The sequence below is a fragment of the Pseudomonas sp. GW822-FHT02D10 genome, assembly GCF_058802345.1.
On sequence record NZ_JBXAOB010000013.1, the window covers coordinates 112,617 to 153,559 of the forward strand.

The 40,943-nt window shown below is 59.2% G+C and carries 37 protein-coding genes; 16 read left to right on the top strand and 21 right to left on the bottom strand.

Going from position 1 to position 40,943, the window contains the following annotated elements; translation table 11 throughout:
• Nucleotides 1-198: 198 nt before the first annotated feature.
• Nucleotides 199-555: a BON domain-containing protein gene (locus AC1RPZ_RS20265; protein WP_493138806.1), complete on the top strand. Its 357-nt coding sequence runs from the start codon at nt 199-201 to the stop codon at nt 553-555.
• 165 nt (nt 556-720) lie between these two features.
• Here AC1RPZ_RS20265 and AC1RPZ_RS20270 read toward each other — a convergent pair whose 3' ends face one another.
• The 16 genes from AC1RPZ_RS20270 to dksA form a co-directional block, all read right to left on the bottom strand.
• Nucleotides 721-1,017: a DUF2845 domain-containing protein gene (locus AC1RPZ_RS20270; protein ID WP_493138808.1), complete on the bottom strand. Its 297-nt coding sequence runs from the start codon at nt 1,015-1,017 to the stop codon at nt 721-723.
• A gap of 2 nt (nt 1,018-1,019) precedes the next feature.
• The gene (locus tag AC1RPZ_RS20275) at nt 1,020-3,962 is read right to left on the bottom strand and encodes a DUF748 domain-containing protein (protein WP_493138810.1); all 2,943 of its coding nucleotides are present in this window, start codon (nt 3,960-3,962) and stop codon (nt 1,020-1,022) included.
• 105 nt (nt 3,963-4,067) lie between these two features.
• Nucleotides 4,068-5,084, bottom strand: coding sequence for a class I SAM-dependent rRNA methyltransferase (locus AC1RPZ_RS20280; protein ID WP_493138812.1), 1,017 nt, complete (start codon nt 5,082-5,084; stop codon nt 4,068-4,070).
• A 172-nt stretch (nt 5,085-5,256) separates the two neighbouring features.
• Entirely contained in the window at nt 5,257-6,129 is an 873-nt protein-coding gene (locus AC1RPZ_RS20285) for an oxygenase MpaB family protein (protein ID WP_493138814.1), read from the bottom strand.
• A 62-nt stretch (nt 6,130-6,191) separates the two neighbouring features.
• On the bottom strand, nt 6,192-8,129 hold the full coding sequence (gene acs / locus AC1RPZ_RS20290; protein WP_493138816.1) for an acetate--CoA ligase: 1,938 nt from the start codon (nt 8,127-8,129) through the stop codon (nt 6,192-6,194).
• A 204-nt stretch (nt 8,130-8,333) separates the two neighbouring features.
• Nucleotides 8,334-9,998, bottom strand: a complete 1,665-nt coding sequence (gene pgi, locus AC1RPZ_RS20295) for a glucose-6-phosphate isomerase (RefSeq protein ID WP_493138818.1) — start codon at nt 9,996-9,998, stop codon at nt 8,334-8,336.
• Nucleotides 9,999-10,239: 241 nt separating this feature from the next.
• Nucleotides 10,240-10,620 (bottom strand): aspartate 1-decarboxylase, encoded by a 381-nt coding sequence (panD, locus tag AC1RPZ_RS20300; RefSeq protein WP_003228271.1) that lies wholly within the window; start codon nt 10,618-10,620, stop codon nt 10,240-10,242.
• A gap of 147 nt (nt 10,621-10,767) precedes the next feature.
• Nucleotides 10,768-11,628, bottom strand: a complete 861-nt coding sequence (gene panC, locus AC1RPZ_RS20305; protein WP_493138820.1) for a pantoate--beta-alanine ligase — start codon at nt 11,626-11,628, stop codon at nt 10,768-10,770.
• Nucleotides 11,625-12,425, bottom strand: a complete 801-nt coding sequence (gene panB, locus AC1RPZ_RS20310; protein ID WP_493138822.1) for a 3-methyl-2-oxobutanoate hydroxymethyltransferase — start codon at nt 12,423-12,425, stop codon at nt 11,625-11,627. The genes panC and panB overlap by 4 nt, the downstream gene beginning before the upstream one ends.
• A 362-nt stretch (nt 12,426-12,787) precedes the next feature.
• Nucleotides 12,788-13,273, bottom strand: a complete 486-nt coding sequence (gene folK, locus AC1RPZ_RS20315; RefSeq protein ID WP_493138824.1) for a 2-amino-4-hydroxy-6-hydroxymethyldihydropteridine diphosphokinase — start codon at nt 13,271-13,273, stop codon at nt 12,788-12,790.
• 4 nt (nt 13,274-13,277) lie between these two features.
• On the bottom strand, nt 13,278-14,681 hold the full coding sequence (locus AC1RPZ_RS20320) for a polynucleotide adenylyltransferase PcnB (RefSeq protein WP_493138826.1): 1,404 nt from the start codon (nt 14,679-14,681) through the stop codon (nt 13,278-13,280).
• Nucleotides 14,682-15,401: 720 nt separating this feature from the next.
• Complete coding sequence (locus tag AC1RPZ_RS20325; RefSeq protein ID WP_493138828.1) at nt 15,402-16,838, bottom strand: sigma-54-dependent transcriptional regulator; 1,437 nt, start codon at nt 16,836-16,838, stop codon at nt 15,402-15,404.
• A gap of 22 nt (nt 16,839-16,860) precedes the next feature.
• The gene (locus tag AC1RPZ_RS20330) at nt 16,861-19,815 is read right to left on the bottom strand and encodes a sensor histidine kinase (RefSeq protein WP_493138830.1); all 2,955 of its coding nucleotides are present in this window, start codon (nt 19,813-19,815) and stop codon (nt 16,861-16,863) included.
• Nucleotides 19,799-19,975, bottom strand: a complete 177-nt coding sequence (locus AC1RPZ_RS20335) for a hypothetical protein (RefSeq protein ID WP_003176118.1) — start codon at nt 19,973-19,975, stop codon at nt 19,799-19,801. The genes AC1RPZ_RS20330 and AC1RPZ_RS20335 overlap by 17 nt, the downstream gene beginning before the upstream one ends.
• Before the next feature lie 77 nt (nt 19,976-20,052).
• Nucleotides 20,053-20,949: a tRNA glutamyl-Q(34) synthetase GluQRS gene (gene gluQRS, locus AC1RPZ_RS20340; RefSeq protein WP_493138832.1), complete on the bottom strand. Its 897-nt coding sequence runs from the start codon at nt 20,947-20,949 to the stop codon at nt 20,053-20,055.
• A gap of 84 nt (nt 20,950-21,033) precedes the next feature.
• The gene (gene dksA / locus AC1RPZ_RS20345; protein WP_019691671.1) at nt 21,034-21,477 is read right to left on the bottom strand and encodes an RNA polymerase-binding protein DksA; all 444 of its coding nucleotides are present in this window, start codon (nt 21,475-21,477) and stop codon (nt 21,034-21,036) included.
• A 331-nt stretch (nt 21,478-21,808) separates the two neighbouring features.
• Here dksA and AC1RPZ_RS20350 point away from each other — a divergent pair, with 331 nt between their 5' ends.
• The gene (locus AC1RPZ_RS20350) at nt 21,809-22,981 is read left to right on the top strand and encodes a pyridoxal phosphate-dependent aminotransferase (RefSeq protein ID WP_493138834.1); all 1,173 of its coding nucleotides are present in this window, start codon (nt 21,809-21,811) and stop codon (nt 22,979-22,981) included.
• Complete coding sequence (sfsA, locus tag AC1RPZ_RS20355) at nt 22,981-23,694, top strand: DNA/RNA nuclease SfsA (RefSeq protein WP_493138836.1); 714 nt, start codon at nt 22,981-22,983, stop codon at nt 23,692-23,694. Before AC1RPZ_RS20350 ends, sfsA begins: the two co-directional genes overlap by 1 nt.
• On the opposite strand, the gene AC1RPZ_RS20360 is transcribed toward sfsA, so the two are convergent.
• Nucleotides 23,691-24,008 carry a Rieske (2Fe-2S) protein gene (locus AC1RPZ_RS20360; RefSeq protein ID WP_493138838.1) on the bottom strand — a complete coding sequence of 106 codons (318 nt, stop codon included), beginning with the start codon at nt 24,006-24,008 and terminating at the stop codon, nt 23,691-23,693. The genes sfsA and AC1RPZ_RS20360 overlap by 4 nt on opposite strands.
• Nucleotides 24,009-24,193: 185 nt before the next feature.
• On the opposite strand from AC1RPZ_RS20360, the gene AC1RPZ_RS20365 reads away from it, so the two are divergent.
• From AC1RPZ_RS20365 to AC1RPZ_RS20380, 4 genes are read left to right on the top strand one after another with little or no spacing between them, the layout of a single operon-like run.
• Nucleotides 24,194-25,081: a heme/hemin ABC transporter substrate-binding protein gene (locus AC1RPZ_RS20365; protein ID WP_493138840.1), complete on the top strand. Its 888-nt coding sequence runs from the start codon at nt 24,194-24,196 to the stop codon at nt 25,079-25,081.
• A 50-nt stretch (nt 25,082-25,131) separates the two neighbouring features.
• Entirely contained in the window at nt 25,132-26,115 is a 984-nt protein-coding gene (locus tag AC1RPZ_RS20370) for a FecCD family ABC transporter permease (RefSeq protein WP_493138874.1), read from the top strand.
• Nucleotides 26,115-26,882: a heme ABC transporter ATP-binding protein gene (locus tag AC1RPZ_RS20375; protein WP_493138842.1), complete on the top strand. Its 768-nt coding sequence runs from the start codon at nt 26,115-26,117 to the stop codon at nt 26,880-26,882. The genes AC1RPZ_RS20370 and AC1RPZ_RS20375 overlap by 1 nt, the downstream gene beginning before the upstream one ends.
• A gap of 9 nt (nt 26,883-26,891) precedes the next feature.
• Nucleotides 26,892-27,743 carry a ChaN family lipoprotein gene (locus AC1RPZ_RS20380; RefSeq protein WP_493138843.1) on the top strand — a complete coding sequence of 284 codons (852 nt, stop codon included), beginning with the start codon at nt 26,892-26,894 and terminating at the stop codon, nt 27,741-27,743.
• Between the two features lie 252 nt (nt 27,744-27,995).
• Here AC1RPZ_RS20380 and AC1RPZ_RS20385 read toward each other — a convergent pair whose 3' ends face one another.
• The 3 genes from AC1RPZ_RS20385 to AC1RPZ_RS20395 form a co-directional block, all read right to left on the bottom strand.
• On the bottom strand, nt 27,996-28,268 hold the full coding sequence (locus AC1RPZ_RS20385; RefSeq protein ID WP_493138845.1) for a TfoX/Sxy family protein: 273 nt from the start codon (nt 28,266-28,268) through the stop codon (nt 27,996-27,998).
• 225 nt (nt 28,269-28,493) lie between these two features.
• The gene (locus tag AC1RPZ_RS20390; RefSeq protein WP_493138847.1) at nt 28,494-28,838 is read right to left on the bottom strand and encodes a pentapeptide repeat-containing protein; all 345 of its coding nucleotides are present in this window, start codon (nt 28,836-28,838) and stop codon (nt 28,494-28,496) included.
• 91 nt (nt 28,839-28,929) lie between these two features.
• Nucleotides 28,930-30,486, bottom strand: a complete 1,557-nt coding sequence (locus tag AC1RPZ_RS20395) for a bifunctional aminoglycoside phosphotransferase/ATP-binding protein (RefSeq protein ID WP_493138849.1) — start codon at nt 30,484-30,486, stop codon at nt 28,930-28,932.
• 117 nt (nt 30,487-30,603) lie between these two features.
• On the opposite strand from AC1RPZ_RS20395, the gene mrcB reads away from it, so the two are divergent.
• From mrcB to AC1RPZ_RS20410, 3 genes are read left to right on the top strand one after another with little or no spacing between them, the layout of a single operon-like run.
• Entirely contained in the window at nt 30,604-32,928 is a 2,325-nt protein-coding gene (gene mrcB / locus AC1RPZ_RS20400; RefSeq protein WP_493138851.1) for a penicillin-binding protein 1B, read from the top strand.
• 16 nt (nt 32,929-32,944) lie between these two features.
• Nucleotides 32,945-33,703: a tetratricopeptide repeat protein gene (locus tag AC1RPZ_RS20405; protein WP_493138853.1), complete on the top strand. Its 759-nt coding sequence runs from the start codon at nt 32,945-32,947 to the stop codon at nt 33,701-33,703.
• Nucleotides 33,703-34,038, top strand: a complete 336-nt coding sequence (locus AC1RPZ_RS20410) for a YqcC family protein (RefSeq protein ID WP_493138855.1) — start codon at nt 33,703-33,705, stop codon at nt 34,036-34,038. The genes AC1RPZ_RS20405 and AC1RPZ_RS20410 overlap by 1 nt, the downstream gene beginning before the upstream one ends.
• Before the next feature lie 18 nt (nt 34,039-34,056).
• On the opposite strand, the gene AC1RPZ_RS20415 is transcribed toward AC1RPZ_RS20410, so the two are convergent.
• Complete coding sequence (locus tag AC1RPZ_RS20415; RefSeq protein ID WP_493138857.1) at nt 34,057-34,479, bottom strand: DUF4124 domain-containing protein; 423 nt, start codon at nt 34,477-34,479, stop codon at nt 34,057-34,059.
• Nucleotides 34,480-34,878: 399 nt separating this feature from the next.
• On the opposite strand from AC1RPZ_RS20415, the gene AC1RPZ_RS20420 reads away from it, so the two are divergent.
• The 6 genes from AC1RPZ_RS20420 (at nt 34,879) to msrQ (ending at nt 40,859) form a co-directional block, all read left to right on the top strand.
• Nucleotides 34,879-36,603, top strand: a complete 1,725-nt coding sequence (locus tag AC1RPZ_RS20420; protein WP_493138859.1) for an acetolactate synthase 3 large subunit — start codon at nt 34,879-34,881, stop codon at nt 36,601-36,603.
• A gap of 2 nt (nt 36,604-36,605) precedes the next feature.
• Entirely contained in the window at nt 36,606-37,097 is a 492-nt protein-coding gene (gene ilvN, locus AC1RPZ_RS20425) for an acetolactate synthase small subunit (RefSeq protein ID WP_003176102.1), read from the top strand.
• A gap of 46 nt (nt 37,098-37,143) precedes the next feature.
• Nucleotides 37,144-38,160: a ketol-acid reductoisomerase gene (gene ilvC, locus AC1RPZ_RS20430; RefSeq protein ID WP_007948647.1), complete on the top strand. Its 1,017-nt coding sequence runs from the start codon at nt 37,144-37,146 to the stop codon at nt 38,158-38,160.
• A 144-nt stretch (nt 38,161-38,304) separates the two neighbouring features.
• A complete protein-coding gene (pssA, locus tag AC1RPZ_RS20435) occupies nt 38,305-39,162 on the top strand; it encodes a CDP-diacylglycerol--serine O-phosphatidyltransferase (RefSeq protein WP_493138861.1) in 858 nt (285 codons plus the stop codon).
• Between the two features lie 63 nt (nt 39,163-39,225).
• The gene (msrP, locus tag AC1RPZ_RS20440; protein WP_493138863.1) at nt 39,226-40,239 is read left to right on the top strand and encodes a protein-methionine-sulfoxide reductase catalytic subunit MsrP; all 1,014 of its coding nucleotides are present in this window, start codon (nt 39,226-39,228) and stop codon (nt 40,237-40,239) included.
• A complete protein-coding gene (gene msrQ / locus AC1RPZ_RS20445) occupies nt 40,239-40,859 on the top strand; it encodes a protein-methionine-sulfoxide reductase heme-binding subunit MsrQ (protein WP_493138865.1) in 621 nt (206 codons plus the stop codon). Before msrP ends, msrQ begins: the two co-directional genes overlap by 1 nt.
• Nucleotides 40,860-40,943: the final 84 nt, after the last annotated feature.

Sequence of the window (40,943 nt, forward strand, 5' to 3'; positions counted from 1 at the left end):
CGATAAAAACCGCAACTTGCATGTCAACAACGCCCGGGTCATGCATTTTGCATGATTTCGGGGATTTGTTTTTTTATAACATGTTGATTTGTATTGGGTTATTGGGTTTCCGGCAGTTGGCACAGCCTTCGCACTATCTCTGTTAACCCTGCTGAGAAGGCATACGGCAGGCTTTCTGGAAGAACAGGAGTTACTCGTATGAAAAAGTTCGCTATCGCTGCCGCAACTGCTACCGCTCTGACCCTGACTATGGCCAACGCTGCATTTGCGCAGACCACTCAAACCACTCAGTCGCCGATGGTGGTCGCTGCTGGTGAAATGACCAAGGCTGCGGAGGCGACTTCCGATACCTGGATCACCACTAAAGTGAAAAGCGATCTGGTCACCGAGAAAGGTATTCCTGGGACTGACATTAAAGTCGAAACCAACAAAGGCGTCGTCTCGTTGTCGTCGACTGTAGCCTTGACCGCAGCCCAGAAACAAACGGCCGTCGACATCACCAAGAAAATCAAAGGTGTCACCGCCGTATCGGCTGACGGTCTGATGACCCATTAAGACTCAAGGCTTCTCGCTTGAAACGGCAGAAGGGAATCTAACGAACACAGTAGAACGACTGTGGGAGCGGGCTTGCTCGCGAAGGCGGACTGACATTCAATATTGATGCTGAATGTTATGGCCTCTTCGCGAGCAAGCCCGCTCCCACATTAAATTGTCGTAACTTTAGTTGCCGCGTTTGCTGGTGATCTGTACCAGACGGTTGCCTTCAAAGCGCAGGTATTGGTACATGCCGCTGTTCGGGCCGTAGGTCCATTCTTCAACCGGGACTTCTTCCCGGCGATTGGCGCTGCGTTTGTAGCCCAGCGCATCACGCGCCACCGGTTCGCCGCACTTTTGCAGCACTTCACCTGCACGATCGCCGACGCTGATCAACTGACTGCCGCAGCGCAAGGTATCGGCCGCCGACGCCTGGCTGGCGGCCAACGCGAGTGTCAGGCCGATCAGCAATCGGTTATTCATGCTTACTCCGCGTCCAGATGCATTGGCGTGACAACCCGGCCATCGCTTTCGGCCTCACCCAGGTTAGCGTCGATGAAGTACACCCGGTCATCGGCCAACTGGGTTTTATCGACCATGTAGTCCTTGATGCTGCTGGCGCGGTCCTGACCCAGTTGGCGCAGCAGCACGTTGTCTGAAGCCCAGAACTTGATCACACCTTCGCGCAGTTTGGCGGTGCGCTCTGCTTTACCCAGTTGCGCCCATTCGGCCGGAGGCTGGGTTTTCAGGCGTGTGCGGTAAATGGCTTCGAGCAACGGGCCTTTTTCGCTGTCCGGGACTTCCAGCAACGAGGCTTGCGCCGGGACTTTGTCGCCGCGACGCTGGAGCATTTTGTAGTAGTTGTACTGGTATTCACGTTCCAGTCGCTGTTCGGCAATCAAGGGGCCATCGCTCTTTTCGGCGGCGGTGCCTTCGATTTCCAGGCGCAGGGTTGGACGTTCCTTGAGCGCTTTGGCCAGGGTATCGAGCGCCGACTCGGCGTTCTTGCTCAGCTCGCTTGAACCGGGGGCGAACGACACGCTGCCCAGGTCCTCGGCCCCGCCACCGCCGGCCAGCCCACCAATGAACTTGAAGGGGGCCTCGGCGGCGCGCACGATCAGGTTGCGCAGGGTCTGCCAGATGATCGGCATTATGCTGAATTGCGGGTTGTTCAAATCGCCTGTTATCGGCAGATCAATGGAGATCTTGCCATCGCTGTCCTTGAGCAACGCGATGGCCAGCTTCAGCGGCAAGCTCACGGCGTCCGGGCTGTCGACTTTCTCACCCAGTTGCAGCTGTTCCACGACCATTTTGTTTTCGGCTTTCAGTTGTCCCTTGGTGATCTGGTAGTGCAGGTCGAGATCGAGTCGGCCCTTGCGGATCCGGTAACCGGCAAACTTGCCGGAGTAGGGGGTCAGGGTGGTCAGTTCGACCCGTTTGAAACTGGTGGCGATATCCAGCGAGGCCATCGGGTCGAACGGGGTGACGCTGCCCTTGATGGTCACCGGGGCGTAGCGATCGACCTTGCCCTTGATGTCGACGGCGGCGGGTTTGACCTGGCGGCTGTCGATGGTGCCGATCTGGCCGTTGAGTTGTTGAACGGCAGTGGCGAAGTTCGGTGTCAGGCTGAAGTCGGCGAAGTTCGCCGAGCCGTCGTTGATGGCAATACCACCGATGTGGATGCCCAGTGGCTTGTCCTTGCTCGCGGCAGGTTTTGCGGCGGCGGTTTTGCTGCCGCTGTCGGCCGATTGCGGGATCAGCAGGTCATTGATGTTGGTGGTGCGGTCATCGTTGATCATGAAGCGCACATATGGCTGAAACAGGTTGATCTTGTCGATCGACAGGCTGTCGCCATGTTGGTAGTTCAGGCCTTCGACCACCACTTGCTGCCACTTGAGGAAGTCGCGGGTTTTCAGGGTGTCGAGGGTGTGCAGTTGATCGACCTGGGCCCTGCCGGTGACGCTGAATGCCAGTGGGTCAGTGCTTTTCAGGTCAACCGCCAGGTCGCTGCCGAGCATCCCGGAACGCAGTTCCAGACGAATGAACGGGTTGATGTAGGACTGGGCGACACGCAGGTCGATGTCCTTGGTCTGGACCTTGAGTTTGGCGCTGATCGGCGCGAGGTTGACCTCGCCGTCTGCGAGAACCTTGCCCTGCTTGCCCAGGCCGGTATCGAGCTTGAGGGAGAACGGCGAGCCATTGAGGCTATCGAAGTTCTTCACGTCGACGTTCAGCGGGCCGAGCTCCAGTGCCACCGCCGGTTGGGCCTGACGGTCGGCCAGGTGCACTTGATAGTTGCGCAGCTCTACATCCTTGAGCAGCACTTGCCAGGGTTTGCTCGGCGCAGCGGGGTCGGGTGTTGGTTTAGGCGAATCTGCGGCAGCCGGGGCTTTGGTTGACTCGGGTTGTGTGGCGGGTTTGGCCGGTTGGCTGGCGAAGAGTTTCTGCCAGTCGAGTTGACCATCGGCTTCGCGGGCGACCCAGGTTTCGAGTTTCTGGCTGCGGATCTTGCCGACGATCACTTGTTGCTTGGCCAGATCGATGCTGGTCTCGCTGACGTCCAGGCGCTCAAGGCGCGCCAGTGGCCGGCCATCCGGGGCCTTGATGGCGAACGGTGCGATGCTCACCGAAGTGTTGTTCAGCAGCAGTTCGGTTCCCTTGTCCAGGTTGAACGTGTAATCGGTGCTCAGGTTCAGGGTGCCGTCTTCAAGAACCAGCGGCAACGCATCACGCACGTAAGGCCACCAGGACTTCATCTTGCCGTCGGTCACTTTCAGCGTGCCTTCGGAAGTGATGGGCACCAGGCTGATGTGGCCGGTCCAGTCGATCTGACCTCCGGCCGGGCCAGCAGCGACCAGGGTCATGGCGGCGTTGTCGTCGGGCAGGGTACTGAGGTTTTTCAGTTCGAAGTCGAGCTTGTCGTACAGGAACTCGATCGGCTCGCTCGGGCGCAGATCCTGGAAGTGCACATAACCACCGGCCAGATTGATGCGGTCGATGCGCAGCGGAAAAGGTTTGGCATTCGGCTCGGCGGGCGTTGGTTCACTGGCCGGCAACTTGAACAGCTGCGTGAGGTTCAGGCTGCCGTCCTTGTTGAACAGTATCTCGGTTTTCGGCTTGTCCAGCTCTATGTCGGTCAGGTGCAGTGCGCGGGTCCACAGGCTGTCGATTTGCAGGTTGGCGTACAGGCGCTCGAAGGCGATCTGTTCCTTGCCCGGCTCGCCGATATTCAGACCCCACACCGTCAGTTCAAGGCTGAAGGGATTGAGTTCGATCCGTTGAACGTGCGCCGGCACCGTCGCGTAGTTGGCCAATTGTTGATTGGCGACCCGCAAGGCGATGCCTGGCAAAATCAGAAACCCTAACAAGCTGTAAAGGGCGACAGCAATCAACAAGGCGCCGATGGCGCGAATCAATCCTTTGGGCATGTGCGACTTCATCTATCAGAATCAGGAGTGCGTTGGAGTATGGCACGCGGTTAAGGTTGCGAAGCAATCACCTTGAACAGGAAATATCTGGTTTTTCGCGAGAAGTCAGAGTTGCAGGATCAGGGTTTTCAGTGGTGGTTGCTGATCCATCGACGGAAAGTCGCTGCCGGGTGTCAGCACTTTCCAGTCACGCACCGGACGTCCGGCCTTTTCTGCACAGCGCAGCACCTGCTCACGCCAGTCGTCCATGCTGACTTTTGCCAGGTTATTGCAGCAGATCAGCACGCCATCATCGGCGGTGGCCAACAGTGCCGGTTTGAGCAGGCTTTGATAGTCGCGCAGCAGATCGACGGTGCCGAATGCACTCTTCGCCCAGGCCGGCGGATCGAGCAGGACCAGGTCATATTGACGCTGTTCCAGGCGCGGGTAACTGGGCAGCTTCTGCCCACGGCGCTGACTGATCGGCAGGCCAGCGAGTTGGCGGATGGCCGGGAAGTAATCGGACTGTACGAACTGCATGGTCGGCAACTGTGGGTTGAGCAGGCCGTTCTCACGGCCGACGGCCAGGTTGCCCTCGGCGAAATCCAGATTGCACACCTCACGGGCACCACCGGCCGCCGCGCTAAGGCCGACGCCGCAGGTGTAAGCGAACAGGTTCAGCACACTTTTGTCGGCACTGTGGTCCTTGACCCAGCCGCGGGCATTGCGCAGGTCGAGAAACAGCAACGGGTCCTGCCCGGCGTGGCGACCACGGACGCGGTAGTTCAGGCCCCATTCGTGGCATACCAGGTCGGCCAGCGCGGCCTCTTCGGCGCGATAAACCGTGTCTTCGCGGTCGATCCGCGAATTGCCTCGCGAGCGATCGTTGTAGACCAGCAGGGTGTCGAGATTGAGGCGCTGATTGATGGTTGCGTGCAACGCGAGCAAGTCATCGCGTTCCAGCGACTGGTGAAAGCTTTGGACCAGCAGTTGCGGGCCGTAACGGTCGATGGTCAGGCCGCCGGCACCTTCCTGGCTGCCATGGAATAGCCGATAGCAGTCGGTGCCTTGCGAGTGCAGCTCGGCGAGCAAGTCTTGGCGATGATCGAGGGCGGCGCACAGCGCCTGATTCAAGGAAGACATGCAAAGCGCCTTGCTGGGGAATTTGGCGCGAGAGTTTAACAGCTTGGCGCGGGACCGAGGTGCTGCCTTCGCGAGCAAGCCCGCTCCCACACTGAATTGATAAACGACACAAATCCAGTGTGGGAGCGGGCTTGCTCCGGGCGGCGTTCCGACGAAGCTTTTTAGCTTTTTGTCAGCTTGGCAGGCCCATCCGCCGCTTGGCCCGCTGCACCGAACCATTGCGCACCGCCCAGCGCAGCATCGGTGCACTGCGATTGACGCTGGCGCGAATCAGTTTGCGTTGTAGCGGATTCTGGCGGACACCGAGCATGTCACTGGCCCAGTCGGGCAGCAGGTCGATGCCCGCTTGCATCATCAGCCCGCCGAAGGGTTTGGCCAGACGGCTGGGTGACGGTGCGGCAAGGAGCAATCGCAGCACTTCGCGGCTGCGTTCATCGCAAAGCAGTTGTGGGCGAATTCGCTCAAGGTACTCGGCTATTTCCCGCCGTGAGCGCGGCACGTCGCGGGCGCCCAGTCGTTCGGCGACCAAGGCGATCTCGGAGTAGTAACGGTCCTGATCGGCGGGCGAAAGATTCGGGTTACGGTAGCGCAAATGGGCAGCGAGGAAGTTGCTGACTTCGGCCACATGGACCCAGGTCAGCAGGTCCGGGTCACTGGCGGCGTAGGGGCGGCCATCGGGCGCCGTGCCGACCACTTGCAGGTGAATGGTGCGCACTTTTTCGATCAGCCAGTCGGCGTCCTGGCGTGAGCCGAAGGTGGTTCCAGAGATGAACTGCCCGGTGCGGCGCAATCGACCGAGCATGTCTTCACGGAAATTCGAGTGGTCCCAGACTCCGGCCAGTGCCAGTGGGTGCAAGGCTTGTAGCATCAAGGCGCTGATACCGCCGATGAGCATGCTGCTGAAGTCGCCGTGCACTTGCCAGCTCACCGAGTCGGGGCCGAAGAGGCCGGGATCGCCCTTGGGGTTTTCCAGGTCGAGCTTGCCCAGCGAAAGGCCGGACAGGCTCATGATCTGGGTTTCGATGCGGCTACGAATGAATTCCATGACAGCTCGCTGGCAACGGCATTAAAAGGTGCGCGGCCAGCGGCCGCGCCTGGATGACTCAATCACTGGTTCAAACGCTTGTCGATCAGCCCGGCGACCACGCTAGGGTCGGCCAGGGTCGAGGTGTCGCCGAGGCTGTCGAGTTCGTTGCAGGCGATCTTGCGCAGGATCCGCCGCATGATCTTGCCCGAGCGGGTTTTCGGCAAGGCCGGGGCCCATTGAATCAGGTCGGGTTTGGCGAAACTGCCGATTTCCTTGCTGACGTGGGCCAGCAGTTCTTTCTTCAGCGCGTCGCTGGATTCGATGCCGTTCATTGGGGTGACGAAGGCGTAGATACCCTGGCCCTTCAGGTCGTGTGGGTAACCGACCACCGCCGCCTCGGCGATGCTGTCATGCAGTACCAGTGCGCTTTCGACTTCGGCAGTGCCGATGCGGTGCCCGGAGACGTTGATCACATCATCGATGCGTCCGGTGATCCAGTAATCGCCATCTTCGTCGCGTCGCGCGCCATCACCGGTGAAGTAGTAGCCGGGATAGGCTTTGAAATAGGTGTCAAGCATGCGTTGGGGGTCGCCGTAGACGCTGCGGATTTGCCCCGGCCAGCTTGATTTTATGGCGAGCACGCCACTGCCGGCACCGCTGATTTCCTTGCCGTGCTCATCGAGCAATACCGGTTGCACGCCGAACATCGGCTGGGTCGCGCAGCCGGGCTTGATCCGTTGCGCGCTGACCAGCGGGCTGAGCATGATGCTGCCGGTTTCGGTCTGCCACCAAGTGTCGACGATCGGGCAGCGCTGCTCGCCGACCGCGTTGAAATACCAGTCCCAGGCTTCCGGGTTGATCGGTTCGCCGACGCTGCCCAGCAGCCGCAAACTGGCACGTGAACTGTCTTTCAAGGGTTCCAGGCCTTCGCGCATCAAGGCCCGCAGTGCGGTTGGCGCAGTGTAGAAAATGTTCACCTGATGTTTGTCGATGACCTGCCAGAAGCGCGAACTGTTCGGGTAGCTCGGCACACCTTCGAAGATCAGCGTGGTCGCGCCGTTGGCCAGTGGCCCGTAGACGATGTAGCTGTGGCCGGTGACCCAGCCGACATCGGCGGTGCACCAGAAGACTTCGCCGTCGCGGTAGTCGAATACGTACTTGAAGGTCATCGCCGCTTGCAGCAGGTAGCCGCCAGTGGTGTGCAGCACACCCTTGGGTTTACCGGTGCTGCCGGAGGTGTAAAGGATGAACAGCGGGTCTTCGGCGTCCATCGGTTCTGGCGGACAGTCGTCGCTAACGTCGCGCAAGGCCTGGTGATACCAGAGGTCGCGGCCCTCGACCCAATTGACGTCGCCCTGAGTGTGTTCGACCACCACAACGGTGCTGACTGCCGGGCAACTGAGCAAGGCTTTGTCGACGTTCTGTTTGAGCGGTACATATTTACCGCCACGCACGCCTTCATCGGCAGTAATCACGGTGCGGCAGTCCGCGTCGAGGATCCGGTCACGCAGGGAGTCGGGGGAAAACCCGCCAAAGACTACCGAGTGCACGGCGCCGATGCGCGCGCAGGCGAGCATCGCGTAGGCGGCTTCAGGGATCATTGGCATGTAGATGCACACCCTGTCGCCTTTTTTTACGCCACGGCTTTTCAGCACGTTGGCCAGGCGGCAGACGCAGTGATGAAGTTTTTGGTAGGTGATGTGCAGCGATTCGGCGGGGTCGTCGCCTTCCCAGATGATTGCGGTCTGCTCGCCGCGTCGGGCGAGGTGGCGATCGATGCAGTTGTAACTGACGTTGAGCTGACCGCCGGCAAACCATTGCGCCGCGCCGGTTTTGACATCCGATTGTTGGACGCTTTGCCAGGGTGTCGACCAGTCAAGAAAGCGCTTGGCCTGTTCGGCCCAGAAGATGTCGGGTTGCTCGATGGATTGGCGGTACAGGCGCTGGTAGTCGTCCTGACTCAGTTGTGCAGCCCGGCGGACGGCATCGGCTTTAGGGAACGTGCTGATATCGAACATGACGGTTCCTTATGCTTGTATTGCACAAGTGATAAAGATGCGCCGAGTGAATATCGAGTTCAAGTTGTACAGGAAACCAATGTGGGAGCGAGCTTGCTCGCGATAGCAGTCTGACAGTCGACATTTTCCTCGAATATCAAACCGCCATCGCGAGCAAGCTCGCTCCCACAGGGGCTGTGCAGACCTGTGGGAGCGGTGATCAGATCACCCGCGGTGACGACCGCGGAAATAGTTGATCAGACCCTGGGTCGAAGCGTCTTCGGCCGGGGTTTCTTCGCTGCCGACCAGACGGCTGTAGACGCCTTTGCCCAGCTCCTTGCCCAGCTCCACGCCCCATTGGTCGAAGGCGTTGATGCCCCAGATCACGCTCTGCACGAACACCTTGTGTTCGTACATCGCGACCAGCGCGCCCAGACGACGCGGGCTGATGCGTTCGACCACCAGGGTGTTGCTCGGGCGGTTGCCCGGGATCACCTTGTGCGGCGCGAGTTTTTGCACCTGGTCTTCGGTCACGCCTTTCTCGCGCAGTTCGGCTTCGGCTTCGGCGCGAGTCTTGCCGAGCATCAGCGCCTGGCTTTGTGACAGGCAGTTGGCGTACAGCCACTGGTGGTGGTCGGCGACCGGGTTGAAGCTGACGATCGGCACAATGAAGTCGGCCGGAATCAGCTGGGTGCCCTGGTGCAGCAACTGGTGATAGGCGTGTTGACCGTTGCAACCGACGCCGCCCCAGATGACCGGACCGGTATCGGTGGACACTGGCGTTCCGTCCTGGCGCACGCTCTTGCCGTTGGATTCCATGTCCAGTTGCTGCAAGTGCTTGGTGATGTTGCGCAGGTAGTGGTCGTACGGCAGGATCGCGTGGCTTTGCGCGCCCCAGAAGTTGCCGTACCAGACACCCAGCAGTGCCAGCAGCACCGGCATGTTTTGTTCGAATGGAGCGCTCTGGAAGTGCTGGTCCATGGTGTAGGCACCGGACAGCAGTTCCTTGAAGTTCGACATGCCGATGGCCAGGGCAATCGGCAAACCAATGGCCGACCACAGCGAGTAACGCCCGCCCACCCAGTCCCACATCGGGAAGATGTTCTCTTCGCGAATACCGAAAGCCACGGCCGCTGCGTTGTTGCTCGAAACCGCGATGAAGTGGCGATACAGCTCGGCTTCTGAGCCGCCCTGAGCCAGGTACCAGGCGCGTGCGGCCTGGGCGTTTTTCAGGGTTTCGAGGGTGTTGAAGGACTTCGAGGAAACGATGAACAGTGTGGTTTCGGCACGAATCTTCGCCGACAGCTCATGGAATTCGCTGCCGTCGATGTTCGCCAGGTAATGGCAACGCACGCCTTTCTGGGCGTAGGACAACAGCGCTTCGGACACCAGCTCAGGACCAAGGAACGAGCCACCGATGCCGATGTTCACCACGTCGGTGATCGGCTTCTCGGTATAACCACGCCACAGACCGTCATGAATGCGTCCCACCAGCTCGGTGATCTGGTTCAGTACCTTGTGCACGTCAGGCATGACGTTGACGCCATTGACCGACAGCTTGTCGCCCACCGGACGGCGCAGAGCGGTATGCAGCGCCGGGCGGCCTTCGGAGGCGTTGACGATTTCACCGTTGAACAACGCCTTGATCGCGTCCTGCAAGCCGACTTCGTTCGCCAGGCCCACCAGCAGATTGCGGGTTTCGGTGGTGATCAGGTTTTTCGAGTAATCCAGAAACAGCCCGCAGCTGCTCAGGGTGAATTGGGTGAAGCGCTGCGGGTCGGCATTGAACGCTTCGCGCATGCTGAAATCCTGCATGGCTTGGCGGTGATCATTCAGCGCCTGCCAGGCTGGCAGAGCGGTAACGTCTTGAGGAGTGCGGTAGTACGCCATCGCTGCGGGTTTCCTTTTACTTGGACTGCCTTTATGACACTGAAAAGCCCGGAATGTCCTGTTCGATGACAGGCACTCTCCGGTCGAACTGCGAGTAAACGATTAAATAGCGCAGGGCGATTACAGTAAACCTCGCGGTGTGATCTGTCTTGGCTTTGTCTGACCCGTGGCCGGTACTTTTTTGTACCGGCGCAGAGGTTCGCCAGGCAGGCGGGTTTTCAGTGCACAGAGTTTGGGGGGCTCAGGCGACCTGAACCGGGATGGCATTGCTGGTGTGGCTTAGCTCGTTGCCGGGCGCCATGTAGAGCATGCGCGGTTTGAAATTGAGCAGTTCGGCTTCACTGTAATGGGCGTAAGCGCAGATGATTACCCGATCCCCGACCTTGGCCTTGTGTGCGGCGGCGCCGTTGACCGAGATCATGCGCGAGCCTTCTTCGCCACGGATCGCATAGGTGGTGAAGCGTTCGCCGTTATCGACGTTGTAGATCTGGATCTGTTCGTACTCACGGATTCCGGACAGATCCAGCCATTCGCCGTCGATGGCGCAAGAGCCTTCATAGTCGAGCACTGCGTGGGTAACTTCGGCGCGATGCAGCTTGGCCTTGAGCATGATGGCGTGCATGAGTGTTTCCTTGGGCTGATCCGAACCGCGGCAGTTTGCCCGAAGCCTTTGAGGCCGGCAATACGGCGTGAGAAACCGACTGTAATCTACAAAACAACACCGTTCTACTGTGGGAGCAAGCCCGCTCCCACATTTGTCTTGTGGCGCTTATGCGGGCGCGTCGAGGTTCAGGTGCAGGTTGTCGATCAACCGGGTCGTGCCCAGGAAAGCGGCCACCAGAATCACCAGGTCACGGTCATCCGCGGTCGCTGGACGCAGGGTCAGTGCATGGCGAATTTCCAGGTAATCAGGACGCAAACCGGCGCCTTTGAGCTGCTCGACCTGCCGGGCCAGGAGCGCCGGGTAATCCCGTTCGCCCTGTTTGATGGCCTCGGCGATTTCGCTCAGCGTGCGATACACCACGGGCGCGATGGCCCGCTGTTCTTCACTGAGGAAACCATTGCGCGAGGACAGCGCCAGGCCGTCGGCGGCTCGCACGGTGGGCTCGCCAATGATCTGGATCGGCATGTTCAGGTCATGCACCAGCGCGCGAATCACCGCCAGTTGCTGGAAGTCTTTCTGGCCGAAGATCGCCAGGTCCGGCTGGACCATGTTGAACAGCTTGCTGACCACCGTCGCCACACCTTCGAAATGCCCAGGGCGGCTGGCGCCACACAGGCCTTCAGAAAGTTGTGGAACGCTGACGCGGGTCTGGCCGGCCATGCCGTCCGGGTACATTTCCTCGACCGTTGGTGCGAACAGCAGGTGACAGCCGGCTTGCAGCAGTTTCTCCTGGTCGGCGGCCAGGGTCCGCGGGTACTTGTCGAGGTCTTCGCCTGCGCCAAATTGCAGCGGGTTGACGAAAATGCTCGCGACCACAAAGTCCACCCGCTGGGTAGCCTTGGTGACCAGCGCAATATGGCCGCTGTGCAGATTACCCATGGTCGGCACGAAGCCGATACGTTTGCCTTCGCTGCGGGCGCGGGCTACAGCGGCACGCAGTTCGCGTACGGTTTTGACAGTGTTCATGCAGAGAATCCGTGTTCAGCGCCCGGGAAGGTCGCGGCTTTGACTTCGCTGACGTAAGCGCTCAGGGCCGCGTGAATGCTGTCTTGGCCGGCCATGAAGTTCTTCACGAACTTCGGTGCGCGGCCAGTGAGCGACAGACCGAGCATGTCGTGCAGGACCAGCACCTGACCGTCGGTGGCATTGCCGGCGCCGATGCCGATCACTGGAATCTTCACCGCTTGAGTGATTTCGTGGGCCAGTTCGCTCGGTACACATTCGAGCAACAGCATCGCCGCGCCGGCCTGTTCCAGGGCAATCGCGTCCGCGCGCATCTGCCGGGCCTGGTTTTCATTGCGGCCCTGGACTTTATAGCCGCCCAGAATGTTCACCGACTGCGGCGTCAGCCCCATGTGTGCACACACCGGGATACCGCGTTCGGCCAGCAGACGAATCGACTCGGCCAGCCACAGTGCGCCTTCGACCTTGATCATGTGCGCACCCGCCTGCATCAGCAGGGCACTGTTGGTCATCGTTTGCTCGATGGTCGCATTCGCCATGAACGGCAGGTCAGCGAGGATCAAGGCGTCGGTGTTGCCACGCTTGACCGCGGCGACGTGGTAAGCCATTTCGGCGGTGGTCACCGGCAGGGTGCTGTCGTGTCCTTGCAACACCATGCCAAGGGAGTCGCCCACCAACAGCACTTCAACGCCCGCCTCATTGCAGGCGTGGGCAAATGTGGCGTCGTAGCAGGTCAGCATGGTGATTTTTTCACCCTTTTGCTTGAGGCTCTGCAAGGTGGTCAAGGTGATAGCTGGCATGAAAAAAATCCTCATTCAGGCGCTTGGAAAACTACTGCGAGTAACGCGCGTGATTCTTCATTTACTCAGGCGCACGGTCTTGTGTCGTGCTTGAAAAGCCTGGATTGCGCCCTGTGGTGCCGGGTTGGCGGCAGCGGGACGCCTATAGTCGTGAGGAGAACTCGGGAAGTCAATTGGATGTGTTACCGCAATGTTACGCCGTTGGTGTTACCGGCGTTACTGATGCGATTCAGCAGATTCTTCAGGAGCAACACAAGCCAATGTGGGAGCGAGCCTGCTCGCGATAGCGGACTATCAGCCAACATTTTCGATGAATGTTCCGCCGCCATCGCGAGCAGGCTCGCTCCCACAGGTGATTTATGTCAGGTCTGGGGGAGGCGTTCCAACCCGACAAACGGACAAGCTGCGAGCAGTTCGCGCAGGTGACGACCGTCCGCCAGTTGCAGGTCAGCCGGTGTCAGTTCGGCCAGCGGGTAGAGCACAAAGGCCCGTTCCTGCATGTGGTAATGGGGGACTTTGAGGCGGGGCTCGTCGATCAGTCGATCGCCGAACAGCAGGATGTCCAGGTCCAGCGTACGCGGGCCCCAGCGTTCATGGCGCTCGCGACCCTGATCGATTTCGATGGCTTGCAGCGCATCGAGCAGTTCAAGCGGCGCAAGTGTGCTGTCGAGCGCGGCTACCGCGTTGGTATAACGCGGCTGGCCCGGCAGCAAGGAATCGCTTTGATAGAAGCTCGAAACCCCGACCAGCTCTGTCCGGGGTAACTGCGCAAGTGCTGCAACGGCGCTGCGCAGTTGTTCCGCGGGGGCAGCGAGGTTGCTGCCCATGCCAATGTAGATGCGTTCCATCGACTTACTCGCCCGACACACTCGGTGCACCAGCGGCACGTTTGCGCTTGGCGCCACCGCTGCGGCGACGCTTGCGTGGCGCACCGCTGGCACCGTCGTCCTTGCCACTGAGGTCGCGGATCATGTCGCGGCGTTCGCTTTCGTTGGCGTCCTGATAGTCCGTCCACCATTCACCCAGACCGTTGGTCTGTTCGCCAGCGTTTTCACGCAGCAGCAGGAAGTCGTAACCGGCACGGAAACGTGGGTTGTCCAGCAACAGGTCGGCACGTTTGCCGCTGCGGCGCGGCAGGCGTTCCTGCATGTCCCAGATCTCGCGGATCGGCAGGGTGAAACGTTTTGGAATCGCGATCCGCTGGCATTGCTCGCTGATCAGTTCGTGAGCCGCTTCCTGCATGGCCGGGATCGGCGGCATGCCACGGTCCTGCAAGCGCAGTACGCGGGCCGGCAAGGCTGGCCAGAGCAGGGCGGCGAACAGGAACGCTGGCGTCACCGGCTTGTTCTGCTTGATCCGCAGGTCGGTGTTGATCAGCGCTTCGCTGATCAAGGTGTGGGTGTAGGTCGGGTTGTGTTCCAGTGCTTCGGCGCTGGCCGGGAACAGTGGATCGAACAATTGCAGGTCGACCAGCATCTCGAAGGTGTCCGCGGCATGACCCGAAAGGAACAGCTTCAACACTTCTTCGAACAAGCGTGCCGAGGGGATCTCGCGCAACATCGGCGCCAGGCCTCGGATGGGCGCGGCAGAGTGCTTTTCGATACCGAAGTCCAGCTTGGCGGCGAAACGCACCGCACGCAGCATCCGCACCGGGTCTTCCTGGTAACGCTGGGTCGGGTCGCCGATCAGCCGGATTAAGCGATTGCGGATATCGTGTACGCCGTTGGCGTAGTCGAGAATGCGCTCGCTGACCGGATCGTAATACAGGGCGTTGATAGTGAAGTCGCGGCGTTGCGCGTCCTCTTCCAGAGTGCCGTAAACGTTGTCGCGCAGAATGCGCCCGCTTTCGTTACGCGAGGACTGGTTGCTGTCTTCCTCTTCGTCATTTTGCGGGTGATTGGCGCGGAAGGTCGCGACTTCAATGATTTCGCGACCAAAATGGATGTGCACCAGTTTGAATCGGCGCCCGATGATCCGCGCATTGCGAAACTCGGCGCGAACCTGTTCCGGCGTGGCGCTGGTGGCGACGTCGAAATCCTTGGGTGTGATGTTGAGTAGCATGTCGCGCACACAGCCACCGACCAGGTAAGCCTGGTAACCGGCGTTCTGCAGGCGTTCGACGATGTTCACCGCATAACGGCTGAACTGCGCCCGTTGCAGCGAGTGTTGGCTGCTGTTGAGCACTTCAGGCGTGCTGCGAATGTGTTGCGTACGACGCAAGGGAGAACGGAATGACTGGAACAGCTTCTTCAGCATGGGATGCACTGTTTGAAGGAATGTTCGGCCAAAACGAAGAATGACCGCATGATGGGCGGGGATTCTAGCATTTAGTCGGGGGATGGTGTAGGAAGCTGCGAAAGGGGATGAAGCTGATCTCTGTAGCAGTCGGCGTGGTCAGCCAAACGCCAGAAACCACAAGGGGAGCCGAAGCTCCCCAAGAAGTAGTTGCGTGCTCTATTTTTATTTTTGGTTTCGGGCTTCTTGTTTTTGTGTAACGCCCTCGCCATGAAGTTTTCCTTCATGACCCTCCCAATCGGGAGTCAAGAGCAAACGGATTGCTTTGGTCGCTGTGTTGCAATGATCTGTGTGATCCAACCAGTTCAGGCTCTGCCTTAGGGCAGTTTTTGTTGTTCTCGGCCTGGTTGCGGGGCAAGCCCCAAATACAACGCCTCTCCAAAAGAATCAGTTAGCTACGCCTCTCGCCGTCTTGTTTTTATTGTGCGTGAGTCGATACGTCTTATTTTTATTGTCTTGTGCATTGCTTGTTATTGTTCTTGTACCAAACATATAGCAGGTGCCGTGCCAACTTTTACGAAGTCCAGCAAAACAAGGGGTTAGGTGCCTTGATTGCTTTTTTCAGGGCCAAAAAAAGCCGGGGCTTCGTTACCGTAAGCCCCGGCTTCTGTTACGAGAAAAAGCTGCGGTAACAGTTTTTTCACAATGTCACGTGTTACTCACACACTCTACAGGTGACGTTCAGCTCTCGCTGGCCACGCCGGTCTTGCGCCGCGGGATGCCCAGACGCTGACGACGCTCCCACAGGCATTTGCGGCTGACCCCGAGTTTGCGAGCCAGCTCGGTTTCCGTCATGTGGTCCTGGTGTTCGAGGACGAAGTGCTGGAAGTAGTCTTCCAGTGACAGGTCCTCGGTGGGCTCGTGGCTAGTGTTACTGGCGCTGCCCTGTTGGGGTGCCAGGCCGATGAACTCGTCATCTTCAAGGTCGCTGAGCTCGATATCGATGCCCAGCAACTCGGCAGAAATCTCCGGGCTCTCACACAGAATGACGGCGCGCTCGACGGCGTTTTCCAGTTCGCGCACGTTACCGGGCCAGGAGTAATGACGAATCGCCTGTTCGGCGTCCGGAGCGAATTTCAGGTCGGTGCGATTCACGCGCGCGCTCTGGCGGGCGAGGAAGGCATTGGCGATTTCGTTGACGTCCGCACCACGCTCACGCAGGGCCGGCAGTTTCAGGGCGATCACGTGGAGGCGGTAATACAAGTCTTCGCGGAACTGGCCGATCTTGGCCAGGCTCTTCAGGTCACGGTGGGTCGCGGCGATCAGACGTACGTCGACCTTCTGCGATTGCACCGAGCCTACGCGGCGGATTTCGCCTTCCTGCAATACGCGCAGCAAGCGCGCCTGCGCTTCAAGTGGTAGCTCGCCGATCTCATCGAGGAACAGGGTGCCGCCGTCGGCTGCTTCAACCAGCCCCGCGCGACCGGCGCTGGCACCGGTAAACGCGCCTTTCTCGTGGCCGAACAGTTCGGACTCGATCAGGCTTTCCGGAATGGCTGCGCAGTTCACCGAAATCATCGGTGCCTTGGCACGTTTGGACAGGTTGTGCAGGGCGCGGGCCACCAGTTCTTTACCGGTGCCGGATTCGCCCTGAATCAGCACGTTGGAATCGGTAGGGGCCACTTTACGGATTTTGCCGTACATGTCCTGCATCGGTGGGCAGGAACCGATGATGCCGATTTCGCCATTGCTGTTATCGACAGCGGACTTCGCCGAGCCGTTGGCAGCTTTGCCGACCGCAGGTTCGCCCACGGCGCTTTGCGCCGATTGCCGATCACGCAGGATACGCGCGACGGCCTGGAGCATTTCGTCGTGGTCGAAAGGCTTGGCGATGTAGTCCACCGCGCCCATCTTCATCGAGTCGACCGCCGAGCGCAGGCTGGCGTAGCTGGTCATGATCAGCACCGGCGTGCCCTGGCCCAGCTTGATCAGTTCGGTGCCCGGTGCGCCAGGCAGGCGCAGGTCACTGACAATCAGGTCGAACGTGGGAATGCTGAAGCGTTCTTGTGCTTCCTGCACTGAACCGGCTTCGCTGACCTGGTACTGGTTACGTTCCAGCAGGCGGCGCAAGGCGGAGCGGATAATTGTTTCGTCTTCGACGATCAAAATGTGCGGCATTGATTCGATACTCTCGACGGTCTCAGTTCACAGCGGACGTCGCTTCGACATGACGCGGTAAGGTCACCCGGATACGGGTGCCGCGTTGGCTTTGTGTGTCAGCCGGGCTGTCGATGGTGATTTGTCCATAATGCTCTTCAACGATGGAATAGACCAGTGCAAGGCCCAGACCGGTGCCTTCGCCAGGATCCTTGGTGGTGAAGAAGGGTTCGAACAATCGGTCCATGATGCTCGATGGGATGCCGCTGCCCTCGTCTTCCACGATCAGATCGATCGTGTGTTCGTTGGCTTCACTTTTTACCCGTACCGCACTGCCGGCCGGCGATGCATCGCGGGCGTTGGACAGCAGGTTGATCAACACCTGGGCGAGCCGCTGCGGGTCGCCATCGACCCAATGCTCGGGATCGCACAGGTTAAAGAACTGCACTTCGAAGTTGCGGCGGTTCAGCGCCAGCAGACCAATGGCATCTTGGGCGACTTCGGCCAGGCAGACCGGTTCGTCATTGTGCTGGTGGCTACCGGCGTGGGCAAAGCTCATCAGCGACTGGACGATGCGTGACACGCGCTTGGTCTGTTCGAGGATTTGCCCGCTGATTTCCTTCAGTTCGCTGTCTTCTTCGCGCTCTTCGCGCAGGTTCTGCGCCAGACAGGCGATGCCGGTGATCGGGTTGCCGATTTCATGGGCCACGCCGGCCGCCAGCCGACCGATGCTCGCCAGACGCTCGGAGTGCACCAGTTTGTCTTCGAGCATCTGGGTTTCAGTCAGGTCTTCGACCAGCAACACCAAACCGCTGTTACCGGGCGCGAGCGGTTCGTCGATCGCCGCTTTGTGCAGATTCAGCCAGCGCGTCTGGCCATCCAGGGCCAGGTGCTGTTTGTGCAAGTGTTCGTCTGGAATATTAATGAAGCCTTGCAGCAGTTCTTTCCACGGCTCGCCGAGAGTGCTCAGGCGTGAACCGACCACCCGCTGCGCGGCGATCCCGGTCAGCTCCTCCATGGCTTTGTTCCACATGAGGATTTCCTGATCCTTGGCCAGCGAACAAACGCCCATCGGCAATTCTTGCAAGGTCTGGCGGTGGTAACGGCGCAGGGCATCGAGTTCGGCGGCAAGGCCGGTGAGGCGCGAGTGATAGTCCTCGAGACGGCTTTCGATGAAGTGAATGTCTTCGGTGACGTAGTTTTCGCCGCCGGCCTTGTACGGCAGGAAGGTTTCGACCATGTCTTGCGCGACGCTCGGACCCATCAGGCCGGAGAGGTTGGCTTCGATTCGGTCACGCAAGCGGCGCAAGGCGTACGGGCGACGCTCGTCGAACGGCAGATAAAGGTCGCGCAGGGCCTGTTCGACTTCCTTTTGTGCCGCCTTGGCGCCCAGCGGTTTGGCCAGTTGGGTGGCGAATTCCTGGGGGGACGCGGCGTGCAATTCGCGGCGTTGCGGGCGACGTACATTGTCTACGGCGCAGGCTTCGGCGGCGCTGGCTTCTTCGGTGCTGGCGTTGGTGAACAGTGATATCAGCGTGAACATCAGCACGTTGGCCGCCAAGGACGCGATCGCCGCCATGTGCCAACTGGTGTCGTCGAGCACGTAGATCATGTTCAGCAGCGGGATATAGAAGCCTTGCAGGTTGCCGACCAGCGGCAACAGCATGGTCACTATCCACACCAGAATCCCCGCCAGCAAACCGGCAATGAAGCCGCGACGGTTGGCAGTCGGCCAATACAGAACGGACAACACGCCGGGGAGGAACTGCAAGGTCGCGACGAAGGCGACGATGCCGAGGTTGGCCAGGTCCTGCTCGGCGCCCAGCAGCAGGTAGAAACCATAACCGGCCATGATGATCGCGACGATCAAGGCGCGGCGGGTCCATTTCAGCCAGCGGTAGATGTTGCCTTCGGCGGGTGGCTGATACAGCGGCAGCACCAGGTGGTTCAGGGCCATGCCGGACAGGGCCAGCGTGGTGACGATGATCAGGCCGCTGGCGGCTGACAAACCGCCGACATAGGCCAACAGTGCCAGGGCCTTGCTGTTGGCGGCGATGCCGACGCCGAGGGTGAAGTATTCCGGGTTGGTGGTGGCACCCAGTTTCAGGCCGGCCCAGAGAATCAGCGGCACGGCCAGGCTCATCAGCAGCAGGAACAGCGGCAAGCCCCAGCTCGCACTGACCAGCGAGCGCGGGTTGAGGTTTTCGGTGAAGGTCATGTGGTACATGTGCGGCATCACAATCGCCGAGGCGAAGAACACCAGCAGCAGCGTGCGCCATGGACCTTCTTGCAGCGGTGTGTGCAGGGCGGCGAGGGCGGTCTGGTTTTGCAGTAGCCAGACTTCCAGCTGTTGTGGGCCATCGAACACGCCGTACAAGGCATAGAGGCCGACACCACCAATGGCGATCAGCTTGATCACCGATTCAAAGGCAATCGCGAACACCAGGCCTTCGTGTTTTTCCCGGGTCGCGATATGCCGCGAACCGAAGAAAATCGTAAACAGCGTGATTAGCGCGCAGAAGCTCAGGGCGACCCGATGCTGCACCGGCTCACGGGTGAGGATGCCGATCGAGTCGGCCACCGCCTGAATCTGCAAGGCCAGCAACGGCAGCACGCCGATCAGCATGAAAATCGTGGTCAGCGCGCCGGCCCAGGTGCTGCGAAAGCGAAACGCAAACAGGTCGGCCAGAGAGGAAAGTTGATACGTCCGGGTGATCTTCAGAATCGGGTACAGCAACACCGGCGCCAGCAGAAACGCCCCGGAGACCCCGAGGTAGCTGGACAGAAAGCCGTAACCGTATTGATAGGCCAGACCAACCGTGCCGTAGAACGCCCAGGCACTGGCATAGACACCCAATGACAAGGTGTAGGTCAGCGGGTGGCGAATGATCGCTCGCGGGATCATTCCGCGTTCGCTGATCCAGGCAACGCCGAACAGCACCGCCAGGTAGGCGGCGCTGATCAGGATCATCTGGGTCAGGCTAAAGCTCATCGGCATCTTTTTGGCTCTGCAGGATGAAGGTCACGACGATCAGAATCAGCCACAGCAGATACGGGCGATACCAGGCGCCAGTGGCGTCGATCCACCAGTCCATGATGGCTGGGGAGAACAGATAGATCCCCACTACCAGGAGCAGGACCAAGCGATAGATGTACATCCCGGCCTCTCTTTATTGTGTGCGTGCCCGAAAACGTGCGGCGATGGTAACGGATGGGCGCCAACCTGCAAGCTTAGTCAGCGTAATTGCGCTTCGGGCAGTGTCAGTGTGCGCGGGATCAACCTCGCATCCCAGTGCCTGATGCCCCAATTCAATACTTCCCTGGGGCTGGCATCGTCGAGTTCGTGGCCGGGATTTTGCCCCAGTGCGCGCAGTGCGCGCAGCAACAACGGCGTGGCCTGATCCTCGGTCAGCGGCGGCGAGCGATAGGACTTGCCGAGCTTGTTGCCGTCCGGCTGGGTAATCAGCGGCAGATGCAGGTAGCGCGGTTGCGGCAGGCCGAGCAGTTCCTGCAGGTACAACTGGCGCGGGGTGGAGTCGAGCAGGTCGGCGCCGCGGACAATATCGGTGATGCCTTGCCAGGCATCGTCGAGCACCACCGCCAGTTGATAGGCGTAGAGTCCGTCGCGGCGGCGAATCACGAAGTCGCCGACCTCACGGCCCAGGTGCTGGCGGTACTCGCCCTGCACGCGGTCGGTGAAGTGATACTCCAACTCCGGGACGCGCACGCGGATCGCCGCGTTTTCGCTGGCGTGACCGGCGTTGCGGCACAGGCCTGGATAAATCCCGTGATAAGGCGCCAGTTGTTTGCGCGAACAGGTGCAGGCGTAGGCCAGGCCGTGGTTGAACAGTTGATTCAACACCTGCGCGTAGGCGTCGTGACGGTCGCTCTGACGGACCATTTCGCCATCCCATTCGAAGCCGTAGCTTTCCAGGGCCTTGAGGATCGCCGCCTGGGCGCCGGGCACTTCCCGAGGTGGGTCGAGGTCTTCCATGCGCAGCAACCAGCGGCCGTCGACCGAACGGGCGTCAAGGTACGAGGCCAATGCCGCGACCAGCGAGCCGAAGTGCAGGTGTCCACTGGGGGTGGGAGCGAAGCGCCCGATGTAGGCGGGGGATTTAATGGCAGTCATGGGCGCGATGTTAATTGAAAGAACAAAACAGTCAGAAACAAAAACGGAGCGTTCGCACGCTCCGTTCTTCGTTCAAGTCGACGCTTATTTGCCGACTTGCTTTTCCTTGATTTCTGCAAGGGTCTTGCAGTCGACGCACATGTCGGCAGTAGGGCGGGCTTCCAGGCGTTTGACGCCGATCTCGACACCGCAGGACTCGCACCAGCCGTATTCTTCGTCTTCGATCAGTTGCAGGGTCTTGTCGATTTTCTTGATCAGCTTGCGCTCGCGGTCGCGGGCACGCAGTTCAAGGCTGAATTCTTCTTCCTGACTGGCACGGTCGGCCGGGTCGGGGAAGTTGGCCGCTTCGTCCTTCATGTGATCAACAGTACGGTCGACTTCCTGCATCAAGTCCTGTTTCCACTTGTTCAGGATCTTGGTGAAGTGAGCGCGCATGGGCTGACCCATGTACTCCTCACCCTTCACTTCTTTGTAGGGTTCGAAGCCGCTGATCGACGGGTTTTGCTGTTGCTTTGCTTGGGTGGGCATGAAATGGACCGCCTCTACTCTTGTAATCCATTGCGCAGGATTGCTCCATCACCGACACCTGCCGGCCCTGCGGCTGCAAGCGGGCGAACTTACCAGATCAAATCGGAGCGCGCTACTCCCGGATGTCGAGGCTGCGGCCCGTAAGGCTTGCAAAAGGTTGCAAAGCCTTGTCTGGTGGGTCTGGAGACCTGGTCAATTATTGATTTTAGTCAATCTTGAGCCTTACGTATGAGCTCATTTACAGGTTAAACCGGGGTTGTGACCGCTTTAGGTTCTCGCTCGTTCCTGCGCTTGGGTAGAATCAATTCTTTTCCCCGTTGAAGGAAGGCTAATGGCTCAGCCCTACAGTGCGCGCAGCCGCGCTATCGAACCTTTCCACGTCATGGCATTGCTGGCGCGCGCCAATGAGTTGCAGGCTGCCGGACACGACGTGATTCACCTGGAAATCGGTGAACCGGACTTCACCACTGCCGAGCCGATCATCAAGGCCGGCCAGGCTGCGCTGACGGCGGGGAAAACCCGTTACACCGCCGCTCGCGGCATTCCAGAGTTGCGTGAAGCCATTTCGGGCTTCTATCAGCAACGTTACGGGTTGAACATCGACCCGCAGCGCATCCTGATCACGCCGGGCGGTTCTGGCGCGTTACTGTTGGCCAGCGCCTTGCTGGTCGATCCGGGTAAACACTGGCTGCTGGCCGACCCGGGTTACCCGTGCAACCGGCATTTCCTGCGGTTGGTGGAAGGCGCGGCGCAACTGGTGCCGGTCGGCCCGGACGTGCGTTATCAACTGACACCGGAGCTGGTCGAGCGCTACTGGGACCACGACAGCGTCGGTGCACTGGTCGCTTCACCGGCCAACCCGACCGGAACCATCCTCACCCGCAATGAACTGGCGGGGCTGTCTGCAGCAATCAAAGAGCGCCACGGCCATCTGGTGGTGGACGAGATTTATCACGGCCTGACCTACGGCACCGACGCCGCCAGCGTGCTGGAAGTCGATGACAGCGCTTTTGTGCTGAACAGTTTCTCCAAATACTTCGGCATGACCGGCTGGCGCCTGGGTTGGCTGGTGGCCCCGACGGCGGCTGTCGGCGAGTTGGAAAAGCTCGCTCAGAACCTCTACATCAGCGCGCCGAGCATGGCCCAGCACGCAGCGCTGGCCTGCTTCGAGCCAGAGACCCTGAGCATTCTCGAAGAGCGCCGGGCCGAGTTCGGGCGCAGGCGTGACTTCCTGCTGCCAGCTCTGCGTGAACTGGGTTTTGGAATCGCCGTGGAGCCGGAAGGCGCCTTCTATCTGTATGCCGACATCAGTGCCTTTGGCGGTGATGCGTTTGCCTTCTGTCGGCACTTCCTGGAAACCGAACACGTCGCCTTCACCCCAGGCCTGGATTTTGGCCGGTATCAGGCGGGTCATCACGTACGGTTCGCCTACACCCAGAGCCTGCCGCGCTTGCAGGAAGCGGTACAGCGGATTGCCCGTGGCCTGCGGAGCTGGCAAGGCTGATGCACTTCAATCCCCCTCTCGAAGAAGGTCGGCTGATTCGTCGTTACAAGCGTTTTCTCGCCGATATCGAAACTGTTGACGGTGAGTTGCTGACCATTCACTGCCCCAACACCGGGTCGATGTTCAATTGCATGGTCGAGGGCGGGCAGGTCTGGTTCAGCCGTTCCAATGACCCGAAGCGCAAACTGCCCGGTACCTGGGAAATCAGTGAAACCCCGCAAGGGCGGCTGGCCTGCGTGAATACTGCGCGGGCCAATACCTTGGTTGAAGAAGCGTTGCATGGCGGTGTGATCACTGAACTCAATGGCTTTACCGGGTTCAAGCGTGAAGTGCCATATGGCCAGGAAAACAGCCGCATCGATTTTCGTCTCGATTACCCGAATGGCCCGGCGTTTGTTGAAGTCAAAAGTGTCACGCTGGGCTTCGACGGCTCAGCAGTCGCGGCGTTTCCGGATGCGCTGACTCAGCGCGGCGCCAAGCATCTGCGTGAGCTGACGTGCCTGGCGCGGGACGGTATCCGTGCGGTGCAGTTGTATTGTGTCAATCTGACCGGCATCGACGCGGTACGCCCGGCCGAGGAGATCGATCCGGGTTACGCAGCCGCGTTGCGTGAGGCGAAAGCGGCCGGGGTTGAAGTGTTGGCGTATGGCGTGAGCCTGACCTCGCAGGAGGTGCTCGTCGACCGTCGGCTGGAGGTGTTGCTCGGCGCCTAAGGTTGAACCCAGATTCCCTGGCTGTCTTCGCGGCACGCCAGGGCACTGAGGGATTGCCCGGCACAGGGGCCGGCCACGCATTCACCGTTTTCGATCAGGAATAGCGCGCCATGGGTAGCGCACTGGATCAGGCTCGCGCTCTGGTCGAGAAACTGGTCGGGTTGCCATTCCAGGCCGACGCCGCGATGCGGGCAGCGATTTTCATATACGTAGACCTGGCCTTCACGGCGCACGGCAAACAGCTTCTGACCATCGATCTCGAAACCGCGGCTGCTGGCATCGACCAGCTCGGCGCTGGTACAAAGAAACTTCATGACTATCCTCAAGTGCCGAGGGCTCTGGCCTCTGGCGGTTATGCGGTGCGCGTTCACTGGTTAGCAAATGTGTCTGTGCTTGACGTGCAAATGCTAACAATTATCAAATAGGTGCTTCGCCCGTGCTGTAAGCGTTGCTGAAAACGCTTCGATTTTGCGGGAATACCCTCAAAGGAAACCCTGTTATGCGCCTGAGTACCAGTGCTATTGCGCTCTGTGTCGGACTTTTGGTCAACCATGGGGCTCAAGCGACCGAATTGCCGCAACGCTGGGTCAGTGCCGGCGGGGCTTTGTCGGAGTGGGTGAGTGCGCTGGGCGGCGAATCGAAACTGGTCGGTGTCGACAGTACCAGCCAACATCCCGAATCGCTCAAGGCCTTGCCGAGTATCGGTTATCAGCGGCAATTGTCGGCAGAGGGCATTCTGAGTTTGCGTCCGCAGATTCTTGTTGGCACTGAAGAAATGGGCCCACCGCCGGTGTTGTCGCAGATTCGCAGTGCCGGGGTGCAGGTTGAACTGTTCTCTGCGCAGGCAGATCTGCCAACCCTGCAAGGCAACTTGTTGCACCTGGGTAAATTGCTCGGTAGCGAGTCGCAGGCCACAGTGCTGTTCAACAGTTATCAACAGCAACTTGAACAGCAGAAAGCCTGGGTCAGCCAGGCTCAGGCCAAACAGAAGGCGCCGGGCGTGTTGTTACTGCTGGGTCACGCTGGCGGCAAGCCGCTGATCGCTGGCAAGGACACCGCCGCCGATTGGCTGTTGCAACAGGCGGGCGGGCATAACCTGGCGACCCATACCGGTTACAAACCTTTTTCTGTTGAGTCGCTGGCTGGCCTGACGCCAGACATATTGGTGTTTGCCGACCGGGCGCTGACCGGTGACGCCGCGCGTGCTGCCTTGTTCAAGGAAAACCCGATTCTCGCGTCGACTCCGGCGGCCAAGGCCGGGCGGGTGTTCGAGCTTGATCCGACCTTGCTGGTCGGCGGTCTGGGGCCACGTTTGCCTTCGATCCTGGTGAAGTTATCCACCGGGTTCTATCCCGCTGAATCGGCCACGGCAAGCACCGCCCCATGAGCACTCTGGTTAAACCGCGTGCTTTATTCATTGGGCTGAGCCTGTTGTGTTTGCTGGCGATCTGGCTGTCATTGGCCCTGGGCCCGGTCAGCTTGCCGCTGCTCGACACGTTGCGCGCCGCGATGCGGATGATTGGATTACCGGTTCCTGCTGAAGGGTTGGAGCAGGCCGAGCTGATTCTTGGACAGATTCGCTTGCCGCGTACCTTGCTCGGTCTGGCGGTGGGCGGGGTGCTGGCCTTGTCTGGCGTGGCGATGCAGGGGCTGTTTCGCAATCCGCTGGCGGACCCGGGGTTGGTCGGTGTCTCCAGTGGCGCCGCGCTGGGCGCAGCAATTGCGATTGTCGGTGGCTCGATATTTGGCGGCTTGCCTGAGGCGATCGGTCCTTACCTGTTATCGCTGTGTGCGTTTCTGGGTGGGCTTGGGGTAACGGCGCTGGTTTATCGTCTCGGCCGGCGGAACGGCCAGACTAACGTGGCAACCATGTTGCTGGCAGGCATCGCCCTGACGGCGCTGGCCAGTTCGGCGGTGGGTTTGTTCACTTATCTGGCGGACGACGCGACCTTGCGTACGCTGACCTTCTGGAACCTGGGCAGCCTGAATGGCGCCAGCTATGCGCGACTCTGGCCATTGCTGCTGGTGAGTGCGGCGGTGGCGCTGTGGTTGCCGCGCCGGGCCAAGGCGTTGAATGCGTTGTTGCTCGGCGAGTCCGAGGCCAGTCATTTGGGGATCAATGTCGAAGGGCTCAAGCGCGAACTGGTGTTTTGCACCGCGCTGGGCGTCGGTGCCGCTGTTGCGGCGGCGGGGATGATCGGTTTTGTCGGGTTGGTGGTGCCACATCTGGTGCGACTGCTGGCCGGTCCCGATCATCGTGTGTTGTTGCCGGCTTCGGTTCTGGCGGGCGCCAGTCTGTTGCTCTTTGCCGATCTGGTGGCGCGGTTGGCGTTGGCCCCGGCTGAATTGCCGATTGGCATCGTGACCGCGTTTATCGGCGCACCGTTCTTTCTGTATTTGCTGTTACGAGGTCGCGCCTGATGCTGCGAGTGGAAAATCTGCAGATCTGCCGCGGCAAGAAAATCGTCCTGGCGGACATCGATCTTGAGCTCAAGCCGGGTGAAGTCCTCGGGGTGCTGGGCCCCAATGGCGCGGGCAAAAGTACCTTGCTCGGCGCTTTGTGTGGCGAGTTGCGTCCTGATCATGGTCGTGTCTGGCTCGATCAGAGCGAACTGAGCCATTGGGATGGCGCACAACGAGCGCAACGCTTGGCGGTATTGCCGCAAACCTCGACCCTGGATTTTGCGTTCCGCGTCGAGGAAGTGGTCGGGATGGGGCGTTTGCCTCATCAAACAGGCCGGGTGCGCGATGACGAAATTGTCGCTGCCGCCTTGCAGGCCGCCGATGTCGGGCATTTGAGTGGCCGCAGTTACCTGGCCCTGTCTGGCGGAGAGCGCCAGCGTGTGCACCTGGCGCGGGTACTGGCGCAGCTTTGGCCGGGTGAGGCCGGGCAAACCTTGCTGCTCGACGAGCCAACGTCGATGCTCGACCCGCTGCATCAGCACACCACCTTGCAGGCGATTCGTGAATTCGCCGATCGCGGGGCGGCAGTGCTGGTAATTCTGCATGATCTGAATCTGGCGGCGCGTTATTGTGATCGTATTCTGCTGCTCGAAGGCGGGCGTCCGCATGCGTTGGACACGCCGCAGCAGGTGCTGCGGCCGGAACCGCTCAAGGCCGTGTTCGGACTGGATGTGTTGGTGCAGCCGCACCCGGAGCGCGGGCATCCGCTGATCATTGCCCGTTGAGGTGAGCTCATGCGTGGGATATTGATTCTGGCGCTGCTGTTATTGGGCGGCTGTCAAAACATGACACCCAGTGCCATGGATCAACCGGCTGGCGTAATTCGCGATCTGCATAACGGTCAGCGTCTGAGTGCGCAAGCGCTGGTCGAACGGTTGGCCGGGGCGCCACGGCTGATCGTTGGCGAGCAGCATGACAATCCCGATCACCATCATGCGCAACTGTGGTTATTGCAGACACTGGCCCAGCGCCGGGCTCAAGGCAGCGTGTTGCTGGAAATGCTGACGCCGGATCAGCAGGAGCGTGTCGATGAAATCCATGCATTGGACACCGCTCGCTGGCCTGCTGATTTGCCGGCGGCACTGGCCTGGCAATCGGGTTGGGACTGGAATCTGTATGGGCCAATTGTGCGGTACGCACTGGCTCAACCTTATCCGTTACTGGCGGCGAATCTGGATTCGGTTGAGGTTCGGCGCATTTATAAGCAAGCGCCGGCCGTGAGCGGGGCCCGATCGAACGCAGCAGCGGTCAAGCGTGAATTGCTGGCGCAGATTCGGGACTCCCATTGCGGGTTGTTACCCGAGCGCCGGATGCCGGCCATGCTGGCGGTTCAGCAACAACGTGATCGGCAAATGGCCGAGCGATTGCTGGCCGCGCCCGCGCCAGCGTTACTGTTTGCCGGTGCTTATCACGCACGACTGGATATCGGAGTGCCGGTGCATATGCAGGATATCGGCGAAGGTCCGGCACCTGTGGTGGTGATGCTGGCGGAGAAGGGGGCTGAGGTCTCGTCGGCGTCGGCTGATTACGTCTGGTACACAGCCGCCCGACCGACGCAGGACTATTGCGCGCAAATGCGTCAGTAAGCAGTCGACGTATCTCGCGAAGCACTTTTCGACGGGCAAAAAAAGACCCGGCAAGAGCCGGGTCAAATAACCGTGATTAGCCTGATGAGGAGATAATCTGAGAGTCCGAACCAATGGTCTTCCAGAAGATCAGCTGATCTCGCGACCAGTTGCGATAATCATAACGATTCTCATTTATGAGTCAATCGATGTTTTCTAAATTTTTTGCTCTTTTGCTAAACACTTGTTCGGATTGCCCGTAAATGCTGGGCTTTAGACCTTGTGGCGTGAGGATATGGCGTCGAGCTGTTTATTGAGTGCGTCCTTGCGTTCGGCGGGGATGTCGTTCCAGTGCACGTCCATCAGCGCCCCTTCAATTGCATACAACAACACCTTCGATGCGCGAAACCCGCGAGTGCGCACCGCCCGATAAGCATCCACCGCACCCAGGCGGCGCAAGTCCGAGGCGCTGTGGATGCCCACGGCATGCAGCCATTGCGCCGACGTCTTGCCAAGGTTTTTCAGGTGTTGCAGTTCATCATTCATCAAGCCTCCTTGCGACAGCCGAAGAGTGCGTGGGCGAGCCTCAAAGGAGTGTAGCGGTCAGTAGGAAAAGCGTGGTTGTTTGGTCGGTTTGAACGCAAAAGCTTCTAAGGCGGTCTGCCAGATAGTTCTGCAAAGTACGACGAGGGCAGTAGGAAAGGACTTCACAAGGCAAGGCATGCAGTCCGGCGCGGATCGGGGGCGCCAGACTTCAGGTGACGGCAGGTGTTAGCGGGTGCGGTAGCGCAGGCGGGTACCGAAATTCATCGACATGAGAATTTCGTCAGCGCTCAGCTCGGACGGGAAGTAGGCGCCGGAGATTTGCGCGTGGGCCAGGCTCGCACCCTCCAGAGAAGAATCACGAAAATCAATGCCGCGCAGGTCGGCAGAGCGGAAGTAGGCGTCGCTGAAATCAATACCTTCGGCGTTCAGTTCGCGCAGGTCGAGGCCACGAAAATCGCCGCCGACCATATCGATAGGCCCGGACTTGGGCCTTTCGCGATTGAAGCCGGTGATGTCGTCTTTGTGCAGCAGGGCAAATAGCGGGGTGTCGAGAAGTTTTGGCTGGCTCATGGGACGTCACCTGTTAGTTTTATGACGCCAGTATAGTGCCACTATTTTGCAGGCGTGAAGCCGGTTAGAGCTTCACGCCTGAAATAGTTTCTTACAGCCCCGGCAGACGCTGACGAATCTGCGCGACTACGGTGTCGAGGGTCCCGCTTTCATTGGTTTGAACGCGTTTGCTGCAGAGAATCTCTGCCGGTGTCAGCGGCTCGCGATTGGCTTGTTGAGCGGCGATAACCGCCAGGTTGGCGTCGGACGGATCGTTCTTGTCTACCTGACGCTGTGCCAGCCAGCTCTCGATGACGGCTTGCGGTGCATTGCAATCAAGGATCAGGAACGGCGCACCGGTTGCTTCGGCGATTTTTGCCGCGCTATCGCGTTGTTCACATTTGAGGTAAGTCGCGTCGATGACCACCGGGAAACCGGCGCGCAGAATCACGTCAGCGATTTCATGCAGGCGGGTGTAGGTGGCAGCACTGGCGTCGGCACTGTAGATACCGGCTTGCGGGTCGTTTGGCACCTGTTGCTCGCCGAACAGACGCTTGCGCTCGACATCGGAACGCAGGCGAATCGCGCCCAGCGCTTCTACCAGGCGCATGGCGACGCGGCTTTTGCCGACAGCGGAAACGCCGTGGGTGATTGCCAGGAAGCGCGATGGAATGGTGCTGTAGCTTTCTGCCAGGTTGGCGTAGTTGCGGTACTGGCGCAGGGTCGTGGCACGCTGCACCGGATCGGCCTCGGCGGGCATGCTGAACAGGCTGACCTTGGCGCGAACCAGTGCGCGGTAGGCTTTATAGAAGTTCAGCAGCTCCAGACCCTGATAATCGCCGGTCAACTCCAGGTACTGGCTCATGAAGCGGCGTGCCAGGCTTTTCAGGCCTCGGTCTTCGAGGTCCATCGCCAGAAAACCGGTGTCGGCATAGACGTCGGTAAAGCGGAACGGCTCGTTGAATTCGATGCAGTCGAAAATCACCACCTTTCCATCGATCACGGTGGCATTGCCCAAATGGATGTCACCGTGGCATTCGCGGATGAAACCTTCGGCCTTGCGTTGGGCCAGCAGTGGTTTCAGGCGTTCGAAGCTGCTCTCGGCCCAGGCTTGCAGGGCGTCGAGTTGCAACAGGTCGGCTTTTTCGCTGAGGAACGGGCGGATTTGTTCGAAGTTCTGCCGTACAGGCGCCATGACGCTTTCAGGTGTGCCGGCTTCGTGAGCTGCCGGAACTTTCGGTGCGTTGAGGTGGAACTGGGCGATCTGCCTGGCCATCTCGTCGATGTGCGCGGTCGTCAGTTCACCATTGGCTTGCAGGGTGCTGAGCAACTGGCTTTGTGGGAACTGGCGCATTTTCAGTGCGTAATCGAGCACTGGACCGGTGCCGCCGAATTGCGGCGCTTCAATGCTGCCGGTGATCGGCAACACTTCAAGGTACAAATCGTGGGTCAGGCGCTGGTTCAGGCGCAGTTCTTCGCCGCAGAAATGTTCGCGCGACTCAATACTTGTGAAGTCGAGGAAACCGAAATTGACCGGCTTCTTCACTTTATAAGCATAAGGGCCCGTGAGCAGCACCCAGGAGATATGCGTCTCGATGACCTGGAATCCCTCTACTGGATGAGGGTAGAGGGCCGGGTTTTGCAGGGCAGCGATCAAGGACTGGCTCACAGGTGATCCTTCAGAGTCTGGGAAAATTCAAGGTCGACATTATGGCGGCAAGCGGGGCCAACGCAAACCTCGTCGGGCTCATGTTGATCAGGAATAAAGTGCGTATAATCCGCCGCCATGACTCGTACCCGATCCCCTCGTTCCCCTAAAAAACCTCCCGCTAGCGGCCTGCGCCCCTGGTTAGGCTGGGCTCTGAAGCTCAGTCTGGTCGGCCTCGTGGTGCTAGCCGGCTTCGCGGTTTACCTCGACGCCGTGGTCCAGGAGAAGTTCTCCGGCAAGCGCTGGACCATTCCGGCCAAGGTTTATGCGCGCCCGCTCGAGCTGTTCGTCGGACAGAAGCTGAGCAAGGATGACTTTCTCACCGAGCTCGACGCTCTGGGTTATCGCCGCGAAAGCGTGGCCAATGGACCGGGCGCGGCGTCGGTCAACGGCAATACCGTTGACTTGAATACCCGTGGTTTCCAGTTCTATGAAGGCCTGGAGCAGGCTCAACCGGTACGCGTGCGTTTCTCGGGCGATTATGTCGCGGAGTTGTCGGCGACCAACGGTTCCAAGTTGTCGGTGGTGCGCCTTGAGCCGCTGCTGATCGGTGGCCTTTATCCGAAAAACCTCGAAGACCGTATCCTGATCAAGATCGATCAGGTGCCGCCGTATCTGCTTGATACGCTGGTAGCGGTGGAAGACCGCGACTTCTATCACCACTTCGGTGTGTCGCCGAAGTCGATCATGCGGGCCGTTTGGGTCAACACGTCGGCCGGGCAAATGCGTCAGGGCGGTAGTACGTTGACGCAGCAATTGGTCAAGAACTTCTACCTGACCAACGAGCGCAGCCTGAGCCGCAAACTGACCGAAGCGATGATGGCGATGCTGCTTGAGTTGCACTACAAAAAACCGGACATTCTTGAGGCGTACCTCAATGAAGTGTTTATCGGTCAGGACGGGCAGCGCGCCGTCCACGGTTTCGGTCTGGCCAGTCAGTTCTTCTTCAGCCAGCCGCTGTCCGAACTCAAGTTGCATCAGGTTGCGTTGCTGGTGGGCATGGTCAAAGGCCCGTCCTACTACAACCCGCGTCGTTACCCGGAGCGCGCGCTTGAGCGACGCAATCTGGTGCTCGATCTGCTGGAACAGCAAGGTGTTGCCACCGCCGAGCAAGTCGCCGCAGCGAAGAAGATGCCGCTGGGCGTAACCAAGCGCGGCAGCCTGGCCGACAGCTCGTTCCCGGGGTTCCTCGACCTGGTCAAGCGCCAACTGCGCCAAGACTATCGCGACGAAGACTTGACCGAAGAAGGCCTGCGGATTTTTACCAGCTTCGACCCGATCCTGCAGATGAAGGCTGAAGCCTCGGTCAACGATACCTTCAAGCGCCTCGCCGGCCGTAAAGGTTCGGACGACGTTGAGGCGGCGATGGTCGTGACCAACCCGGAAACCGGTGAGGTCCAGGCGATGATCGGCAGCCGTCAGGCGAGTTTCGCCGGCTTCAACCGCGCGCTGGATGCGGTGCGGCCAATCGGTTCGCTGATCAAGCCGGCGGTGTACCTGACCGCGCTTGAGAAGCCGAGCCAGTACACCTTGACCAGTTGGTTGTCCGATGAGTCCTTCTCGGTAAAAGGTGCGGATGGTCAGGTCTGGAGTCCGCAGAACTATGATCGTCGCTCCCACGGTACGGTTTTCCTGTACCAGGGGCTGGCGCATTCCTACAACTTGTCGACCGCGCGTCTGGGTCTGGAAGTCGGTGTGCCGAACGTCCTGAAAACCCTTGGGCGTCTGGGTATTACCCGTGAGTTCCCGGCCTTCCCGTCGATGTTGCTGGGGGCGGGTGGCATGACGCCGATCGAAGTGGCAACCATGTACCAGACTCTGGCCAACGGCGGTTTCAACACGCCGATGCGCGGGATTCGCAGTGTACTGACCGCTGAAGGTCAGCCACTCAAGCGTTATCCGTTCCAGATTCAGCAGCGTTTCGATCCGGCTTCCATCTACCTGATCCAGAGCGCCATGCAGCGCGTGATGCGTGAAGGTACCGGCAGTTCGGTCTATAACGTGCTGCCCAAAACGCTGACCCTGGCGGGTAAAACCGGTACCAGTAACGACTCGCGAGACAGCTGGTTTGCCGGTTTCAGTCAGGATCTGCTGGCGGTGGTCTGGTTGGGTCGCGATGACAACGGCAAGACGCCGTTCACCGGTGCCACGGGCGCGCTGCAAGTCTGGACCAGTTTCATGCGCAAAGCCGACCCGTTGCCGCTGGATATGCCGCAGCCGGATAATGTCGTTCAGGCCTGGGTCGATTCGCGTACCGGGCAGGGCTCTGAAGCCAGCTGCCCAGGCGCAGTGCAGATGCCGTATATTCGCGGCAGCGAACCGCCTCCCGGCGCTGCGTGCGGTGGCTCAAGCCCCGCTTCAGGCGAATCGGTGATGGATTGGGTCAAGGGCTGGATGAATTGAGCGAAGAGGGTTTCAAGTGAACAAGTGGTTTATTCCAGCGGTTACGGTGACAGCTCTGGCTTTGCTCAGCGGCTGCTCCAGTGTGCAGCACGGCTCGATCCCAGTGGTCGATTCCGGTACGGCGGTGTCCAACAGTGAGCGGATCTCCGCCAATGGCGGTTTCCGCAAAACCACTGTGAAGCGTCCGGCTCAGGCCCAGACTCAGGCGATCCCGCAGGGCGATACCGGCGTGGTGGTGATGATACCGGGTGGTGGCGCGACGACGTCGACGCCAATCAGCACTCAACCGATCAGCCCTGGCCCGATCAGCTCCGGTCCGATTACTCCGGGGGCGGTCGACAGCGGACCGCTCCAGTCGGCGCCAATCAATCAGGGTAACTACAGCATGCCGTCGACGCCGAGCGGGATTCCTTCCGCCAGCAGCGCCGGCGGTTTGTCTGCCGACGAGCAACTGGACGGTCCGGTGCTGGCCTTGCTGACTACCGCTCAGCAGCAACAGGCGAGCGGTGATCTGAATGGCGCGTCCTCCAGCCTTGAGCGTGCCCAACGGGTCGCTCCGCGTGAGCCGCAAGTGCTCTACCGTCTGGCGCAAGTGCGCATGGCCCAGGGCGATGCCGCACAAGCCGAGCAGTTCGCTCGTCGCGGTTTGACGTTTGCCAATGGGCGTCCGGATCTTCAGGCCAGTCTGTGGGGCTTGATCGCTCAGGCGCGCGAAAAGCAGGGCGACTCCGCAGGTGCGGCGCTGGCTCGTCAAAAGGCCAAGGTTTCGCTCTGATGGATGTACGTTTTCCGAAGATCGCTGAACAGCTGCTGTTGATAGAGCGCGAGTTGCGTCTTCAGGGCTGGTGGGACGAGCTCCCGCCAAGCGCTGAAGCGCTGAGCAGCGTCGAGCCATTTTCCGTCGATACGCTGGATTTCGAGCAGTGGCTGCAATGGATCTTCCTGCCGCGCATGAAGGCCATCCTTGAGAACAACCTGCCGTTGCCCAATGCCTCGGGCATTCAGGAAATGGCCGAGATGGTCTTCGCTGCGAGGGCTGTGCAGGGCAAGGATCGGCAGCTGCAAGTCTTGCTCAAAGAGTTCGATCAGCTCATCACGGCTTCCCGCTAAGCCGAAAACTGCCAGTGCCTACTGGCAGTTATCCTTGATCAGTTTTTGTGCTTCGGTGATGCGTTCCTGACGCTGTCGGTCTGTCAGGCGACGCATCTCACCGTCGACTTCCTCACGTAATCTCGGATTGTTCTGCAGTTGCGCCAGGTTCTTTCGCGCCTGTTCGCAGAATGTCTTGAGCTGGGCTTGCTGCTCGGCGATCTGTTTTTTCACTGAATTGTCGACGCTCTGTTGATCGCCTATGACGGTGCTGCGTGGTGGTGCGGACGGTTTGCCGATGGGCAGGGCGGTTTTCACCACGGTGGTGGCTTCCTGGCCCTGGGGCGGCTGTGCATCGAAATGGGTAACGCCTTGGCCATCGATCCATTTGTAGATCTGACCGGCCATGCACAAAGGGCTCAGGCCAATCAGCAGACTGGCCGTGAAGATCAACGTTCGCATGCCGTTTCCTTGTCGTGGGTTGCGCAATTGAAGCTAACACACCTGCTGTTTAAAGGTTTTTTCTTGCGTTCTCATGCGCTTAGTTCGAATAAAGCACATTGACGACTTGACTTGCAGAGGGCGAAACAGAAGAATCCAAAGTCCGCTGTAGAGGGACTGCCAGAAGCAGACCCACTCAGCAGATCATGAGGCGCACATCCGCGCCGACCTGTTACACCCGCAACGCGTTACCTCGCGCTGGGTGGGAAAGCCCCGCAACACTTGGGACGATCCCAATACTTGCTCAGTCAGTGCTGACGTAGTCGGCGACCACCGTCGCTCATGCTCTGCTGAGAAGTAAACCTATTAAGACCCGTCCCCTTATGTGGGCGGTATTCTGGCGTTTTAGAGGTGAACAACGTGGAGCTTTTATCTGGCGGTGAGATGCTCGTCCGCTTTTTGCGTGACGAAGGCGTCAAATATATCTATGGGTACCCGGGTGGTGCTCTCCTTCATGTATACGATGCCCTGTTCAAAGAACCGGAAGTGACCCACATCCTGGTTCGTCACGAACAGGCTGCGACCCATATGGCTGACGGCTACGCCCGTGCTACCGGTAAAGCCGGCGTAGTACTGGTGACCTCTGGCCCGGGTGCAACCAACGCCATCACCGGTATTGCCACGGCCTACATGGACTCCATTCCAATGGTGATCATTTCCGGTCAGGTGCCTAGCACTATGGTAGGCACCGATGCGTTCCAGGAAACCGACATGATCGGTATCTCCCGGCCGATCGTGAAGCATAGCTTCATGATCAAGCACGCGTCGGAAATCCCGGACGTCATGAAGAAAGCGTTCTACCTGGCGCAATCCGGTCGTCCTGGTCCTGTCGTTGTCGATATCCCGAAAGACATGACCAATCCGGCCGAGAAGTTTGAATACGTCTTCCCGAAGAAAGCCAAGCTGCGTTCCTACAGCCCGGCTGTTCGCGGTCACTCCGGGCAAATCCGCAAGGCAGCAGAAATGCTCCTGGCGGCCAAGCGTCCTGTGCTCTACGCAGGCGGTGGCGTGATTCTTGGTGGTGGCTCCGCGCCGCTGACCGAACTGGCGCAAATGCTCAACCTGCCGGTGACCAACACCCTGATGGGCCTGGGTGCCTACCCTGGCACCGACCGTCAGTTCATCGGCATGCTCGGCATGCACGGTAGCTACACCGCTAACCTGGCCATGCACCACGCCGACGTGATTCTTGCTGTCGGCGCGCGTTTCGATGACCGCGTGATCAATGGCCCGGCCAAGTTCTGTCCGAATGCCAAGATCATTCACATCGACATCGACCCGGCTTCGATCTCCAAGACCATCAAGGCTGATGTGCCTATCGTTGGCCCGGTGGAGAGCGTCCTGACCGAAATGGTCGCGATCCTCAAGGAAATCGGCGAGACCCCGAACAAGGAGTCCGTGGCCAGTTGGTGGAAGCAAGTCGACGAGTGGCGCGGTGATCGCGGTCTGTTCCCTTATGAAAAGGGCGACGGCAGCGTCATCAAGCCGCAGACCGTGATCGAAACCCTGTGCGAAGTGACCAAGGGCGATGCCTTTGTGACCTCCGATGTGGGTCAGCACCAGATGTTCGCGGCGCAGTACTACAAATTCAACAAGCCGAACCGCTGGATCAACTCGGGTGGCCTGGGCACCATGGGCTTCGGTTTTCCGGCGGCCATGGGCATCAAGTTGAGCTTCCCGGATGCTGACGTCGCCTGCGTAACAGGCGAGGGCAGTATCCAGATGAACATTCAGGAATTGTCGACCTGCCTGCAATACGGTTTGCCGGTAAAGATCGTCATCCTGAACAACGGTGTTCTGGGTATGGTTCGCCAGTGGCAGGACATGAGTTATGGCAGCCGTCACTCGCACTCCTACATGGAGTCGCTGCCTGATTTCGTCAAGTTGGCAGAGGCTTATGGTCATGTCGGCGTGCGCATCACCGACTCGAAAGACTTGAAGTCGAAGATGGAAGAAGCATTTGCCATGAAGGATCGCCTGGTGGTGCTCGATATTTCGGTCGACACCAGTGAGCACGTCTACCCGATGCAGATCAAAGACGGTTCCATGCGCGATATGTGGCTGAGCAAGACGGAGCGTACGTAATCATGCGGCATATTATTTCCTTGCTTCTGGAAAACGAACCGGGCGCTTTGTCTCGTGTAGTCGGTCTGTTCTCGCAGCGCAACTACAACATCGAAAGCCTGACCGTGGCACCGACCGAAGACCCGACCCTGTCGCGTCTGACGTTGACTACAGTCGGCCACGATGAAGTGATCGAGCAGATCACCAAGAACCTGAACAAGCTGATCGAAGTGGTGAAACTGGTTGACCTGTCGGAGAGTGCTCACATCGAGCGTGAACTGATGCTGGTCAAGGTCAAGGCCACCGGCGCCCAGCGCGCCGAGATCAAACGCACTACCGATATTTATCGTGGACAGATCGTCGATGTCAGCGCCAGCGTGTATACCGTTCAATTGACCGGTACCAGCGACAAGCTCGACAGTTTCATTCAGTCGATCGGCACTGCCTCGATTCTGGAAACCGTACGCAGTGGCGTCACCGGGATTGCCCGCGGCGACAAAGTACTCAGCATCTAAACCAAATTAGCGAATGGCCTGAACGGCCTGGATATAGGGGAAATTCATGAAAGTTTATTACGAAAAAGACTGCGACCTGTCGATCATCCAGGGCAAGAAAGTTGCCATCATCGGTTACGGTTCCCAGGGCCACGCTCAGGCGTGCAACCTGAAAGACTCCGGCGTTGACGTTACTGTTGGTCTGCGTAAAGGTTCGGCCACTGTTGCCAAAGCCGAAGCTCACGGCCTGAAAGTGACTGACGTTGCTTCCGCTGTTGCTGCTGCCGACCTGGTCATGATCCTGACCCCGGACGAGTTCCAGTCTGCCCTGTACAAGAACGAAATCGAGCCGAACATCAAGAAAGGCGCCACTCTGGCCTTCTCCCACGGTTTCGCGATTCACTACAACCAGGTTGTGCCGCGCGCTGACCTCGACGTGATCATGATCGCGCCGAAGGCTCCGGGCCACACTGTACGTTCCGAGTTCGTCAAAGGCGGCGGTATCCCTGACCTGATCGCTATCTATCAGGATGCTTCCGGCAACGCCAAAAACGTTGCACTGTCCTACGCTGCTGGCGTTGGTGGTGGTCGTACCGGCATCATCGAAACCACCTTCAAGGACGAGACCGAAACTGACCTGTTCGGCGAACAAGCCGTTCTGTGCGGCGGTACCGTTGAGCTGGTCAAAGCTGGTTTCGAAACTCTGGTTGAAGCTGGCTACGCGCCAGAAATGGCCTACTTCGAGTGCCTGCACGAACTGAAACTGATCGTTGATCTCATGTACGAAGGCGGTATCGCCAACATGAACTACTCGATCTCCAACAACGCTGAGTACGGCGAGTACGTTACCGGCCCTGAAGTCATCAACGCTGAATCCCGTCAGGCCATGCGTAATGCCCTGAAACGTATTCAGGACGGCGAATACGCCAAGATGTTCATCAGTGAAGGTGCTACCGGCTATCCTTCGATGACCGCCAAGCGTCGTAACAACGCTGCGCACGGCATCGAAATCATCGGCGAGCAACTGCGCTCGATGATGCCGTGGATCGGCGCCAACAAAATCGTCGACAAAGCCAAAAACTAAGTCACGAGCTTGTACAGAAAACGCGGCTTAGGCCGCGTTTTTTCGTTTGAGTGGTCGGTTCTGGTATAAAGCTGCATCGTTTGTGGCCGAACCGTTGTCGCAGACTCCTGTCGAAACTTTCCACACCGTTGCAAGGTAATGTCCATGAGCGAACGTCCCGAAGAGCCAAACCAGGCCTCTGACGCCGAAAGCCTGCTACCCATCGATGAGCATGTCGAAGAAGGGCATGACGCTGAAGGCCGTAAAGTCCGGCATCGTGGTATCTATCTTCTGCCGAATCTGTTTACCACTGCGAACCTGTTCGCAGGGTTCTATTCCATCATCAACTCAATGAGCGCCCAGAGCGCCTTGAGTGCGGGTGATGCCGTAAGCGCGAGCAAGTATTTTGCTTTCGCGGCGATCGCGATTTTCGTCGCCATGGTCCTCGACGGCCTTGATGGCCGGGTTGCGCGCATGACCAATACCCAAAGCGCCTTCGGTGCCGAGTATGACTCGCTGTCGGACATGGTTGCCTTTGGTGTTGCGCCGGCGTTGCTGGCATTCGGATGGGCGCTGGGGGATATGGGCAAGGTTGGCTGGATGGTTGCCTTCATCTATGTTGCGGGCGCGGCATTGCGTCTGGCGCGCTTCAATACTCAGGTCGGCACTGCGGATAAACGTTACTTCATCGGTCTGGCCAGTCCGGCCGCTGCCGGTGTAGTCGCAGGCATTGTCTGGGCATTCAGCGATTACGGGATTCAGGGCTCAAAGATGTCCTTCCTGGTTGCGCTGATGGTTGCCGCCGCTGGCATGCTGATGGTCAGCAACATCAAGTACAACAGCTTCAAGGAGCTGGACCTGAAAGGGCGCGTACCTTTCGTGGCGATCCTGGCTGTGGTGCTGGTGTTTGCGGTGGTCTTCAGCGATCCACCGCGCATTTTGCTGCTGGTTTTCCTCGCCTATGCAGCTTCTGGCCCGGTGCAGTACCTGTTGCGTCTTCGTCGGCACAAAAACGCCGATTGATGTAATTTCCCCCATACTCCGCAGTCTATTGGTGCATCTGTCCTCCAATTCTGCGGAGTTGCCATGTTATTCAAGTTTCCCAAGTCGTCCGACTGTCATGAGTCGGACGTCACACCTGAGTCTCTCTACCTCTCTCGTCGCAGTGTGCTCGGTGGGGCTATTGCCGGTATGGCTGTCAGCGGCCTGCCACGTTGGGCCAGCGCCGACAACGTGGCTCGGTACGCGGATGTCGAGTCGGGCAAGGCGCCTTCCTGGTTTTCCGAAAAGCTTCCTGCAACCCAGTGGGGGGCGGTGACCGTCAAGGATGAGGCGATCACGCCGTTCAAGGATGCGACTCACTACAACAACTTCTATGAGTTCGGTACTGACAAGGGCGATCCCGCGCAGAACGCTGGCGCGCTGAAAACTGAACCGTGGTCTGTGGTTATCGATGGTGAGGTGAGTAAGCCAGGGCGTTATGCGCTGGAGGACTTCATGAAGCCGTATCTGTTGGAGGAGCGCATTTATCGGCTGCGCTGTGTAGAAGCCTGGTCGATGGTGATTCCGTGGATCGGCTTTCCCATCTCGGCACTGCTCGGACAGGTGGAGCCTACCTCCAAGGCTAAATACATTCGTTTTGAAACCTTGCAGGACCCCAAGACCATGCCGGGGCAGCGCTCAGGTTTTGCCTTGATCGACTGGCCTTATGTAGAAGGGCTGCGTCTGGACGAAGCGATGAATCCGTTGGCGATTCTTGCCGTCGGCATGTATGGCCGCGAGCTGCCCAATCAGAATGGCGCGCCTTTGCGCTTGGTGGTGCCGTGGAAGTACGGGTTCAAGAGCGTCAAATCCATCGTGCGTATCAGTCTGCTCAGCGAGCAACCGAAAACCACCTGGCAAAGCATCGCGTCCGATGAGTATGGCTTCTATGCAAACGTGAATCCGACGGTTGATCACCCGCGCTGGACTCAAGCGCGCGAGCGACGTCTGCCGAGCGGATTGTTCAAGCCCAATGTGCGTGAGACGCAGATGTTCAATGGCTACGCGGATGAAGTTGCTTCTCTCTATACAGGTCTCGATCTGAGGAAGAACTACTGATGCGTTTTTCTGTGTGGCGCGTCGGCGTCTTTATAGCAGTGATGGTGTGGCCGTTACTCTGGCTGTATGAGGCCTGGAGCTTTGCCTTGGGGCCGGATCCGGGAAAGGTGCTGGTTGATCGATTTGGGTTGGGAACGCTGATCCTGCTGTTGATCACCTTGAGCATGACGCCTATACAGAGGCTGACGGGGTGGGCGGGCTGGATTGCTGTTCGGCGGCAGCTCGGTTTGTGGTGTTTTGCTTATGTTGTTCTGCATCTGAGTGCTTATCTGGTTTTTATCCTTGGTCTTGATGGGTCTCAGTTGGGTGTGGAGCTGAGCAAGCGGCCGTACATTATTATCGGCAGCCTGGGGTTCCTTTGTTTGTTGATGCTGGCGGTAACGTCCAATCGTTATAGCCAGCGACGTTTGGGTGTCCGCTGGAAGAAGTTGCATCGCTTGGTCTATGTAATCCTTGGTCTTGGACTGCTGCATATGCTCTGGATAGTTCGGGCGGATCTGAAGGAGTGGGCGATCTATGCCTCTATAGGTGCGCTGCTATTAGTGCTACGTGTGCCATCTGTAATGCGCCGAGTTCCGCGTTTAGTGGCCAGAAAAGCACCTTCTGCAACAGAAGCGTAATTAACCCTTGACGGCAGATTCTGGACGTCTATAATTCGCCCCACTTCCGGCGCAGTCGAAACGGAAAACTCCTTGGTAAACAAA

Excerpts from the sequence above, each read along its gene's own strand:
- AC1RPZ_RS20330 (WP_493138830.1), bottom strand. The coding sequence starts at position 19,815 with ATGCCGATGAGCTTTAGCCTGACCCAGATGATCCTGATCAGCGCCGCC.
- msrQ (WP_493138865.1), top strand. The coding sequence starts at position 40,239 with ATGCGTTTTTCTGTGTGGCGCGTCGGCGTCTTTATAGCAGTGATGGTG.
- AC1RPZ_RS20335 (WP_003176118.1), bottom strand. The coding sequence starts at position 19,975 with ATGTACATCTATCGCTTGGTCCTGCTCCTGGTAGTGGGGATCTATCTG.
- AC1RPZ_RS20375 (WP_493138842.1), top strand. The coding sequence starts at position 26,115 with ATGCTGCGAGTGGAAAATCTGCAGATCTGCCGCGGCAAGAAAATCGTC.
- ilvN (WP_003176102.1), top strand. The coding sequence starts at position 36,606 with ATGCGGCATATTATTTCCTTGCTTCTGGAAAACGAACCGGGCGCTTTG.
- AC1RPZ_RS20390 (WP_493138847.1), bottom strand. The coding sequence starts at position 28,838 with ATGAGCCAGCCAAAACTTCTCGACACCCCGCTATTTGCCCTGCTGCAC.
- panC (WP_493138820.1), bottom strand. The coding sequence starts at position 11,628 with ATGAACACTGTCAAAACCGTACGCGAACTGCGTGCCGCTGTAGCCCGC.
- AC1RPZ_RS20320 (WP_493138826.1), bottom strand. The coding sequence starts at position 14,681 with ATGCTGAAGAAGCTGTTCCAGTCATTCCGTTCTCCCTTGCGTCGTACG.
- gluQRS (WP_493138832.1), bottom strand. The coding sequence starts at position 20,949 with ATGACTGCCATTAAATCCCCCGCCTACATCGGGCGCTTCGCTCCCACC.
- panB (WP_493138822.1), bottom strand. The coding sequence starts at position 12,425 with ATGCCAGCTATCACCTTGACCACCTTGCAGAGCCTCAAGCAAAAGGGT.
- AC1RPZ_RS20270 (WP_493138808.1), bottom strand. The coding sequence starts at position 1,017 with ATGAATAACCGATTGCTGATCGGCCTGACACTCGCGTTGGCCGCCAGC.
- AC1RPZ_RS20275 (WP_493138810.1), bottom strand. The coding sequence starts at position 3,962 with ATGCCCAAAGGATTGATTCGCGCCATCGGCGCCTTGTTGATTGCTGTC.
- AC1RPZ_RS20280 (WP_493138812.1), bottom strand. The coding sequence starts at position 5,084 with ATGTCTTCCTTGAATCAGGCGCTGTGCGCCGCCCTCGATCATCGCCAA.
- ilvC (WP_007948647.1), top strand. The coding sequence starts at position 37,144 with ATGAAAGTTTATTACGAAAAAGACTGCGACCTGTCGATCATCCAGGGC.
- AC1RPZ_RS20365 (WP_493138840.1), top strand. The coding sequence starts at position 24,194 with ATGCGCCTGAGTACCAGTGCTATTGCGCTCTGTGTCGGACTTTTGGTC.
- AC1RPZ_RS20415 (WP_493138857.1), bottom strand. The coding sequence starts at position 34,479 with ATGCGAACGTTGATCTTCACGGCCAGTCTGCTGATTGGCCTGAGCCCT.
- dksA (WP_019691671.1), bottom strand. The coding sequence starts at position 21,477 with ATGCCCACCCAAGCAAAGCAACAGCAAAACCCGTCGATCAGCGGCTTC.
- AC1RPZ_RS20410 (WP_493138855.1), top strand. The coding sequence starts at position 33,703 with ATGGATGTACGTTTTCCGAAGATCGCTGAACAGCTGCTGTTGATAGAG.
- AC1RPZ_RS20350 (WP_493138834.1), top strand. The coding sequence starts at position 21,809 with ATGGCTCAGCCCTACAGTGCGCGCAGCCGCGCTATCGAACCTTTCCAC.
- AC1RPZ_RS20385 (WP_493138845.1), bottom strand. The coding sequence starts at position 28,268 with ATGAATGATGAACTGCAACACCTGAAAAACCTTGGCAAGACGTCGGCG.
- AC1RPZ_RS20360 (WP_493138838.1), bottom strand. The coding sequence starts at position 24,008 with ATGAAGTTTCTTTGTACCAGCGCCGAGCTGGTCGATGCCAGCAGCCGC.
- acs (WP_493138816.1), bottom strand. The coding sequence starts at position 8,129 with ATGTTCGATATCAGCACGTTCCCTAAAGCCGATGCCGTCCGCCGGGCT.
- mrcB (WP_493138851.1), top strand. The coding sequence starts at position 30,604 with ATGACTCGTACCCGATCCCCTCGTTCCCCTAAAAAACCTCCCGCTAGC.
- sfsA (WP_493138836.1), top strand. The coding sequence starts at position 22,981 with ATGCACTTCAATCCCCCTCTCGAAGAAGGTCGGCTGATTCGTCGTTAC.
- AC1RPZ_RS20265 (WP_493138806.1), top strand. The coding sequence starts at position 199 with ATGAAAAAGTTCGCTATCGCTGCCGCAACTGCTACCGCTCTGACCCTG.
- AC1RPZ_RS20380 (WP_493138843.1), top strand. The coding sequence starts at position 26,892 with ATGCGTGGGATATTGATTCTGGCGCTGCTGTTATTGGGCGGCTGTCAA.
- AC1RPZ_RS20325 (WP_493138828.1), bottom strand. The coding sequence starts at position 16,838 with ATGCCGCACATTTTGATCGTCGAAGACGAAACAATTATCCGCTCCGCC.
- AC1RPZ_RS20285 (WP_493138814.1), bottom strand. The coding sequence starts at position 6,129 with ATGGAATTCATTCGTAGCCGCATCGAAACCCAGATCATGAGCCTGTCC.
- msrP (WP_493138863.1), top strand. The coding sequence starts at position 39,226 with ATGTTATTCAAGTTTCCCAAGTCGTCCGACTGTCATGAGTCGGACGTC.
- pgi (WP_493138818.1), bottom strand. The coding sequence starts at position 9,998 with ATGGCGTACTACCGCACTCCTCAAGACGTTACCGCTCTGCCAGCCTGG.
- panD (WP_003228271.1), bottom strand. The coding sequence starts at position 10,620 with ATGCACGCCATCATGCTCAAGGCCAAGCTGCATCGCGCCGAAGTTACC.
- pssA (WP_493138861.1), top strand. The coding sequence starts at position 38,305 with ATGAGCGAACGTCCCGAAGAGCCAAACCAGGCCTCTGACGCCGAAAGC.
- folK (WP_493138824.1), bottom strand. The coding sequence starts at position 13,273 with ATGGAACGCATCTACATTGGCATGGGCAGCAACCTCGCTGCCCCCGCG.